Raw genomic sequence first — 55800 nt, forward strand, 5'->3', positions numbered from 1 at the left:
GGTGGTCCGGTACGAACCGAACTGCCCCTTCGGGCCGGTGACGACGTGACGGCACGTCGTGGCTGGTCGCGCAGTTCCCCGCGCCCCTAAAAACGCTCGCCCGGCGGCGCAGGCGTGCCCTAAAAACGCTCGCCCGGCGCGTAGCCGTGCCCTCAAGGTGCGTGCCCGGCGGCGCAGCCGCAGCCTCCCCCCGGCAGGGGGTCAGCGGAGGGGGAGGGGGAGTCCGGACACCGTCAGGAGGACGTGTTCGGACTCAGAAGCGATCGCGGCGTTGAGAACGCCGAGCTCATCGCGGAAGCGGCGGCCCGACGCCGTCGCGGGGACGACCCCCGCGCCCACCTCGTTGGTGACGGCCACCGCGGTGCGGCGGGTCGCGCGCCACGCGGTGACGAGTTCGTCGACCCGCGCGCGGACGCGCCGTGCGGCGCCCGCGTGCCAGGCCGCGTCGTCCCACGCCCCCTCCTCGTCGAGGACGTGCGTGAGCCACAGCGCGAGGCAGTCGACGAGGAGCGGCGGGCCGCCGGCCTCCGCGAGGAGGGGGACGAGGTCGCAGGTCTCCAGCGTGCGCCAGCCCGCGGGGCGGCGCTCGCGGTGGCGGGAGACGCGCTCGGCCCACTCCGTGTCGCCCTCGCGGGTGCCGCCCGTGGCGACGTACACGACCTCGGGGAAGGCGGCCAGCCGCCGCTCCGCCTCGGCGGACTTGCCGGAGCGCGCGCCGCCGGTGACCAGGGTGCGGCGCGGCACGTCCGGCACCTCGTGGTAGTCGCCGGCGGTGAGCGTCGTCCCGTCGGGGACGGCCCGCGCCCCGTACGCGGCGAGCCGGCGGCCGAGTTCGGGCCGCGGCGGCGCGTCGTGGCCGATGTGCAGGGCGACGACGTCGGTCGTGCCGGTGACCGCCCCGGCCGCCCGCAGCCGTGCGAGCGCGTCCGGCCGCCCCACCGCGTCGAGCAGCACGAGGTCGTACGGTGGCTCGCCCGCGCCCTCCGCGAGGCCCGCGGGCGCGCAGCCGGGCGGCAGGTAGAGCAGCCGCCGGCCCGCGGGCGACTCGACGCCGTAGCCCGTGCCCGGCGCGTCCATGGCCAGCGCCCGCACCTTGTGGCCGGTGATGAGGGTGAGCCGCTGCCCGTCGGGCACCCGGGCGGGCGCGGGCAGGCCCGCCGGGATCTCCACGGCGGGCCCGTCGTGCGGGTGCGAGAGCAGCACGAGCCGCAGTCCCGCGAGGCTGTGCCCGGCCCGCGCGGCGGCCAGCGCGACCCCGGGGGTCAGGTCGAGCAGCACCACGTCGTCGACGAGTACGGCACTGGGTGCGCGGCCGCCGTCGCCCGTCGCGAGGGCGCACGCCGCGCAGGGGCAGTCGGGGACGGGCAGGCCCGCGGGCCCCGCGGTGCCGAGCAGAGTCGCTTCCACGGACACGATCGTCTCGCGTCCGCCCGCCCCGGGCGCGCGGGGTCCGCCATGTGGCGACCGTCCCCACCCGCGCGTCCTGCGGCTACGCTGCCAGGGCAGGCCCCGTCAGCAGACGTACGAGGAGACCTACATGGCGTGGACGTGGCGGTTCGAGACGGCCGACGGCACCGCGGTGGAGCCCGCGGTGCAGCCCGAGGAGTTCACCACACAGGGGGACGCCGAGTCCTGGCTCGGCCTGTACTGGAAGGAACTGCTGGAGGGCGGCGCGGAGCAGGTCGTCCTCAGCGACGGCGACACCAAGATCTACGGCCCGATGAGCCTGCACGCCGAGGTCTGAGCCCCGTCCCCGCCCGCCGGTCGGGCGAGGACAGCTAGTCGAGCGAGGACAGCGTCACTTCCGCGGTCTTCGTCGAACCGTCCCGGTCGTAGGTGACCTTCACCTTCTGGCCCGGCTTCAGTTCGGCGAGGGCCGCGGTCAGCGACTGGACGGTCGTGACCGTCGTGCCGCCCAGCTTCGTGATGACGTCCCCGGACCGCAGCCCCGCCTTCGCGGCCGCGCCGCCCTTCGTGACGGACACGACCGCCACCCCGGCGGGCTGCTGATCGGGGCCGACCACGCCGCGGACGGTCACGCCGAGCGCCGCCCGGCCGGAGTTCGTCACCTTGCCGTTCTTGATGATCTGGTCGGCGATCCGCTTGACCGCCGACGCCGGGATCGCGAAGCCGATGCCGGGTGCCGCGCCGCTGCCCAGTTGCGGGTCGGTCGCCGCGAGCGTCGGGATGCCGATGACCTGGTTGTCCAGGTTGACCAGCGCGCCGCCGCTGTTGCCGGGGTTGATCGCCGCGGACGTCTGCACCATGTCAGGGATCGTCGCGCCCGTCCCGCCGCCCGACGCGCTCTCGCTCACCGTGCGGTCCGTGGCCGACACGATGCCCTGCGTGACGCTGCTGGACAGGCCCAGTGGATTGCCCATCGCCAGCACGATCTGGCCCACCGAGACCTTCGACGAATCCCCGAACTGCGCGGGCTTGAGGCCCTTCGGCGGGGATTCCAGCCGGATGACGGCCAGGTCGTTCGCCGGGAAGGACGAGACGAGCTTCGCGTCGAGCGGGCTGCCGCCCGTGGCCAGCGACACCTGGAAGGTGGTGGCATTGCCGATGACGTGGGCGTTCGTGACGATGTCGCCCTTGTCGTCGTAGACCACGCCGGAGCCCAGGTCCTGGTCGGTCGTGATCTGCACGACCGACGGCAGCACCTCCTTGACGGTGCTCTCGTACGCCGACTGGAGCTCCCCGCCGCCCCCGGACGCCGCGACCGCGGCAGGGGCCGCGCTCACCGGGTCCGCGGCGCTCCCGCCGCCGCTCGTGCAGGAGGTCGCCCCCACCGCGAGGGCTGCACAGGCGGCGCCGGCCAGGACGCGGGTACTCCGGAGTGCGCTCATGCCCCGAGCCTCGCCCTTCCCCCGGCCGCGCACCCGCCCGCCGCGTCCATCCGGGTCCCCGGGGGACGCCCCGGGCTGCCCCTTGCGGTGGCCGTCGCGACCAGCCGCGGTCAAGGGACGGTCCCGCGACGGCAGAACGAGGCAGCCTGTAGGGTCGCCGCCGCCGGCGGAAAGCGGACCGCCCACCGCAAGAGGCAGCCCCCGAGAGCCCGCGCTACGCGCGGATGCCGCAGACGTGGAGGAGCGCGGCGACCGCGCGGTAGGGGTCGGTCCGCCCCGCGGTCTCCTCCGCGTCGAGGAGGGCGGCAAGAGCACCCGGCGCCGCGGGGGCCGTCGCGTGGTCGGGGGCCGCGTCGGTGAAGACCCGTACGCCGTACCACGTGTGCAGCGGCACGTTGATGCCGGTGAGCGTCGCGGTGAGCGGCGCGAGCCGGTCCGCCCGGGTCGCGAGCCCGAGGCGGTTGACGTACCCCTCGGAGGTGAAGGCGTGCAGCGCGGAGGGGAAGTCGCCGAGCAGCCCCGGCCGCATGGCCAGCGCGTCCCCGTTGCGTACCAGCAGCGACAGCAGCCCGCCGGGCGCGAGGACCCGCGCGAGCGCGGCGAGCAGCGGCTCGGGATCGGCCACGTACATGAGCACGCCGTGGCACAGGACGACGTCGAAGCACGCGGGCCCGAAGTGGCGTCCGGTCTCGCGGCCGTCGCCCTGGAGGACGACGACACGCGCCCGCACGTCCGCAGGCTCGGCCATGACCGCCGAGCGCAGCACACCGATCATCGCCGGGTCGGGTTCGAGGCCCGTGACGAGGTGCCCGGCGCGGGCCAGGCGTATCGCCTGGGTGCCCTGCCCGGGGCCGACGTCGAGCACGCGCAGACGGCGGCGCGCGGCGTGCGCGCCGCCGGGCGGCGGGAAGTGCAGGGCCAGCTGCTCGTCGAGCTGCCGGGAGACCAGCTCCTGGCGGACGGTGTTCCGCAGTCCGCCGAGGGCGCCCACCCAGGTGTCCGCCCCGCCGTGGAATCCGGCGGCGCCGGGCGGCCAGGCGTCCAGCCCGGCGTTCAGAGCTTGGCGCCGCGCGCGACCTGCGGCTTCGGGAGCCGCATCCGGCGCATCTGGAGCGTACGCATCAGGCCGTAGCTGACCGCGCGCTTGGTGTTCTGGTCGGGGAAGCGCTCGGCGAGCCGGCGGCGCAGCGAGATCGCGGTGATCACCGAGTCGATCACGATGAGCACGATGACCAGCAGCCACAGGATCAGCGAGAGGTTCTGGAGCGCGGGCAGCAGGCTGCCGATGAGGATGAGGATCGCCATCGGCAGGAAGAACTCCGCGACCCGGTAGCGCGAGTCGACGTAGTCGCGGGTGAATTTGCGCACGGGCCCCTGGTGCGCGGCCGGCAGGTTGCGCTCGTCGCCGTTGGCCAGCGCCTCGCGGCGCTTCGCGAGATCCTGGCGGCGCGCCTCGCGCGCGGCCTTGACCTGCGACTTGCGGTCGGTCGGCGTGTTGAGCGCCTTGCGGCGGCCGCTCTGGGCCTCGCTGCGCTTGGGCGTGGGGCGACCCTTGGGAGCCTGCGGGTCGCGGGTCTGGTCCTCAAGCACGGTGCCTACTGCTTGGGCCTGCTCATCTGGGGTACGACGTCGGAACACATCTCCCAGGTTACGTGGTTCCGCCGCGCTACCCCAGCCCCTCACCTACTCCTCGGGCAGGGGGACACCGAACCGTGATCGTCCTTGGGGAGGAGCGCATCCGGTCCCGAACAGTGCGGTAATGGAACCAGGGCCCGTAGGCTGGGGTCTGTAGAGGTGCTGGAGCAGTTGCCGGAGAAGGGGGCGCGCGAGGCCCATGAGCGGTGTCATGAAGCGGATGGGACTTATCTTCCGCGCGAAGGCCAACAAGGCCCTGGACAGGGCCGAGGACCCGCGCGAGACGCTTGACTACTCGTACCAGAAGCAGCTGGAGCTGCTGCAGAAGGTGCGCCGGGGCGTGGCGGACGTCGCCACCTCCCGTAAGCGGCTGGAGCTGCAGCTCACCGAACTGCAGAAGAAGTCGGCGACCTACGAGGACCAGGGCCGCAAGGCGCTGGCGCTGGGCCGTGAGGACCTGGCGCGCGAGGCGCTGTCGCGGCGCGCGGCCCTCCAGCAGCAGGTCACCGACCTGGAGACGCAGCACACGCAGCTCCAGGGCGAGGAGGAGAAGCTCACGCTCGCCTCCCAGCGCCTGCAGGCCAAGGTGGACGCCTTCCGTACGAAGAAGGAGACCATCAAGGCCACCTACACCGCCGCGCAGGCCCAGACCCAGATCGGCGAGGCCTTCTCGGGCATCTCCGAGGAGATGGGCGACGTCGGCATGGCGATCCAGCGTGCCGAGGACAAGACGGAGCAGCTGCGCGCCCGGGCCGGCGCCCTGGACGAGCTGATCGCCTCCGGCGCCCTCGACGACCCGTCGGGCCTGGCCAAGGACGACATCCAGGCCGAGCTGGACCGGCTGTCCGGCGGCAGCGACGTCGAGCTGGAGCTGCAGCGGATGAAGGCGGAGCTGGCCGGCGGCACGACCACCCCGGCGATCGAGGGCGGCCAGCAGGGGCGGGACGCCCAGGGCCAGCCGCAGGACACCCCGAGGTTCGACAAGCAGTGACGCCGGGCGGTGGTCCGTGTGCCGGGTACGCCCGGCGGCGGACACCGCACCGGCGCGGCCGGCCCGTTCCGGGTACGTACGCCCCAGGCTCCGGTATCTCTCGACCCGCCCGGTATCCGTACCCCCGCAGGGCCGCGCCGCTGTTCCCGCACTTCCGCAGCCGTACCGCCCTTGAGTCGCAACGGAGCCGCAACGGAGGAGGCCGTCATGATCGCGCGGATCATGGGGGAGGGGCAGGTGAGGTTGGCGGACGCCGACCTCACCGAGCTCAACAAGCTGGACGACGAGCTGCTCGCCGCCGTCGAGGCCAGTGACGAGCAGGGCTTCCGGCGCACGCTGGGCGCCCTGCTCGACTCGGTCCGCCGACTCGGCGAACCGCTGCCCGACGACGCGCTGGAGCCCTCGCAGCTGATCCTCCCCGCGCCTGACGCCACACTCGAACAGGTCCGGGAGATGCTGCGCAACGACGGGCTGATCCCTGGCTAGGTGGTGGCGTGTGGGTCTCCGTGGGGGAAGGAGCGGGGTCCGGTGCGTGCAGCTGCAAGGCGGAGGAGGGAGGCAACGCGGAGCGTTGTGGACCGACGACAACGCGGCAGATGTGCGTGCCGGGGCACGCGACGCCGCGGAGACCCACACGCCACCACCCAGGACCTCCCGGCGGTTGGGCCTGCCCGCGCGGCTCTCGCGCCGGGCGCTGTGGACGGGGCTGCTGCTGGGCTGCGCCCTGTCGGTACTGCTCGCCCTGCTGGGGGTCGTCGACGGCTGGATCATCGCCCTCGTGGCGTGGGGCGGCACCGCCGTCGCGTTCGGCGACGCCCTGCGCAGCCGCCGCGCCTACGCCGCCTCCGCCGCCGAGCGGGAGCGGCGCGCCGCGCTCGCCCGCGACGAGGAGGCCAGGCGCCGGGTCGCCGAGGAGCGGCTGCGGATAGCCCGCGAGCTGCACGACGTGGTGGCCCACCAGATCGCGCTGGCCAATGTGCAGGCCTCCGTCGCCGCGCACGTCATGGACCGCCGCCCCGACCAAGCCCGGCAGGCGCTCGCGCACGCGCGCGAGGCCAGCCGCTCCGCGCTGGACGAGCTGCGCGCCACGGTCGGGCTGCTGCGGCTGCGCGGCGAGCCCGACGCACCCATGGAGCCCGCGCCCGGCCTGGGCCTGCTCGACCAGCTCCTCGACGGCTTCCGCCGCGAAGGCCTCCAGGTCACGGTGGAGTGCCTGTCGTCGCACGCCGGGGGGCCCGCGCCGGACGAGCGCCCGCCGCTGCCGGTCAGCGTGGACCTCACCGCCTACCGGGTGATCCAGGAGTCCCTGACCAACGTCCGCAAGCACGCGGGCCCGGGCGCCGGGGCAGTCGTCCGGATCCGCCGCGAGTCCGGGGCGCTGGAGGTCGTCGTGGACGACGACGGCACGTCCGCGGTGCCGGCCGCCGCCGGGGTTCCGCGGCAGGGGTCTGCCTGTACGTCCGCTGCCGCGGACGGGCACGGACTGCTGGGCATGTACGAGCGGGCCAACGCCCTCGGCGGCGTCTGCCGCGCGGGCGCCCGCCCCGGCGGGGGCTTCCGTGTGTGGGTCCGGCTGCCGCTGGCGGCGCGGCCGTACGTGGGCGCTCCCGCCCCGGCGGAAGGCGCTTAGGGGCCGCGGCTACGCGAAGAGCCGCGAGGGGATGAACGGATTCGGCGGCCGCATGCCGCGCAGGCACAGGTAGCCGGCGGTGGAGACCTCCAGACCGGCCGCGAGGCCGACGTCGACGGCCCATTCCTGCTCGGCGGTGAGTTCGGTGACGCGGACGGGGCGGCCCTCGGGCATCGTCAGCAGGGCGGCGGTGAGCAGGCGGGTCGCCAGGCGGCGGGAGGTCGCGGCGAGGGCCTGGACGCCGCGGTCGTCGGCGTAGCAGTAGCCGCTGCCCGCGAGGTCGTCGACGACGAGGAGGCGGAAGTGGCGCAGGAGCTGCTCGTGGTCGGGGCCGCGGGCGCCGCCGCGTGAGCGCCGGTCGACGGAGTCCATGAGGTCGCGGTGCCGCTCGGTGCCCTCGTGCACCGCGCCGTCCGGCGGCGGCAGCCGGGAGGGGTCGACGACGCCGGTCAGCCGCATCGCCGGGTGCAGCGTGAAGCCGGCCCTGCGGTACGTACGGGCCGCGACGGGGTTGCGGGAGCCGCAGATGACGCCGCGCAGGCACGCCCGCCCGTGCACCAGGGCCCGCGCCATGAGCGCCTTGCCGACGCCCTTGCCCTGCGCGCCCGGCGTCACCACCAGCAGCGACAGCCCCCAGGTGCCCTCCCGGCGGGAGGAGAGCACCGCGCCGACCGGGCCCGCCGTCTCGTCCTCGGCGATCCAGCAGCCGCCCGGGTCCGTCCTGGCCAGATGCCGGGTGCGGTCGAGTTCGCGGGCGTCGGCCGGCCGGGGCGGCGCGGCCGACCCGGCCGGGAGCGCGTGCGGGGCGGCGAAGGCCGCGGCGGTGATCTCCCGTACGAGCCCGGCGTCCGCGTCGTCGTCGCGTACCGGTCGAAGGATCACCGCCCCATCATCGCGCCGCACCGCCCCTCAGGACAGGGGTTACGGCAGCGCGAGCATCTGCTCCAGGGCGAGCTTGGCGTAGTGCTCGGTCTCGGCGTCGACCTGGATGCGGTTGACCGGCTTGCCGTCGGCCAGCGACTCCAGCGCCCACACCAGGTGGGGCAGGTCGATGCGGTTCATGGTCGAGCAGAAGCACACCGTCTTGTCGAGGAAGACGATCTGCTTGTCCGGGTGCGCCTTGGCGAGCCGCCGTACGAGGTTCAGCTCGGTGCCGATCGCCCACGCCGAGCCCGCGGGGGCGGATTCCAGCAGGGTGATGATGTGCTCGGTGGAGCCCACGTGGTCGGCGGCCATGACGACCTCGTGCCGGCACTCGGGGTGCACCAGCACGTTGACGCCGGGGATGCGGGCGCGGACGTCCTCGACCGACTCCAGCGAGAAGCGGCCGTGCACGGAGCAGTGGCCGCGCCACAGGATCATCTTCGCGTCCCGCAGCTGCTCGGCGGTCAGCCCGCCGTTCGGCTTGTGCGGGTTGTAGACGACGCAGTCGTCGAGCGACAGGCCCATGTCCCGGACGGCGGTGTTGCGGCCCAGGTGCTGGTCGGGCAGGAAGAGCACCTTCTCGCCCTGCGCGAAGGCCCACTCCAGCGCCCGCCGGGCGTTGGACGACGTGCAGATGGTGCCGCCGTGCCGCCCGGTGAAGGCCTTGATGTCCGCCGAGGAGTTCATGTACGAGACGGGCACGGTCACGCCGTCCACCCCGGCGTCGGCGAGCACGTCCCAGCACTCGGCGACCTGCTCGGCGGTGGCCATGTCGGCCATCGAGCAGCCCGCGGCCAGGTCCGGCAGGATCACCTGCTGGCGGTCGGAGGTCAGGATGTCGGCGGACTCCGCCATGAAGTGGACGCCGCAGAAGACGATGTACTCCGCCTCGGGCCGCGCGGCCGCGTCCCGCGCGAGCTTGAACGAGTCGCCCGTGACGTCGGCGAACTCGATGACCTCGTCGCGCTGGTAGTGGTGGCCCAGGACGAAGACCTTTTCGCCGAGGCGGGCCTTCGCGGCCCGGGCGCGCTCCACCAGATCCGGGTCGGACGGCGCCGGAAGGTCGCCCGGGCATTCCACGCCGCGCTCGCTGCGTGGGTCGGACTCGCGGCCGAGCAGCAGCAGTGCGAGCGGCGTGGGCTGTACGTCCAGAGTTTCGGTGGTGGTCACGGGCCGGACGCCCTTTCTTCGGCAGCGCAGTGCTTTTCGTCTATTTGACGCTATCTATCATAGCCCGTTCGCGTCACATTGACGATGCCTGGACGCGTCAGTGTGACGCATTCGATCCGCGCGCACCTGTGCGAGCATGGGGGGACGAACACGCCGCGGCCCCCGCCGCGGGCGCCGGAATGAATCCGGAAGGGCGCCGGTTAGCAGTCGGTAAGCCAGTAGTCCGTACAACCCGGGAGTGAGCAGATGACGGTTCAGGACGAGACCACCACCACGGACGGCATCATCCTGTCCGAGGCCGCGGCCTCCAAGGTCAAGAGCCTGCTGGAGCAGGAGGGCCGGGAAGACCTCGCGCTGCGGGTCGCCGTCCAGCCCGGCGGCTGCTCGGGCCTGCGCTACCAGCTCTTCTTCGACGAGCGCTCGCTCGACGGCGACGTGGTCAAGGACTTCGGCGGCGTCAAGGTCGTCACCGACCGCATGAGCGCGCCGTACCTCGGCGGGGCGTCGATCGACTTCGTCGACACGATCGAGAAGCAGGGCTTCACGATCGACAACCCGAACGCGACGGGCTCCTGCGCCTGCGGCGACTCCTTCAGCTAGGCCTTAGCGCTCCGCGCCGGGTACGCCTTCTCCGGCCGCGCCGGGTGAGCGTTTTTAGGGGCGCGGGGAACTGCGCGACCAGCCACGACGTACCGTCACGTCGCCACCGGCCCGAAGGGGCAGTACGGTCCGTACCGGACCACCGGCCGGTGGTGGGCTGAGCGCGCAGTTCCCCGCGCCCCTTAAGCGCTCGCCCCGCGCCGCAGCCGCTAGCTCATCGCCGGTTGGGCGAGGACGTACGAGGTGGGGGAGCCCTCAGGCGTGGCGGTGAAGAGCCACGACGGGACGAGGGCCTGGCCCCCGCCGGCGAGGAACTGCGGGGAGAGCCCGAAGCGGGCCCCGCTGACGTCCACCGGGACGCCCCGCGTGGCCGGCGCGGTCGCGCAGGCGGTGGACGCGACGCCCGCGTCCGTCATCCCCCCGCTGCGGCACCCTGTGCCGCCGGGATGCATCGGCTGCCGCGCGGGCAGCTCCTCGAACGCCCGCTCCGCACCGACCACGCTCTTCCGCTCACCTGCCACGAGCTGCGCGAGGTGCCCGTGCGCGCTGCCGACCACGCCGTCCTGCGTGACGGTCACCGCGGTCTCCCAGCCCCTCGTGGGCAGTCCGCCGACCACCGGGTCCGCGGTCACCGTCCGGGACGTACCGGCTGTGCGCGAGGCGCCGACCTCCGCGTCGGACTGGCCGAGCGCGTCGAGGACGGGCGCGGCCACCGCCCACGCCTGCCGCTCCGGCACGACCGTGCGGGAGGCCGGGGCGCCCTGCCCGTTGCGGGCGTACGACCAGACGCCCGGCGCGTCCTTGGCAACCAGCAGCGCCGGGCCCGTACCGTCCCGTGGGCCGACCCGCCAGGAGGTGCCGTCGTCGGCGACGGGGCCGGTCAGGCCCAGTGCGGACGCGAGGCGGGTGACCGCCGTACGGTCGGGGCCGCCCGCCGCGGGCCGGTAGAGGGGGGTCGGGCCGGGTACGTCGTCGGGCAGTGCGCCGGTCAGCTGGTAGGAGCCGGAGCCCGAGGGGAGCGCGGGCGCGGGCAGCACCAGGTTGTGCTTCGGGCCCGCGTAGTGCGAAGGCATGATCGGCGCGACCGGGTGCACACCCCCGCCCTCGCCCCCGCCCGCTATCCCCAGGAACGCCGTGCCCGCGATGCCGGCCACCACCGCGGCCACGGCGGCGCCGATCATCAGCCGCCGCCTGCGGTCGGTGCGGTCGCCCGGCCATTCGTCGAGGCCTGCGTGTTCGTGTTCGCCGCTCATCGCGCGCCCTCCTCGGCTCCGTCATCCGCCAGGTGCCGATGGGACGCGGCGGGGCGCGCGCCGGTTCCGCGCTACGGGACGGGGCTCAGGCCCCGTACTCCGCCATGCCCGCCACCACGTGGGCGGACGAGGCCGGGACGGTGATGCCGTGCGGGCCCGCGGCCCGCTCGACCGGGGCGGCGGCAGGGGCGGCGTGCCAGTGCGCGGCCATCTTCCGGCAGTCGCCCATCAGCTCCTCCATCGAGTCGGGCTCGGCGAGCGGAGCGGGGGCGATCGAGGACGGGACGGCCGTGCCGTGTGACGTAGCGCTCATACCTCCGACACTGGCACGGCCGGGGCGGGGGAGAAAGCCCTACTATCGGGTAGTTTCACCAGGTCGCCGGGTTCTCCGCCCGCAACCCGGGGTAAACCGCGGATGTCCCGGCGCCGCACCGGATTGCCGGTAGCGTGGACGACTGCCCGGACCCACGCAACCCCCCAGGTCCCATTCCCCCGTCACCACAGGAGCCTGCCGCCGTGCGCATCGCCGTCACCGGATCCATCGCCACCGACCATCTGATGACCTTCCCCGGCCGCTTCTCCGACCAGCTGGTCGCCGACCAGCTGCACACCGTGTCGCTGTCCTTCCTGGTCGACTCGCTGGACGTCCGCCGCGGCGGCGTCGGCGCGAACATCAGCTACGGCATGGGCCTGCTCGGCACCCAGCCCATCCTGGTCGGCGCCGCGGGCAACGACTTCGGCGAATACCGCGCCTGGCTCCAGCGGCACGGTGTCGACACCGCCTCCGTGCGCATCTCCGAGGTGCTGCACACCGCCCGCTTCATCTGCACCACCGACGCCGACCACAACCAGATCGGCTCCTTCTACACCGGCGCCATGAGCGAGGCCCGGCTCATCGAGCTGCAGCACGTCGCCGACCGCGTCGGCGGCCTCGACCTGGTCTCCATCGGCGCCGACGACCCCGAGGCGATGATCCGCCACACCGAGGAGTGCCGCTCCCGCGGCATCGCCTTCGCCGCGGACTTCTCCCAGCAGATCGCCCGGATGAACGGCGACGACATCCGCGTCCTCGTCGACGGCGCCGCGTACCTCTTCAACAACGAGTACGAAAAGGGCCTCATCGAGACCAAGACCGGCTGGACCGAGGAGGACATCCTCGGCCGGGTCGGCGTCCGCGTCACCACCCTCGGCCCGCGCGGTGTGCGGATCGACCGCAAGGGCGAGGAGCCGATCGTCGTCGGCTGCGCCGAGGAGCAGGCGAAGGTCGACCCCACGGGCGTCGGCGACGGCTTCCGCGCCGGCTTCCTCTCCGGCCTCGCGTGGGGCGTCAGCCTTGAGCGCGCCGCGCAGGTGGGCTGCATGCTGGCGACTCTGGTCATCGAGACGCTGGGCACGCAGGAGTACGAGTTGAAGCGCACGCACTTCATGGAGCGCTTCACCAAGGCGTACGGCGACGAAGCCGCCGCCGAGGTCCGCGCCCACCTGGGCTGAGGTCCCCCTTGCGCAGGGGGGCGAGCGTTTTAGGGGCGCGGGGAACTGCGCGAGCAACCCACCACCGGCCGGTGGTCCGGAAACGACAGCAACTGCCCCTTCGGGCCGGTGACTACCCGCGCCCCGGTGGGGGCGGGCCGCGCAGTTCCCCGCGCCCCTTCGGGGCGCAGCCCCGACGTTAGGTGCGGCGGCGGACTACGTAGGCCGTGCCCCGCGGAGCGGATTGCGGGCCCAGGTAGTCCTGGGAGCGCATCGCGCACCACGCCGGGATGTCCAGCGCGGCGGCCTCGTCGTCGGAGAGCACGGTCACCGTCCCGCCGACGGGGACCGCGTCGATGACCTTCGCCAGCTCGATCACCGGGATCGGGCACCGCTTGCCCAGCGCGTCCACGACGAGGCCCTCGTCCGGAGCGGGCTCCGGGGCCGGGGCCGGGCCCGGGGACGTGGGCGCCCCGAGGTGGGCGCGGACCTCGGCGACCACCGACGGCAGCACGTCGAGGAAGCGCTCGACCTCCGCGCGGGAGGTGCCCGGCGGGAGGGACACCCGGATGTTGCCCTCGGACAGCACGCCCATCGCCTTGAGGACATGGCTCGGCGTGAGCGTGCTGGAGGTGCAGGAGGAGCCGGACGACACGGAGAAGCCGGCCCGGTCCAGGCCGCCCAGGAGCGCCTCGCCGTCGACGTAGAGGCAGGAGAAGGTCACCAGGTGCGGCAGCCGCGCGGTGGCGTGGCCGACGACCTCGGTGTCGGGGACGAGCCGGGGCACCCGGGTACGGATGAGGTCGACGAGCGCGGAGAGCCGGGCCGCCTCGTCCGCGGCCCCCGCGCGGACGGCGCGCAGCGACGCGGCGGCGGCCACGACCGCCGGGAGGTTCGGGAAGCCGGGGGAGCGGCCCGACTCGCGCTCGTCCGCCGGGTGCGCGGGCGCGAAACGGGTGCCCTTGCGGACCGCGAGCAGGCCCACCCCGGGCGGCCCGCCCCACTTGTGCGCGCTGCCCGCCAGCAGCGACCAGCCCTCCTCCGCGGGGCCCCAGGCCAGTGACTGGGCCGCGTCCACGAGCAGCGGCACCCCCGCGGCCCGGCACACGGCGGCGGCCTCGCCCACCGGCTGGAGCGTGCCCACTTCGTGGTTGGCGGACTGGACGCAGGCCAGCGCGGTGTCGGGGCGCAGCGCCGCGGCGAGGTCGGCGGGGGAGAGCCGGCCGGTGCGGTCGACGCCGACCGCGGTGGCGTCGTACGCCTCGGCGGCGTGCAGCACGGCGGAGTGCTCGACGGCGGAGACCACGACATGGCGACCCGTCCTGCGCCGCCCGGCCATCGCCCCGGCCACCGCGGAGTGCAGCGCGGCCGTCCCCGAAGGAGTGAAAACCAGCTCGTCCGGGCGGCACCCGACGGCCTCGGCGGCGGCCTCCCGCGCCGCGTCCAGCAGCAGCCGCGCCCGCCGCCCCTCCCGGTACAGCCGCGCCGGGTCCGCCCACCCCTCGTCGAGCGCGGCGAGCAGCGCCTCGCGTGCGACGGGGTGCAGCGGAGCGGCGGAGGCCGTGTCGAAGTAGGGCACCCCCGCACGCTACCTCCGCGGATGCCGCGCCCGGCCGGCGCCCGTACCGCCGACGCGGTGACGGGCGGAGCGGCCGGCGTCCGGTCAGTGGGCGTCAGAAAGACGCCCTGAGCGTGGGATTCCACCCCTTCGGGGTGCGTCCCGGCGCGTTGGACCCCCTCCCCGTGCGACCCCAAATAGCGTCCAGTAGGGTTTGGTCCGCATAAACATCCACACCTCAATGCCTGCAGCTCGGGCCGACCGACCAGCACACGGCCGGAACACCCGGACGAGCGGGCGAGACTCTCGGGAAGGCGCTACGTGAGTCCCAACGGCTCCGACCTCCCCCCCAGCCCGGAGGGCATGGGAGGAACCCCCGCCCACAGCCCCCAGGGCGTGGGAGGTTCCTCCACGTCACGGCGCGGGTTGCGGCGGAGGCTCCCGCAGGCGCTGGCTGCGGGCCTGGTCCTTGCTATGGCCACCGGTTGCTCCTACAAGGACTATCCCCGGCTCGGTATGCCGAGCCCGGCCACCGAACAGGCTCCGCGGATCCTCGCCCTGTGGCAGGGCTCCTGGGCCGCGGCGCTGGCGACCGGCTGCCTGGTCTGGGGCCTGATCCTGTGGAGTGTGATCTTCCACCGGCGCAGCCGGACCAAGGTCGAGGTCCCTCCGCAGACCCGCTACAACCTGCCCATCGAGGCGCTCTACACGATCGTCCCGATCGTGGTGATCGCGGTGCTCTTCTACTTCACCGCACGCGACGAGAACAAGATTCTCGCGACGTCGAAGAAGCCCGACCACGTGGTCAACGTGGTGGGCTTCCAGTGGAGCTGGGGCTTCAACTACCTGGAGAACGTCGACGGTGACCCGTCGACCGGTGCCACGGTCCCGCCGGAGCTGTCCGAGATCCCGGCGAACAAGCTGCTCTTCCCGAAGGGCGCCGAGGGCGTCTACGACGTCGGCACCCCGGCGAGCGTGGACCCCGACACCGGCAACCCCGGCCCGACGCTGTGGCTGGCCGAGGGCCAGACGGTCCGCTTCGTGCTGACCTCGCGGGACGTCATCCACTCCTTCTGGATCGTGCCCTTCCTGATGAAGCAGGACGTCATCCCGGGCCACACCAACGTCTTCGAGGTGACCCCGAACAAGCTGGGCACGTTCATGGGCAAGTGCGCCGAACTGTGCGGCGTCGACCACTCGCGGATGCTCTTCAACGTGAAGGTCGTGACGCCCGAGCAGTACCAGCAGCACTTGAAGGACCTCGCCAAGGCGGGCAAGACGGGGTATCTCCCGTCCGGAATCGCCACGACGGGCAACGCGAAGAACTCGGAGCCCAAGACCACATGAGCATTCTCAACGAACCGCACGGGGCGGCGCCGGCCGACGACTCCTACGAGGACGAGATCCCGGCCCGCGTGAAGACCCCCGGCTCTGTGGCCGTGAAGTGGCTGACCACCACCGACCACAAGACGATCGGCACCCTGTACCTGGTCACGTCCTTCGCCTTCTTCCTCATCGGCGGCGTGATGGCGCTGCTGATGCGTGCGGAGCTGGCGCGGCCCGGCAACCAGTTCATGTCGAACGAGCAGTTCAACCAGGCGTTCACGATGCACGGCACCGTGATGCTGCTGATGTTCGCGACACCGCTGTTCGCGGGCTTCACCAACTGGATCATGCCGCTCCAGATCGGCGCCCCCGACGTCGCCTTCCCGCGGCTGAACATGTTCGCCTACTGGCTGTACCTGTTCGGCTCGCTCATCGCGGTCGGCGGCTTCCTCACCCCGCAGGGCGCGGCGGACTTCGGCTGGTTCGCGTACTCGCCGCTGTCCAGCGCGGTCAACTCGCCGGGTGTCGGCGCCGACATGTGGATCATGGGTCTGGCCTTCTCCGGCTTCGGCACCATCCTCGGCGCGGTCAACTTCATCACCACGATCATCTGCATGCGCGCACCGGGCATGACGATGTTCCGCATGCCGATCTTCGTGTGGAACGTGCTGCTGACCGCGGTCCTGGTCCTGCTCGCCTTCCCCGTGCTGGCCGCGGCGCTGCTCGCCCTGGAGGCCGACCGGAAATTCGGGGCGCACGTCTTCGACTCCGCGAACGGCGGGGCGCTGCTATGGCAACACCTCTTCTGGTTCTTCGGCCATCCAGAGGTGTACATCATCGCCTTGCCGTTCTTCGGCATCATCTCCGAGGTCATTCCGGTCTTCGCGCGCAAGCCGATGTTCGGCTACATCGGCCTGGTGGCCGCGACCATCTCCATCGCGGGCCTTTCCGTGACGGTGTGGGCGCACCACATGTACGTGACCGGCGGTGTGCTGCTGCCGTTCTTCTCCTTCATGACCTTCCTGATCGCGGTACCGACCGGTGTGAAGTTCTTCAACTGGATCGGCACCATGTGGAAGGGTTCGCTGAGTTTCGAGACACCGATGCTCTGGGCGATCGGCTTCCTGATCACCTTCGCCTTCGGCGGTCTGACCGGCGTCATCCTGGCCGCGCCGCCGCTGGACTTCCATGTGTCCGACTCGTACTTCGTGGTGGCGCACTTCCACTACGTGGTGTTCGGCACCGTCGTCTTCGCGATGTTCGCCGGCTTCCACTTCTGGTGGCCGAAGATGACCGGCAAGATGCTCGACGAGCGGCTTGGCAAGATCACCTTCTGGACGCTCTTCTTCGGCTTCCACGGCACCTTCCTGGTGCAGCACTGGCTCGGCGTCGAGGGCATGCCCCGCCGCTACGCCGACTACCTGGCGGCCGACGGTTTCACCACGCTGAACACGGTGTCGACGATCAGCTCGTTCCTGCTCGGTCTGTCGATACTGCCGTTCCTCTACAACGTGTGGAAGACGGCGAAGTACGGCAAGAAGGTCGAGGTCGACGACCCGTGGGGCTACGGCCGTTCGCTCGAATGGGCGACGTCCTGCCCGCCGCCGCGGCACAACTTCACCTCGCTGCCGCGTATCCGCTCCGAATCCCCGGCGTTCGACCTGCACCACCCGGAGATCGCGGCGATCGACGCCCTGGCGGGCCACGGAGCGAGCAGTTCGGCTATTTCCGGCGCTGAGGGCAAGGGAGCGGGCGAGTGAAGATCCAAGGATGGATGTTCGGCGGCTTCGCGGCCTTCATCCTCGCGGTGGCCGTCGTCTACGGCCTCTGGTCGAAGGAGCCGGCCGGCACCACCGCGCTGTTCCTGGGCTTCGGCCTGTGCACGATGATCGCGTTCTACCTCGGCTTCACCGCCAACCGGGCGGACACCGGGGCGATGGACCGCGAGGACGCCGACATCGCCGACGACGCGGGCGAGCTGGGCTTCTTCAGCCCGCACAGCTGGCAGCCGCTGATGCTGGCCACCGGTGGCGCCCTGGCCTTCATGGGCATCATCTTCGGCTGGTGGCTGCTGTTCTTCTCGATGCCGGTCATCCTCATGGGTGTCTTCGGCTGGGTGTTCGAGTACTACCGCGGCGCGGACCGCACGCAGTGACCGCGGGCTGACCCCGCAACGCTGCCCCGGGCGGGCCGCGGCACCCCACCAGGTGCCGCGGCCCGCCCCTTTTGCACCCCTCCGCCGTGCGGAACCGGCCCGGCGTTCTTACGTTGAGCCCATGAGCCACAACTCACGACACCGGATAGCGCTGAGCTGCGCCCTGCTCGCGGCTCCCCTCGCGGTGGGGCTCACCGCATGCAGCGGCGACGGCAACCCGCTCGCGGAGGCCCCGCACGAGTCCGCGGCCAAGGTCGCCTACTCGATCGCGGACGGCGGCAAGGCCGACCCCGGCAAGCCGCTCAAGGTCACCGTCAAGGACGACGGCAGCCGGATCACCGACGTCACGGCCACCGACGCCGCAGGACGCTTCGTGGCGGGCAAGCTCAGCGAGGACGGCCTCAGCTGGCAGTCCACCACCGCGCTGGCCGCCGGCGCCCACTACACGGTCCGGGTGAGCACCGAGGACTCCGACGGCCACCCCGGCCGCAAGACGCTGACCTTCGACACCACCCCGGCCGACGCCGGACTGCACGTCACCTTCGGCCCCGACGCGGGCACGTACGGCGTCGGGCAGCCCCTCACCGCGGCGCTGAGCGTCCCGGTCAAGTCCGCGGCGGCGCGCGCCGTCGTGGAGGCCCACCTCCAGGTGAGCAGCAGCCCCGCGGCGTCCCCCGGCTCCTGGTACTGGGTCGACGACCGCACCCTGCACTACCGCCCCAGCGCGTACTGGCCGGCGCACGCCCGGATAACGGCCAGCAGCACACTGGGCGGCGTCAAGGTCCAGGACAAGCTCTTCGGCGGCGCCGACAAGCCGCTCACCCTGCAGACCGGCGACCGCATCGAGGCGGTCACGGACGCGGCGACCGACCAGATGACCTTCAAGGACGACGGCAAGGTGGTCCGCACCCTGCCCGTCACGACCGGCAAGCCCGGCTTCGACACCCGCAACGGCATCAAGGTGGTGCTGGCCAAGGAGAGCTTCGTCCAGATGAAGAGCACCACCGTCGGCATCGCCGCGGGCAGCTCCGACTCGTACGACCTGCCCGTCTACTGGGCCACCCGGGTGACATGGAGCGGCGAGTACGTGCACGCCGCGCCCTGGTCCGTCGGCTCCCAGGGGTACGCCAACGTCAGCCACGGCTGCACGGGCATGAGCACCGACGACGCGCACTGGTTCTTCGACCATGTGCGCCCCGGCGACATCGTCCAGGTCGTCAACAGCCACGGCCCGACGATGACGCCCTTCGACAACGGCTTCGGCGACTGGAACCTCGACGAGGCCCAGTGGCTCAAGGGCAGCGCCCTGGGCAAGGCCACCGCGTCGAGCGCGCAGCAGGGCTCCGCGAGCACCGGTGTGAACCCGATGTCCAACCCCGCCCGGCTGCGCCCCGAGACGGCCTGAGCCGCCTCCTAGCGGGCCGCTACGGCCTTCGAGGGCTCAGCGGCCCCGGGGATGCTCCGGCGCAGCAGCACGGCGAGGGTGTCGTTCAGCGCCACCGGGTCCACCGGATGGGTGACGGCGGCGTCCGCGCGGCTCCAGGTGGCCAGCCACGCGTCCTGCGGGCGGCCGATGAGCACCAGCACCGGCGGGCAGCGGAAGATCTCGTCCTTGATCTGGCGGCACACGCCCATCCCGCCCGCCGGAGCCGTCTCGCCGTCCAGGATGCAGGCGTCGACACCGCCGTTGCCCAGCTCGGTCAGGACCGCGGGCAGCGTCGCGCACTCCACGAACTCCACCGGCGGCAGGTCCGCGGCGGGCCTGCGGCCGACGGCGAGCCGGACCTGCTCCCGGGTGTTGGCGTCGTCGCTGTAGACCAGCACCGTGGCGGTCGCCTGCATCCTGGCTCCTCGAAGCTCGTGAACGCTTTCTCAAGTGCTTGCCGATGCTACTCCCGCAAGGGCCTTCCGTGGAGGGGCCGGACCGCCCCCGGATCCGCGGGCGCGTCCGGCCGTCCCCCGTCCGGGTGACCTCAACGCCGCTGGACACGGTCGCGCGAAGGACCTTGACACACCGAAGGGGACCCCCGGAGTGAGCGCCAGATAAGCGACCGACATAATGACGGACGTGGCGACAGCAACAGCAGTAGAAACCGGGCACGCGCACCCGTCGGTCAACCGGCCGAACCTCACCAGCGTCGGAACCATCATCTGGCTGAGTTCTGAGCTGATGTTCTTCGCGGCCCTCTTCGCGATGTACTTCACCCTTCGGTCGGTCACGGGTGCCGACTTCTGGAAGGAACACGCGCATGCGCTGAACGTGCCGTTTTCCGCGACGAACACCACGATCCTGGTGCTCTCCTCCTTCACCTGCCAGATGGGCGTGTTCGCCGCCGAGCGCGGTGACGTGAAGAAGCTGCGCTCCTGGTTCATCGTGACGTTCGTCATGGGCGCGGTGTTCATCGGCGGGCAGATCTTCGAGTACACGAACCTGGTCAAGAAGGACGGGATCTCCCTCAGCTCCGACCCGTACGGCTCGGTGTTCTACCTGACCACCGGCTTCCACGGGCTGCACGTGACGGGCGGTCTGATCGCCTTCCTGCTGGTGCTCGGCCGCACGTACGCGGCCAAGCGCTTCACGCACCAGCAGGCCACCGCTGCGATCGTCGTCTCCTACTACTGGCACTTCGTCGATGTCGTCTGGATCGGCCTCTTCGCCACGATCTACCTGATCAAGTAGTCGGTCGCGTACCACAGCACGGTGCCGGACAGGCACAACCCGAAGCATCGAGACAAGAGATCCTGACACCGGGGTAATCCGTGAAAAAGCTCTCCGCACGACGGCGCCACCCGCTGGCGGCGCTCGTCGTCCTACTCTTCGCGCTAGCGGCCACCGGGGGGCTGTACGCCGCGCTCTCTCCGGCGCCCAAGGCGCAGGCCGACGACTCTTCCCAGTCCATCGCGATCACCGAGGGACAGAAGCTGTTCTCGGTGGGCTGCGCGAGCTGCCACGGCGCTCACGGGCAGGGCAGCTCCGACGGTCCGAGCCTGGTCGGCGTCGGCTCGGCGGCGGTGGACTTCCAGGTCGGCAGCGGCCGGATGCCCGCGCAGCAGCCCGGCCCGCAGGTCCAGAAGAAGCCGAAGCAGTACAGCCAGAAGGACATCGACCAGCTGGCCGCGTACATCGCCTCGCTCGGCCCCGGCCCGGCGGCCCCGACGGCGGACCAGTACGACCCGGCCGGCGGTGACAGCGCCAAGGGCGGCGAGCTGTTCCGCACCAACTGCGCGCAGTGCCACAACTTCGTCGGCAAGGGCGGCGCCCTCACCGACGGCAAGTACGCCCCCACGCTGAAGGGCGTCGAGCCCAAGCACATCTACGAGGCCATGCAGACCGGCCCGCAGAACATGCCGTCCTTCCCGGACACGACGATGCCGCAGAAGCAGAAGCAGGACATCATCGCGTACCTGAACGAGGTCGACACCGCACAGTCCAAGAACCCGGGCGGCTTCACGCTCGGCGGCTTCGGCCCGGTGCCTGAGGGTCTGTTCGCCTACGTCTTCGGCCTCGGCACGCTGATCGCCATCGCCGCCTGGATCGCGGCCCGGACGACTAAGGCCAAGAAGTCATGAGCGAAACCGGATCCAACGACGTGTCAGAGCCACACGAGCACCTGCCGGCCACCGGCGGCGACCACGGTGCCGAGACGGAAGTCCACCGCGACCCGTTCGGCGACCCGGGGCACCCCGAGCACGAGTACCGCCGCCAGGACATCGACGAGAAGGCGGCGAAGCACTCCGAGCGCGTCGTCGCCGGGCTGTTCACCCTCTCGATGATCGGCACCATCGCCTTCATCGCGTGCTTCGTGATCTTCCCGGTCGGCAAGTACGTCTACATCTTCCCGTTCGGCCACGTCAGCGCGCTGAACTTCTCCCTCGGCCTGACGCTCGCCGTCGCGCTGCTGGGACTCGGCGCGGGCGCGGTCCACTGGGCCCGCACCCTGATGTCCGACGAGGAGATGGCCGACGAGCGGCACTCCGCCGGCGCGGACGAAGAGCTGCGCGCCGTGATGGAAGAGCAGTGGAAGCAGGGCGTGCAGGAGAGCGGCTTCGGCCGCCGCAAGCTGGTGCGCAACACCATGCTCGGCGCGCTCACGCTCGTCCCGCTGTCGGCCGTGGTGATCCTGCGCGACCTCGGCCCGCTGCCGGAGGACAAGCTCCGCCACACCGCGTGGGCCAAGGGCAAGGCGCTGATCAACCCGAACACCGACAAGCCGCTGCGCCCCGAGGACATCGCCGTCGGCTCGCTCACCTTCGCCAACCCCGAGGGCCTCAGCGAGGACGACGAGGACTACCAGGAGCAGCTCGCGAAGGCCGCCCTGATGGTCGTCCGGATCAAGCCGGAGGACATCAAGGACAAGAAGGAACTCGACTGGTCCCACGAGGGGATCGTCGCCTTCTCGAAGATCTGCACGCACGTCGGCTGCCCCGTCAGCCTCTACGAGCAGCAGACGCACCACGTGCTGTGCCCGTGCCACCAGTCGACGTTCGACCTGTCGGACGGTGCGCGCGTGCTCTTCGGCCCGGCCGGGCACCGGCTGCCCCAGCTGCGTATCAGCGTCAACGGTGAGGGTAATCTGGTCGCCATGGGCGACTTCGAGGTTCCCGTCGGTCCGGCCTTCTGGGAGCGCGGATGAGTACATCGACTGAGACCGCCTCGACGAACACGCGCCGAGGCCCGAAACCTGCAGGCCAGAAAGTCGCGGAGTGGACGGACGCGCGGCTTGGGCTCTACAAGGTCGGCAAAGCCAATCTCCGGAAGATCTTCCCCGACCACTGGTCGTTCATGCTGGGCGAGATCTGCCTCTACAGCTTCATCATCCTCATCCTCACGGGTGTGTATCTGACGCTGTTCTTCCACCCCAGCATGGCCGAGACGATCTACCACGGTCCGTACGCCCCGCTCCAGGGCCAGCGGATGTCGGAGGCGTACGCCTCCACCATGCACATCAGCTTCGAGGTGCGCGGCGGTCTGCTGATCCGTCAGATCCACCACTGGGCGGCTCTGATCTTCCTCGCGGGCATGCTCGTGCACATGATGCGCATCTTCTTCACGGGTGCGTTCCGCAAGCCGCGTGAGCTGAACTGGCTCTTCGGCTGGACGCTGCTGTTCATCGGCTGCTTCGAGGGCTTCACCGGCTACTCGCTGCCCGACGACCTGCTGTCCGGCACCGGTGTCCGATTCGTCGACGGCGCGATCCTGTCCACGCCGGTCATCGGAACGTACCTGTCGATGTTCATCTTCGGCGGCGAGTTCCCCGGCCACAACTTCGTGCCGATCTTCTACTCGGTGCACATCCTGCTGTTCCCCGGCATCATGGCGGCCCTCGTGACCGCGCACATGATCCTCGTCGTGTACCACAAGCACACGCAGTTCCCGGGTGCGGGCAAGACCGAGAAGAACGTCGTCGGCATGCCGCTGCTCCCGATCTACACGGCCAAGGCGGGCGGCTTCTTCTTCCTGGTCTTCGGTGTCATCGCGGCCCTCGCGGCCATCGCGACGGTCAACCCGATCTGGGCGATCGGCCCGTACCGGCCGGACCAAGTGTCGACGGGCGCCCAACCCGACTGGTACATGGGCTTCCCCGAAGGCCTGATCCGGGTGATGCCTGGCTGGGAGATCAACGCATGGGGCCACACGCTTGTCCTGGGTGTGTTCATCCCGTTGATAATCTTCCCGCTGGTCCTGGTGGCCATCGGCGTCTACCCGTTCATCGAGTCCTGGATCACCGGTGACAAGCGCGAGCACCACCTGCTGGACCGCCCGCGCAACCGTCCGGTGCGTACGGGTCTGGGTGTCGCCTGGCTGACGCTGTACTTCACGCTCCTCATCGGTGGCGGCAACGACCTGTGGGCCACGCACTTCCACCTGTCGATCGAGACGATCACCTGGACGGTGCGGATCGGCTTCTTCGTCCTGCCGGTGATCGCCTTCTGGGTCACCAAGCGGATCTGCCTCGGCCTCCAGCGCCGGGACCGCGAGAAGGTGCTGCACGGTCGTGAGACCGGCATCATCAAGCGGCTCCCGCACGGCGAGTTCATCGAGGTCCACGAGCCGCTCCCGCAGGAGGAGCTGCACGTGCTCACCGCGCACGAGCAGCCGCAGCCGCTGGAGATCGGTCCCGCGGTCGACGAGAACGGTGTCGAGCGCAAGACCAGCCCCGTCACCAAGCTCCGGGCCAAGCTGTCGCGCGGCTACTACGGCGAGCACAGCCAGATCCCGAAGCCGACGGTCGAGGAGTACGACGAGATCACGAGCGGCCACGGTCACCACTGACCGACCTGCGGTCCGCTGAGCCGGGTGGGTGCCCTTGCGGGTGCCCGCCCGGCTTTTTCCGTCCCGGAGGGGTGGTGCAGGCGGTTGCCGGACCACCGGCCGGTGGTGGGCTTGTCGCGCAGTTCCTCCCCCAGAGCTTCGCCTGGGAGGTACCCCCAGCGCCGCCTGGGTGGTGCCGCCTGCCGATAGGGTGGGCCCCCACGGCCCGAGGGCGAGGTAGGAGCGTAACCATGAGCGTTGTGAACCCGGCAGGCGGCGGCACCGGGACGCTTGGGTCCTGGCCGGACGTGCTGACCGCGCTGATCTCGGGGCAGGACCTGGACGCCGAGGACACGGCGTGGGCGATGGACCAGATCATGACCGGCAGCGCCACCGACGTGCAGATCGCCGGCTTCGCGGTCGCGCTGCGCGCCAAGGGGGAGACGGTCGAAGAGGTCACCGGCATGGTGCGGGCGATGTACGCGCACGCCAACACCATCGAGGTGCCCGGCCCCACGGTCGACATCGTCGGCACCGGCGGCGACCGCGCCAAGACGGTCAACATCTCCACCATGTCGGCCATAACGGTCGCCGGCACCGGCGCGAAGGTCGTCAAGCACGGCAACCGCGCCGCGTCCTCCGCGAGCGGCGCCAGCGATGTGCTGAGCCACCTCGGGGTGAATCTGGACCTGCCGCCGCACCGGGTCGTGGAGGTCGCCGAGGAGGCGGGCATCACCTTCTGCTTCGCCGTCAAGTTCCACCCCGCGCTGCGCCATGTGGCCACCGCGCGCGGCGAGTTGGGCGTCGCCACGACCTTCAACTTCCTGGGCCCGCTCACCAACCCGGCCAGGGTGCGGGCGCAGGCCACCGGCGTCGCGAACGCCCGGGTCGCGCCGATCATGGCCGGGGTGCTGGCCGAACGCGGCTCGTCCGCGCTGGTCTTCCGCGGCGACGACGGCCTGGACGAGCTCACCACCACCGACACCTCCCAGGTGTGGTGGGTCCGCGACGGCAAGGTCACCCAGCAGTCCTTCGACCCCCGCGACATCGGCATCGCCCTGGTGCCCGTCGAGGCGCTGCGCGGCGGCTCCCCGGCGCACAACGCGGACGTCGCCCGGCGCGTCCTGGCCGGCGAGACCGGCCCGGTCCGCGAGGCGGTGCTGCTCAACTCCGCGGCCGCGCTCGTCGCCCTGGAGCCCGGTACGGGCACGCTGGAGGAGCAGCTCGCCGCCGGTGTCGAGCGGGCCGCGCAGTCGCTGGACTCCGGCGCGGCCGCCGCGGTGCTCGAACGCTGGGCCGCGGCCAGCAACGCCTGACCCCGCTCCTTCGCCAAGGCGCCGTCCGCACTGCGGACGGCGCCTTGCGCGTACGCGCGGCTGTGGCAGAATCCCTCTCAGGTCACGAGTGACAGCGCAAAGGCCCCGGCTCGCTGTCCGGCAACCCTCCGTCCGAGGCGGGGTGCCCCGGGTGATGACCAGGCTGTGAGCAGCAGGGCTCGCAGCAAGCCGGACAGGGGAGTTCTCTCATGCGCAAGCGAATGCGATAGGGCCTTTCGGCCCCCGGTTCCGCCTTTCCGCGGTGCCGCCAGTGCACCGGGTCCACCGCCTCGTCCGCTGCCATCCACGCCGTCCGACGGCTTCCGTCGCCCGCGCAGGCCTGCCGCCTGCCGCCGGGGCGCGCCGCCGTCCGCTGCTCTCGTGCCAGGAGACCGCCATGACCGCAACCACCGTGTCCGCCGCCGCCACCACCGTTTCCGCCGACCCCGCCTGTTGCGAGCCGCTGCCCGTGCTCGGCCGGGACGTCACCGTCCCGCTCGTGACCGGCGACGACGTCACCTACGCCGCCCTCGACTACGCCGCGAGCGCCCCCGCGCTCCAGCGGGTGTGGGACGACGTGGCCGCGTACGCCCCCTACTACGGCAGCGTGCACCGCGGCGCGGGCTACCTCTCCCAGCTGTCCACGGACCTCTTCGAGCAGAGCCGCGCCACGGTCGCGGAATTCCTCGGCTGCCGCCCCGCCGACCAGGTGGTCTTCACCCGCTCCACTACCGACTCGCTCAACCTGCTGGCCGCCGCGCTGCCCGCCGGGACCCGGGTGTTCGTCTTCGAGACCGAGCACCACGCGGCCCTGCTGCCCTGGCAGCGCGCCACCGGCGCCGAGGTCGTCTGCCTCGCCGCCCCGCACACCCCCGAGGAGGCCGTCGCCGCGCTCGACGTCGCCCTGCACGGCGCGCCCAAGGGCCCCAAGCTGGTGTGCGTCACCGGCGCCTCCAACGTGACCGGCGAGCTGTGGCCGGTGCGTGAACTGGCCGCCGCCGCGCACCGGCACGGCGCCCGTATCGTGCTGGACGCCGCGCAGCTGGTGCCGCACCAGGCCGTGGACATCGCCGAGCTGGACGTCGACTGGGTCGCCTTCTCCGGCCACAAGCTCTACGCGCCCTTCGGCTCCGGCGTCCTCGCCGGCCGCGCCGACTGGCTGCGCGAGGCCGAGCCCTACCTCGCGGGCGGCGGCGCCACCCGTACCGTCGTCCGGCGGGCGGACGGGCAGGTCGAGACCGAGTGGCACACCACCGTCGCCCGGCACGAGGCGGGATCGCCCAACGTCATCGGCGCCTACGCGATCGCCTCCGCCTGCCGCACCCTCACCGAGGCGGGCTTCGACCGGCTCGAAGCGCGTGAGCAGCAGCTGCTGAAGGTGCTGCGGGACGGCCTCGCCGCGATTCCCCAGGTCCGGGTCCTGTCGCTGTTCGGCGAGGACTCCGCCCGGGTGGGCGTGCTCAGCTTCGTCGTCCGCGGCTGGAACAGCTCGCACCTCGCGGCCGCGCTCTCCGCGGAGTACGGGATCGGCGTGCGCGACGGGCTCTTCTGCGCCCACCCGCTCGTCCGCCGGCTCCTCGGCACCGACACCGAGGACCTCGGGTCGTGCGGATCCCCGGACCCGGCGGCGGGGTTCAACGGCAACGCGGTGCGGGTGAGCTTCGGCGCCGGTACGCCCGTCGAGGACATCGAGCGCTTCGTGTCCGCGCTGACCACCCTCGTCCGCGAGGGCGCCGCGTGGACCTACGCCACGGAGTCCGGCCGCTGTGTCCCGGTCGCCCCGGGGACCCCGGCCGCGTAGCGGCGGACCGGCCCTAGGAGTCGAGGCCGATGGCGAACGCGGCCTCCAGGTCGTGCTGGGAGTACGTACGGAAGGCCACGTGCGTGTCCGTCGCCTCGACGCCGGGGATCTTGCTGATGCGGCCGGGGATGATGTCGGCCAGCTCGTCGTGCTTGCCCACCCGGACGAGGGCGACGAGGTCGTACGTGCCGGTCACCGAGTAGACCTCGCTGACGTTGTCGAGCGCGGCGATCGACTCGGCGATCTCGGGGATCCTGTCCACGGTGGTCTTGATGAGCACGATCGCGGTGATCACGGCTGCGCGTCTCCTTGGGTCGTCCCGGCGATGACGCTCAGCTTAGACCGGGGCCGGTAGCAGGCCCACGCCCAGCAGAAGCCGAAGGCGAAGCCCACGACGTGGGCGAGGTAGGCCACGCCCGGGCCCGCGGCGGCGGACTGCGCGGCGAACCACTGGAGGACGAACCAGAAGCCGAGCACCACCCACGCGGGGAAGCGCAGCGGGACGAAGAAGAGGAAGGGGAAGAGGCTGGTGACCCGGGCCCGCGGATAGAGGTAGAGGTACGCCCCGAGGGCGCCGGAGATCGCGCCGGACGCCCCGACGAGGCTCTGGGTGTCGCCGCTGTGGGCGAGCGCGAAGCCGTACGTGGCGAGGTAGCCGGCGGCGAGGTAGAAGAGGGCGAAGCGCACCCGGCCCATGCGGTTCTCGACGTTGTCGCCGAAGACGTAGAGGAAGAGCATGTTGCCGATCAGATGCAGCCAGCTGCCGTGCAGGAACATCGACGTGAGCACGGACAGGAACGGCGACCGCGGGTACGGGTCGGCGGCGCCGCAGTCCGCGGGCAGGCCGAGGGCGGCCGCGGTGGGCCGGGCGTGGAAGAGCTCGGCGGGGACGACGCCCCAGCGGTCGAAGTACAGCGCCTGCCGGCACGCGAGGGTGTGCCCCGTCCCGTAGACGGGGAGGAAGCCGGAGAGCGGGCCGAGCAGGAAGACCGCGGTGCACAGGGCGATCAGCCCGTACGTGACGACCGGCGTACGGCGGACCGGGTTCTTGTCGTACACCGGGATGACCATGGACCGATCATGACGCAGCGGTCGTAACGGACATAGGCCGCCTCGCCGCAGCGCGCCGTACACGAAAGGCCGTAGGGTGACCGGGACGCACGCTCCCGACAGGAAGAGGTACCAGCCATGCCGGTTCCCCTGCCGACCGCGACCACGCGGTGGCGCTGCACGCTGTGCGGAAACCTGACGCGTTTCGACGTCACCCGCTCCTCGCGGGTCGTGGAGTACGTGCACCTCGACCTGGCGGGCGAGCCGTCCGTGGAGGAGACCGAGGTGCTGGCCGAGACCGTGGAGTCGGTGCGCTGCCGCTGGTGCAACGCGGTGGACCGGATCGAGCTGGTCGACCGGCCGGGCGGGGCCGCGGACGGTGACGACGGGAACAGCAGTGCGCAAAGTGCCGCCGGGAGCGGTTCCGCGTCTGGTTGACGTCCGGGCGGGGACAATAGAAGCAGGCGTTGTCATCGAAGGGGGCCGGGAGGACGCCGAGGGTCGTCGGCAGATTCGGACGGGAGTGACTGGTGGACGGAAGCGGCGGTTTTCCGCGCCCCGGGACGGACGGGGCCGCGGTGGAGCCTGCCGAGTCGCCGGCCGCCGGGACGTCCGGCTCCGGAGCCGGTGACCCGGCGGACGCACCCGGGCCCTCCGGCGGGCCCGGCGGCTCCGACACGTCCGCGCCGGACGAGCCCGCCCCCGACGAGCCCGCGCTCGACCGGCCGCTGCCCGAAGGCGTACGCCACCGGGTGGTGGCCATCGCCGCCGACGCCTTCGGCGGCTTCACCTACCAGGAGCTTCCCGTCTCGCTCCGCCCCTACGCCCGCTTCACGCCCAGCCGCCGGGTGAAGTACGCCGGTACGGCGCTGGCCGCCGCCCTGGAGCACGACCCGGCCTTCCGGCAGCGGGTCGCCGGGCGGCTGCGCGAGTCGCAGGCCGAACTCGCGGGGGCGCTGGAGGACGGCACCCCGCCGCCCGCCGCCGACCCGCTGGACGTCGCGGCCGCCGCGTATCTGCTGCGCCCGGCGGGCTGGGCGAAGCTGGTGGCCACCGCGGGGGAGGAGGCCCAGCGGGCGGACGCCGAGCGGGCCGACGAGGAGGCGCTGCGGGAGCTGGCCGCGCTGCGCACCGAGGTCGAGGCGCTGCACGAGCACGGCAGGGCCGAGGCCGCGCGCGCGAGGGCCGAGCTGGAGTCCGTGCGCAAGGAGGGCGACGCGCTGCACCGCAAGCTGCGCAGCGCCCTCAGCGACGTCAAGCGCGCGGAGGCCGCGCAGCGCCGGCTGCGGACGGAGGTCGACGAGCTGCGCGCGGCGGCCGCGCAGGAGCGGGCCGTCGCCGACAGCGAGGCCCGCCGGCTGCGCACCCGGCTCGCGGAGGCCGAGGCGGCGGTCGAGGCCGGCCGCCGGGCCGCGCGCGAGGGGCGCAGCGTGGAGGACGTACGGCTGCGGCTGCTGCTCGACACCGTGCTGGACGCGGCGTCCGGGCTGCGCCGCGAACTGGCCCTGCCGCCGCGGGACACGATGGGCGTGCTGCCCGCGGACACCGTGGACGCGGTCGCGCCGGGGACGTTCAGCGCGCGGGACATCGCCACCCGGGCGCTGTCGGCCAACGACCCGGCGCTGCTCGACCAGTTGCTGGCGCTGCCGCAGGCGCACCTGGTGGTCGACGGCTACAACGTGACGAAGACCGGCTATCCCGCGCTGCCGCTGGAGAAGCAGCGGCTCCGGCTGCTCGGCGGCCTCGCGGCGCTCGCCGCGCAGAGCGGCGCCGAGGTGACGTGCGTCTTCGACGGCGCCGACCTCGACATGCCGGTGCTGCTCGCGCCACCGCGCGGGGTGCGGGTGCTGTTCAGCAAGGCCGGGGAGACCGCGGACGAGCTGATCCGGCGGCTGGTGCGGGCCGAACCGCCCGGGCGGCAGATCGTCGTCGTCTCCGCCGACCGGGAGATCGCCGACGGCGTCGCCAAGGCGGGGGCCCGGCCCGTCGCCTCCACGCTGCTGCTGCGCCGCCTCGCCCGGGTCTGAACCCGGAGCCCGCGCAGGTCCGTTCGCCGTCCCGTACGCGCGTGCGGGTGTTCACCAGCGCACTAGTGCGTACGGTGTGTCAATCGGTCATCACGCTGCGTGGAAAGCATGTAAAGAAAACTTGAACCGGTCGAGATTTTGCCTTCCGGGATTTGAACCGATCACGGAAAGGTCACTAGGGTCAGGCCTCGTACCTCCGCGCAGTCGATCATCCAATCCGGATGGCGCTCGGAGGCCGCCCGCCAGTCGTCAACCGGTAGGCGGCTGAAGGAAGAAGGAGCTCGCCTTCGTGGCGTCCCACCGTCGACCCAAGCCGGCAAGCCGCACGCGTGTGACCGTGCTGACCGCGACCGCCGCGGCGGCCGTGGCGCTGTCCGCCCAGGCTGCCAACGCCGCCCCCGCCAAGCCCAGCAAGCCCACCTCGGTCAAGGACGCCAAGGCCCAGGTGGACGCGCTCTACACGCAGGCGGAGCAGGCCACCGAGAAGTACGACGCGGCGAACGAGAAGCTCAAGTCGCTCCAGGGCGAGGCCGGTTCGCTCCAGGACCAGGTGGCCCGGCAGCAGCAGCACCTCAACACGCTGCGCGACGGCCTCGGCGTGATCGCGGCCTCGCAGTACCGCACCGGCGGCATCGACCCGTCGCTGCAGCTCTTCCTCTCGTCCAACCCGGACAGCTACCTCGAACAGGCCTCCGCCCTGGACCAGGTCAGCTCGATCCAGACCAGCGCCCTCCAGCAGCTCCAGGACGCCAAGCGGACCCTGGACCAGGAGCGCGCGCAGGCCACGGCGAAACTCGCCGAGCTGGAGTCCACCAAGACCGAGCTGGCCAAGCGCAAGACCGAGGCCAAGGACAAGCTCGCGCAGGCCCAGTCCATCCTCAACGGGCTCACCGCCGCGCAGCGCCAGCAGATATCCGACGACCAGGCCCGCGCCAACCGCGACACCGGCCGCGCCCCGCTCGGCGGCACGTCCGCCAGCAAGTACGCCTCCAGCGCCTACTCCTTCGCGCAGTCCAAGATCGGCAAGGCGTACGTCTACGGCGGCTCCGGCCCCAACACCTTCGACTGCTCCGGCCTCACCTCCTGGGCCTACCGCCAGGCCGGGGTGTCCATCCCCCGCACCGCGGCCGGGCAGGCCAACGCCGGCACGCGCATCTACTCCAAGTCCGACCTCAAGGTCGGCGACCTCATCATCTTCTACGGCGACCACCACCACGTCGGCCTCTACGCCGGCGACGGCATGGTGCTGCACGCCCCCAAGCCGGGCACGGTCGTGCGCTACGAGGCCATGAGCAACATGCCCTTCCAGTTCGGCGTCCGCATCTGAGCGGTTCCCCGCGGGGCTGACGGCCTGTTGTGAACACCGCCCGGGCGCTACGGCGTTCGGGTGGTGCCGTTTCCGGCCCCGGCCGCCCACCGGCCCGCTGACCTGCGCGGCGACCACCCCCGCGCACATGTGCGGATCGCCCCGCCGCCCTGGCATTTGTACGGTACGTGCCCGGCTGGCTACTGTCGGCTGCCGTGGCATCTCATCGACGTGCACCGCAGCCGGGCCCGGCCGCCCGCGCCACCCGGCTCACCGTGGTCACCGCCGCGGCCGCGGCCGCCGCGGCGCTCACCGGCACCACCGCCCAGTCCGCCGCCGCCGACCCCTCCGCGACGGCCGCCGGCACCACCGCCCGCCTCGACCGGCTCTACCAGCAGGCCGAAGCGGCCACCCAGGCGTACGACGCCGCCACCGAACGCACCCGGCAGCTCGACGCCGACCTCGCGAACCTCCAGCAGCGCGCCGCGGAGGGCGCCCAGCGGATCAACGACCTGCGCAACGGACTCGGCCTGCTCGCCGCCGCGCAATACCGCGCCGGCGCCCTCGACCCCACCCTCGCGCTGCTCCTGTCCGACGACCCGAGCGGCTTCCTCGACCGGGCCGCCACCCTCAACCGCCTCGGCGCCCGGCAGGCCGGGCGGCTGGACGAACTGCGCTCCGCCCAGCAGGCCCTGGACAGCCGGCACGCCCAGGCCGCAGGCACGATCGCCGAACTCGCCCAGGCCACCGCGGACCTGGCCCACCGCAAGGCCGCCGTCCAGCACGCCCTCGCCCAGGCCCAGCAGCTCCTGCGCACCCTCCCCGCCGCCCAGCGGGCCCGCTGGACCAGCGGCGCGGACGACCGCGCCTCCCGCTCCTTCCCGCCCCTGCCACCGCTCGGCGGCCTCCCCGCCTCCGGCCGCGCCGCCCTCGCCGTGGCCGCCGCCCACCAGGCCCTCGGCTCCCCCTACGTGTGGGGCGCGGCCGGCCCCCACTCCTTCGACTGCTCGGGCCTGATGCAGTACGCCTACTCCCGCGCCGGCGTCTCCCTCCCGCGCACCTCCCAGCAGCAGGCCCACGTCGGCCGCCGCGTCCCGCTCTCCCAGGCCCGGCCCGGCGACCTCGTCATCTACCGCAGCGACGCCAGCCATGTGGCGATGTACGTCGGCAACGGCCGCGTCATCCACGCCCCCTACCCCGGCGCCCGCGTCCGCTACGACCCGGTGTCGATGATGCCGGTCGCGGCGGTGGTCCGCCCGTAGGGCGGGCGGCGGGGCCCGGCCCCGTACGATCGCCCCATGACCGCGCCGCTCACGAGACGCTCCGCGATCGGCGTCCTCACCTGCGCCCTCGCCGGGCTGACCGCCTGCACCGGCGGCGGGGGCGCGGCCCCGCAGCGGACCGCCACGGCCGACCCCGCCCTCCGGCAACTCCTGACGCGGCGCGCGGCGGCGCTCCTGCATCGGGACCGGCAGGCCTTCCTCGCGACCGCCGACCCGCGGGCGACCCGCTACTACGCCGCCCAGCAGCGGATGTTCGACGACATCGCGGACGTCCCGCTCGCCGCCTGGTCCTACCGCCTCGTCCGCACCGGCGCCTTCCCGCTCCCGCCCTCCGCCGACGCCGGCGGCACCGCGCGCACCGCCGCCGAGGTCGAGCTGAGCTACCGGCTGCGCGGCTACGACGCCCGGCCGGTCGTCTCCACCGAGTACCTGACCTTCACCCGCCGCGCCGGGCACTGGTACATCGCCGCGGACGACGACGGGGCCTCCGCCGGGAAGCACACCGCCGTACAGCTCTGGGACCAGGGCAAGGTCACGGTCGTGCGCGGGACCCACAGCCTCGTACTGGGCCTCGTCGGCACCGCGACGCTGCGCGGCTACGCCGCCGACGCCGACCGCGCGGTGCCGCAGGTGCAGCGGGCGTGGGGGAAGGCGGGCTGGCCCGGCAGCGTCGTCGTCGAGGCGCCGAAGACCCTCGACCAGCTCGGCGCGCTGCTCGCCGCCGACCCCGACGACTACCGCGACATCGCCGCCGTCACCACGGGCGAGCTGGGCGGCAGCGCCGCCGCCCCCGCCGACCGGGTGCTCGTCAACCCCGCCGCCTTCGGCCGCCTCTCCGCCTTCGGCCGGCAGGTCGTGCTCACCCACGAGACGACCCATGTCGCGACCCGGCTCGCCACCACCTCCCACACCCCGCTGTGGCTCTCGGAGGGCTTCGCCGACTGGGTCGCCTACCGCGACTCCGGCCGCACGGCCCCGCAGATCGCCCCCGAACTCGCCCAGGACGTCACCGCGGGCCACCTCCCCGCCGCCCTCCCCGCGAACGCCGACTTCAGCCCCACCGCGCCCGCGCTCCCGCAGGCGTACGAGGGCGGCTGGCTCGCCAACCGCATGATCGCCGACCAGTGGTCCCCGGCGACGCTGACGGCCGTCTACCGCGCGGCCGGGACGGGCACGTCCCTGGACACCGTCCTCCAGGCGCACCTGCACTTGAGCCTTGAGGCCTTCACCGCGCGCTGGCGCACGTACGTCCAGCAGGAGCTGACGTGAGCGGGGGCAGGCGCCGCGGCGCCGGGGGAGACGGGCAGCAGCGGCAGCGACGGCCGCCCGGTGCCGCCCGACCGCGCCGCGCCGGGGGAGACCGGGGCGCCCGGGGCGAACAGCCCGACCGGCGGGACGATGCCGCGACCGGCGGCCCGAGAAACCCGGGGGACGCACGATGAGCCAGCCGGAACCGCCGCGGGACACCCCGGCGGAGGACGACTTCAGCCCCGAGCACATCGCCCGCGCCCGCGCGCTGCGCCAAGGCGTGTGGCCCGTCGCCCTCGCCGGCCGCGCCGCGAACCTCGCGCTGCTCCTCACCCTCGGCCTCACCCCCGCCGGGGCCCGGCTCGTCGCCGCGTTCGGCGGGGCCTGGGCCGGGCGCACGGCGGGCGCCGCGCTCACCCTCGTCCTGCTGCCCCAGCTCCTCACCCTGCCCTTCGCCGCCCGCGGCCGCGTTGTACGGGCCCGCTTCGGCCTCGTCACCCAGAACTGGCGGGGCTGGGCCGCGGACCAGCTGCGCGGCCTGCTCATCTCGCTGCCGCTCGTCGCCGGGGCGCTCTTCGCCGTGTACGCGCTCGCGGGCGTCACCCGCTGGTGGTGGGCCTGGGCCGCGCTCGGCGCCGCGTGCGCCACCGTCGCGCTGTCCTGGGCGGCGCCCGTCCTCTTCGAACCGCTCTTCAACCGCTTCACGTCCATGCCCGCGGGGCCGCTGCGGGACGCGCTGCTCGCCCTCGCCGCGCGGGACGGGGTCGCCGTGCGCGACGTGCTGGTGGCCGACGCGTCGCGCCGCACCACGGCGCTCAACGCGTACGTCTCCGGCTTCGGCCGGACCCGGCGGATCGTCGCCTACGACACGCTCCTCTCCACCGCGGAGCCGCGCGAGGTCGAACTCATCGTGGCCCACGAGCTGGGGCACGTCGTCCACCGCGACGTCGTGCGCGGCACCGCGCTGGGCGCTCTCGGGGCCGCGCTCGGCGTGGGCCTCCTCGCCCTCGTCGTGACCTGGTCCCCCCTCCTCGCCGCGGCCGGCGTCCCCCACTTCGCCGATCCGCGCTCGGCGTGGCTCCTCGCCGCGACCGCCGCGGTGGGCGGCGCCCTCGCCGGGCCCTTCGGCTGCGCGCTCTCCCGCCGGGTGGAGCGCCGGGCCGACGCGCATTCGCTCGCCCTCACGGGCGACGCCGCCGGGTTCATCGCCATGCAGCGCCGCCTCACGGCGGTGAACGTGGCCGAGCCCTCGCCTCCGCGGGCCCTCCACCTCCTCTGGGGCACGCACCCCACCCCCGCCGCCCGCATCGCCGCGGCCCGCGCGACCCGCTGACGGGCGGTGCGTGCGGCTTTCCCGCCGCGGGGGTGCCCGCGCCTGACGGCGCGGGGTGTTTCCCACCCCCAGCCACCCGTGCGGGTAAGACGTCGTCTGACGGTCCCCCTGTGGGGCGCATTCGCCGTCGGGGGCTAACCGTAGTCCCTCACACATCCACCCCCACCGGCAGGCAGCCGCCGACGCTCCTGGGAGGGGGACGGTGCGGGGTGCCCCCGCAGGAATGCGCACGCAGGCCCCGCCACCTACGGCATGAGGTCGGACGCGCATTCCGAGGAGGTGCCCCGTGCCGGCACCCGACCCCACCCACCGCACGCAGCGCGCGATGCCCCGCCGGGTACACCGGGGGCGCGAGGAACTGCGCGATCAGCCCACCACCGGCAGAAGGTCGCGGGCACCACCGCGAGACGCACCCCAGGGCGCACCCCCCGCGCAGAGTAAGGTCGGGCGGGATGGAGAAGACCCTGATCGTCACGAACGACTTTCCGCCGCGGCAGGGCGGGATCCAGTCCTTCGTGCACAGCATGGCCCTGCGGCTCGACCCCGCGAAGGTCGTCGTCTACGCCTCGACGTGGCGGGACGGCACCGAGGTCGCGCGGTTCGACGCCGAGCAGCCCTTCCCCGTGGTGCGGGACCGCACGAAGATGCTGCTCCCGACGCCCCGCGTCACCCGCACCGCCACCGAGCTGCTGCGCTCGCACGGCTGCTCCTCCGTGTGGTTCGGCGCCGCCGCCCCGCTGGGCCTGATGGCCCCGGCGCTGAGAAGGGCGGGCGCGGCCCGCCTCGTGGGCACGACGCACGGCCACGAAGCCGCGTGGGCCCAACTGCCCGGCAGCCGTACGCTGCTGCGCCGGATCGGCGAGGGCACCGACACGCTCACGTACCTCGGCGAATACACCAGGTCGCGGATCGCCGCCGCGCTCACGGAGCGCGCGGCGGCGCGGATGGTGCACCTGCCGCCGGGGGTGGACGAGAAGACCTTCCACCCGGGGTCGGGCGGCCCGGTGGTACGGGCGCGGCTGGGGCTCGCGGACCGGCCGGTCGTGCTGTGCGTGTCGCGGCTGGTGCCGCGCAAGGGGCAGGACACCCTGATCCTCGCGATGCCGCGCATCCTGCGGGACCAGCCGGACACCGCGCTGCTGATCGTCGGCGGCGGCCCGTACCGCAGCGAGCTGGAGGCGCTGGCGGAGCGGACCGGGGTCGCGGGCGCGGTGCGCTTCACCGGGCCCGTTCCGGAAGCGGAGCTGCCCGCGCACTTCGGCGCGGGCGACGTCTTCGCGATGCCGTGCCGGACCCGGCGCGGCGGCCTGGACGTGGAGGGGCTCGGCATCGTCTACCTGGAGGCGTCGGCGACCGGGCTGCCGGTCGTGGCGGGCGACTCGGGCGGGGCTCCCGACGCGGTGCTGCCCGGCGAGACGGGCTGGGTCGTGCCCGGCGGCTCCCCGGAGCTGGCGGCCGAGCGCATCCTGACCCTGCTCCGGGACGCGGAGCTGCGCCGCACGACGGGCGAGCGGGGCCGCGCGTGGGTGCACGAGGCCTGGCGCTGGGACCTGCTGGCGGAACGCCTGCGTACCCTCCTCTGAACCGGCGCGCCCGGCCGGGCGGCGTCAGGCACTCCCGTGCCGACCCGCGCTGCGCCGGGCACCTCCTCCGCGACCGGCGCCCCGCGGCCCGCGCGTCTCAGGCCAGCGGCACGCGCGTCTCAGCCGCGCGGCACGCGCAGCGCGGCCAGCACCGGGAGGTGGTCCGTCGCCGCGTGGAGGTCGGCGTGGGTGACGCCCGGGACGGAGTGCGGGACCCCGCACCCGAGCACCTGCACCGGCTTGGTCGTGAAGATCGCGTCGATCCGCTGGTAGGGCTCGCGGACGTTGGTGACCTCGCCGCCCCACGGGGCGGCGGCGAAGCCGTCCTGGAGCTCCGCGGCGATCCGGGCGAAGCCCGCCCGCTCGGGCGGCTCGTTGAAGTCGCCGCCGACGACGGCGTTCGGCTCGCCCATCGCGGCGACGCGCTCCAGCAGCAGGCCCGCCTGCTCGTGGCGCTCGACGGGGTCGAGGCTCAGGTGGGTGCTGACGGCGGCGATCCGCGCACCGCCGATCCGCAGCACCGCGGTGGCGAAACCGCGCTGGTGCAGCGGCGGGTTGTGCGGCAGCAGCACGTCCTCGGTGTGCTCGACGTGCGCGCGCAGGGACGACAGGATCATCGGCCCCGCGGCGGTCGCGCCCCCGGTCACGTGCACCAGTCCGGTCGTACGTGCCAGGCGGGCCGCGGCCTTGCGCCATCGGAAGAACCGCGGGGCCTCCTGGACGAGGACGAGATCGGGGGCGCAGGCACGGATCACCCGCGCCAGCGCCGCCGTGTCGTCCCGCATCGAGCGGACGTTGTAGCTCAGCACGCGGATGATCGCCGAGTCGTGCTCGGTGGCGGAACTCGGCAGATCTTCCACGGTCATGTGATCAACCTAGCCCAGTCTCATCCCTGCCGCGCGAGGTCGGCGGCGCCGACCAGCCCGGCCGTGCCGCCGAGTTGCGCGGCGAGCACCTGCGCGTGCGGGCGCCAGTCGCCGCCGATGAGCCAGCGCCGGAAGGACTTGCGGATCGGGTCGAGGACCAGCTCGCCCTCGTCCGACACGCCGCCGCCGACGATGAAGGCGGACGGGTCGAAGAGCGAGGCCAGGTCGGCCAGGCCCGCGCCCGCCCAGCGGGCCAGCTCCCGGAAGGAGTCGACCGCGACCGGGTCGCCCTGCCGGGCCGCGGCGCTGATGTGCCGGCCCTCGATGCCGTCCACGGTGCCGTCGCCCAGCGCGAGCAGGGCCTCGGCGTTCTCCGGGGTGGCGTTGGCGCGCTGCTTGGCGTAGCGGACGAGGGCGCGGCCGGACGCGTACTGCTCCCAGCAGCCCTGGCTGCCGCAGCCGCACAGCAGCCCGTCCGGCACCACGCGGATGTGGCCGAACTCGGCGGCGACGCCGAAACGGCCGCGGCGCAGCTTGTTGCCGATGATGATGCCGCCGCCCAGGCCCGTGCCGAGCGTGATGCAGATCACGTCGGAATGGCCCTGTCCCGCGCCGAAGCGGTACTCGCCCCACGCGGCCGCGTTGGCGTCGTTCTCCACGACGACCGGGAGTCCGACGCGCTGCTCGACCTTGTCCTTGAGTGCTTCGTGACGCCAGTTGATGTTCGGCGCGAAGAGCACGGTGGCGCGCTTGTCGTCGACGTAACCGGCGGCGCCGATGCCGACGGCCTCGATCGAGTGACCGGTGCTGACCTGGCGAACCGTCTCGACGATCGCGTCGACGACGCCTTCGGGAGTCGGCGGCGTCGGCACCTTGACGGTCTCAAGGATCGAGCCTTCCTCGTCGACCACGCCGGCCGCGATCTTGGTGCCGCCGATGTCGACGCCGATGGTGAGTCCCATGTGTCCCTCAGTTTTCGGTCGTTCCCCGCTAAGAGAACCGTACCGGAGAGGGGGTCAGTCGAGGTCGATGTGTTCAGCGGTTGAACGCGCGGACCCCTCGCCGGAGGTCCAGCGGGACTCCGCTCCGGCCACCGCGGACCGGTATGCCGCCAGCAGTTCGGCCCCCGCGGCCGCGAGGTGGTCGAAGACGTCGGGATTCCGCTCCTTGATGGGTTCGACAACAGAACGCACTTGGGAGAGCATCCCCTGCGCCGCGAGCTGCACCGCGGGGTTGCGCAGCGCGGCCAGCCGCTCACCCACCGCGTCGCCGACCGCCTCGGCGAGGCGCCGCAGCTCCTCCGCCGCGCTGCCCTGGCCCGCCTCCTCGCGGCGCCGGGCGTGCTCGCCCGCGATGTCCTCCGCGCTGGCCTTGGCCCACGCGTCGGGGTCCGGACGGTCGGTGGCCTCGCTCATGACGGTCTCCCAACGGGGCGCCGCGCTCGGGCCGCCTCCCTCCTCGACGGTACCCGAACGCCCGGCGGGACGGCCGGTGTCAGCGAGCGACTGTGCGATCAGCGCGGTCAGCGCGGCCAGAGGCCCGGGTCGGGCGTGAACCGCACCCGCAGCACGCCGTCCCGCAGGGCCGCGCCCTGCACCGTGCAGCGCCGCAGCGCGGACGGCAGCGGCATGATGCGGCGGAAACCCTCGGCGTCGACGACGAGTTCGTCCCCGCGCCGCACCAGGTCCAGCCCGTCCTTGCCCGCGCCGGGCAGCGGCAGCGCCCACTCCAGGTACCCGTCCTCGGCGAGCCGGTCGAGGACGCTCCAGGGCTCGCCCGTACCGTCGAGCGCCGCCTTGTAAGGGCGGATGTCGATTGGTGACGCCAGCGCCAGCGCCCCCTCCGGCAGCTCCGCCTCGCGCCCCAGGTGCGGCAGTTCGTGCAGCGGCGTGCCGTCGGCCGCGCAGGCCTCCGCGAAGTCCTTGAGCCGGTCGTGCTGCGCGGTCGCGAGGGCGGCCGTGAAGGGGTCGGCGGCGCTCGCGGGCAGCAGCCGGTTGACGGCGACCGACGCGGGGCCGAGGCCGTGCAGGGCCAGGCCCGTACGGGCCGTGCGCAGCGCCTCCGCGCCGTGACCGGAGGGCTCGACGACCACCGTCACGGACGTGCCCGGCGCGTCGATGACGGCCTGGACGGCGGCGAGTTCGCGGTCCGCGCGGGCCGCGGCGTCGTACGCCCACTCCGCGGGCATCGGCACCCCCGCGAGCTGGGCCAGCACCGGGCGCAGTGCGCGGGCGGCCTGCCGGTCGGCGGGCAGCAGCCGGGCGAGGTAGCGGCGCAGTTGCCCGGGGAGCGCGAGCAGCGTCACGGCCTCCCGCACCGGCGGCAGGTCGACGACGACGAGCCCCCACCCCGCCCCCTGCGCCGCCCGTACGGCCCGCAGCAGCGCCAGTGCCTCCGCGCCCGGCAGCGGTGTCAGCTCCTCCGGGTCCAGCGGCGCGGCGCCCAGCAGCGCGAGCAGGGTGCCGCCGCGGGACTGGAGGTCGAGCAGCGCGTCCTGGAAGGCCCCGCCGGGGTCCGTGCGGCGTACCGCCAGATCCGGCACCGTCCCGTCGAGGGCCGCGGCCGCGGTGCGGTCGCCGGTCAGCAGCAGCGTGCGGGTCCCGCCCCGGGCGGCCGCGGCGGCCGTCGCGGCGGCGACCGCGGTGCGGCCCGCCCCTCCGCCGCCGGTGACCAGCAGCGTGCGGACGCCTTCCGCGGGCATCAGCCCGCGGTCTCGGTGCCGGCGGCACCCTTGCCGAGCCCGGCGGCCCCGGCCCCGGCCTCGCCCGACTCGACCCGCTTCTTCAGCCCGGCCAGCGCCCGGTCGATGATGACCTTCTCGGCCTTGCGCTTGATCATGCCCAGCATGGGGATCTTGACGTCCACGGTGAGCTGGTAGGTGACCTCGGTGCGCCGGCCGCCGTCGAGCGGCACGAGCGCGTAGGAGCCGTCGAGGGTGCGCAGCATCTGCGACTTGACCAGCGACCAGTGCACCTCGTCGGCGCTCACCCAGGTGTAGGCGAGGGTGTGGTCGTCCTTGATGGCGCCCGCGTCGAGCAGCAGCCGCACCTGCTCGGCGCGCCCCTGCGCGTCCCGCGCGAGGACCTGGGCCTCCTTGACCTCGCCGGTCCACTCCGGGTAGCGGTCGAAGTCGGCGATGACGCCCATGACAGCGGCCGGCGCCGCCTCGATCGTGATGCTCGACCGTGTGTGTTCCGCCATCGCCGTGGTCCTCCAGGACTACTGGTGCAGGATGCCTCCGAAGGCTACCGCGCCCAGGTGGGAGCGGACCGCGCGCGCCGCCCCCGGCGAGCGGGCCGCCTCACCACTCCAGGACCCACGGCTTACGCGTGTGGTTGAAGTGGCCGACGTTGACGCACTCGGTGCGCCCGATCCGGGTGCGGGCCAGCAGCGGCTGGTGGACGTGGCCGAAGAGCGCGTATTTCGGCTGCACGCCGCGCACCGCGTCCAGCAAGGCCTCGCTGCCGCGCTCGAAGCGGCGCGCGACGGTGTCGTAGCACAGCTCGGGAAGCGCCGGCGGGATGTGGGAGCACAGCACGTCGACCTTGCCGAGCGCGGCGACCTTGGCGGCGTACTCCTCCTCGCCGATCTCGTACGGGGTGCGCATCGAGGTGCGCAGGCCGCCGCCGACGAAGCCGAAGACCAGGCCGCCCAGCTCCACCGTCGCGCCGTCCAGCACGGTCGTGCCGGGGCCGGCGTACTCCGGCCACAGGCCGGGGATGTCGACGTTGCCGTACGTGGCGTAGGTCGGGGTGGGGAAGGCGGCGAACAGCTCGGCGTACTGCCTGCGCACCGCGCTCTCGATCGCGGCCCGGCGGTCGATGCCCGCCCACAGCCGCGCGTCCAGCTGCCGCGCCTCGTCGAAGCGGCGGGCGGTGCGCAGCTCGACCATGCGGTCGGCGTTCTCGACGCCGAAGAGGTCGGGGAAGATGCCCCGCGCGTGGTCGGCGTAGTCGAGGAAGAGGATCAGGTCGCCGAGGCAGACCAGCGCGTCCGCGCCCTCCCCGGCGCGGGCCAGCGCCTCCGTCGCGCCATGGACGTCGCTCACTACATGCACCCGCATGATCCCAGCTTATAGCGCCGCCCCGCGCGCCCCCGGACCACCGTCCACCTGCGGATCCGCCACCGGCTGGACTACTCTTCCGGCGTCGGCCCACCCACGCCGGCAGGCGCGTGTGACGCTGGGAACATCTCCCGTGCGCCCCCTACCGCCGGAGCTTTACCGATGGGTAACGTCCAAGAGGTCCCCCCGCCTTTCCCTCCGGGTGCGCCGTGGCACCGATGAGGAGCAGCCGCCTTGCGTGAGTTCAGCCTTCCGGCCCTGTACGAGGTCCCCGCCGACGGCAACCTGACGGATCTGATCCGCCGCAACGCCGTCCAGTACCCGGACACGCCCGTCCTCGGCCGCAAGGATCCCGCCGGCCACTGGCAGGACGTCACCGCGAGCGCCTTCCTCGCCGAGGTGCGCTCCGCCGCCCGCGGCCTGGTCGCCGAGGGCGTGCAGCCCGGCGACCGGGTCGCCCTGATGTCCCGCACCCGCTACGAGTGGACGCTGCTGGACTTCGCGGTGTGGAGCGCGGGCGCGGTCACGGTGCCGGTCTACGAGACGTCCTCGCCCGAGCAGATCGAGTGGATCCTCGCCGACTCCGGGGCGGTCGCCGTCGTCGTCGAGTCGGACGCGCACGAGCGCGCCGTGGAGTCCGTACGCGAGCGGCTGCCGCTGCTCAAGCACGTGTGGCGGATCGACACCGGCGCCGTCGAGGCGCTCGCGGCCGCGGGCACCGGGGTCTCCGACGCCGTCCTGGACGAGCGCGGCGCGGGCGCCAACGCCGACTCGCCCGCGACGATCGTCTACACCTCCGGCACCACCGGCCGCCCCAAGGGCTGCGTGCTCAGCCACCGCAGCTTCTTCGCCGAGTGCGGCAACGTCCTGGAGCGCCTCGCCCCGCTCTTCCGCACCGGCGAGTCCTCGATCCTGCTCTTCCTGCCGCTCGCGCACGTGCTGGGGCGGCTCGCCGAGGTCGCCGCCGTCATGGCGCCGATCCGGCTCGGCCACGTCCCCGACGTCAAGAACCTCACCGACGACCTCCAGGGCTTCCGGCCCACCCTGATCCTCGGGGTGCCGCGGGTCTTCGAGAAGGTCTACAACACCGCACGGGCCACCGCGCAGGCCGGCGGCAAGGGGCGGATCTTCGACCGCGCCGCCGCCACCGCCGTCGCGTACAGCCGCGCCCTGGACACCCCGGGCGGCCCGTCGCTGCGGCTGCGCACGGCGCACAAGGTCTTCGACCGGCTCGTCTACGCCAAGCTGCGCGCGGTGCTCGGCGGCCGGGCCACGCACGCCATCTCCGGCGGCGCCCCGCTCGGCGAGCGGCTCGGCCACTTCTACCGCGGCATCGGCTTTACCGTGCTGGAGGGCTACGGCCTGACCGAGTCCTGTGCGGCCACCGCCTTCAACCCGTGGGACCGCCCGAAGATGGGCACCGTCGGCCAGCCGCTGCCCGGCTCCACCATCCGCATCTCCGACGACGGCGAGGTGCTGCTCTACGGCGAGCACCTCTTCGCCGGGTACTGGAACAACGAGCCGGCCACCGCCGAGGCGATGGGCGACGGCTGGTTCCACACCGGCGACCTCGGCACCCTCGACGAGGACGGCTACCTCACGATCACCGGCCGCAAGAAGGAGATCATCGTCACCGCGGGCGGCAAGAACGTCGCCCCCGCGGTGATCGAGGACCGGATCCGGGCGCACGCGCTCGTCGCCGAGTGCATGGTCGTCGGCGACGCCCGCCCCTTCGTCGGCGCGCTCGTCACCCTCGACGAGGAATTCCTGCCGCGCTGGGCCGAGCAGCACGGCAAGGCCGGCCGCACGGTTGCCGAACTCGCCGACGACCCGGATCTGCTGGCCGCCGTGCAGCAGGCCGTCGACGAGGGCAACGCGGCGGTCTCGCGCGCCGAGTCGGTGCGCAAGTTCCGCATCCTGCCGGGGCAGTTCACCGAGGAGTCCGGGCACCTGACGCCGTCGCTGAAGCTCAAGCGCTCGGTCGTGCTCGCCGACTACGCCGCCGAGGTCGAGGCGCTGTACGCCCGCTGAGGCCAGGGGGGAGCCCGGCTCAGACGACCGCGCCGCGCCCCGGGTCGTCGTCGTCCTCGTCCTCGCCCGTGCGCATCCGCGCCACCAGCGTGGCGAAGCCGCCCAGGAAGCCGCCGATGCCCACCGTCGCCGCCCACCAGGTCATCTCGATCTGGAGGAGCACGAACGCGAGCAGCAGCAGCGGCCCGCCCAGCACCGCGATCCAGGCGAACTTCGTCGTGACGTCCGCCTCCGGCAGCGGCGGCGGCTCGGGCGGCACGAAATGCGCGTCCTCCTCGTCGTCGGGCACCTCGTAGTCGCGCGGCCCGCGGATCACCGGGTGGATCACGATCGTCCGGTCGGACGGCGGCGGCACGGTGCTCACCGCCGCCGGGTCGGTCGCGTCGGGACCCGGCTCCGGCTCGGCCTCCGCGGCGGCGGCCGCTTTCGCCGGCGGGACGTTCTCCGCCTCCGGCCAGGCCACGGTGCCGGGCTCCGGCTCCTCGTCGTAGCCCGCGACGAGCGCGGCCCAGACCGCCTCCTCGTCCAGCGGGGTGTCCGGGCGCGGCGGCTCCTCCTCGTGCGGAGCGGTGCCCTCGTCCTCGCGGTCAGCCACCGGCCGTGCCCTCCTTCAGTGCGCCGCCCACCCCGTCCGCGGCCTCCGCCGCGGAGAGGCGCTCGACGAAGGCGTACGACTCCGCGAAGATCCGCTCCGCGTCGTTGTCCAGGGTGGCCACGTGGAAGCTGTCCTCCAGGTGGACCTCCGTGACGTCGGTGGACGACACCGAGCTGAGCACGACCGCCGAGTTCGACGGGTCCACCACGTGGTCCACCCGGCTGTGCAGCAGCAGCAGCGGCTGCGTCACCTGCGGCAGCCCGGCGCGGACCAGCGGCCAGAACCTGGTCAGCGAGTGCACCGCGTTCAGCGGCGTACGGTCGTAGCCGGTCTCGGTGACGCCCGCGCGCGCGATGTCGCTCGCGATGCCCTTGACCGACGGCACCGCGTGCCGCAGCAGCCCCGCCGCCCGCAGCGTCGGGCTGTCGGCCTTCACCGACGGGTTGACCAGCACCAGGCCGCTGATCGCCGTGCCGTGCTTGGCCGCGAGCCGCAGCGCGAGCGTGCCGCCCATCGACAGTCCGCCGACGAAGACCTGCGAGCAGCGGTCGCCCAGCGCGAGCAGTTCGCGCTCCACCTCGGCGTACCAGTCCTGCCAGCCGGTCATCGCCATGTCCTGCCACCGGGTGCCGTGGCCCGGCAGCAGCGGCACCGACACCGTCAGGCCGCGGTCGGCCAGATGTCCGGCCCACGGGCGCAGCGACTGCGGCGAGCCGGTGAAACCGTGACAGAGCAGCACGCCGGTCGCTCCGCCGTCGTGGCGGTACGGTTCGGCTCCTGGCAGCAGCGGCACCGCTGGGCTCCTTGTTCTGGAGGGATCCGAGGGTGTTTCCGGGGGCTCCGCGGGCGTGAAACCGCGAACCCGGGTACACGAGGTACACGGAGGTCGGACGTTCAGCGTACGCGGCTGCGATACCTGGCGGTAAGCCCCGTCAGGGCCAGCCGTAGCCACCCCGTGGCGCTATGGTCGGTGCGACGGCTACAGGAGGTCCGGGTTGTTCTACGGCGCGATGAAGATCGCCATCGGTTCGCCGCTCAAGGCGGCCTTCCGGCCCTGGGTCGAGGGCCTCGAGCACATCCCCGCCGAGGGTCCGGCGATCCTCGCGAGCAACCATCTGTCCTTCTCGGACTCCTTCTTCCTCCCGGCGGTGCTCGACCGCAAGGTCACCTTCATCGCCAAGGAGGAGTACTTCAACTCGCCGGGCGTCAAGGGCAAGCTCACCGCCGCGTTCTTCAAGGGCGTCGGCCAGCTCCCCGTCGACCGCTCCGGCGCCCGCGGCGCGGGCGAGGCCGCCGTCAAGAGCGGGGTCGCCGTCCTGGCCCGCGGCGAGCTGTTCGGCATCTATCCCGAGGGCACCCGCTCCCCGGACGGCCGCCTCTACCGGGGCAAGCCCGGCGGCCTGGCCCGGGTCGCGCTGGCCAGCGGGGCGCCGGTCATCCCGGTGGCGATGATCGACACGGAGAAGGTGCAGCCGGTCGGCAAGGTCGTCCCGAAGCTCTCGATCCGGCCGGGCATCCGGATCGGCAAGCCGCTCGACTTCTCCCGCTACGACGGGATGGAGGGCGACCGCTTCATCCTGCGGTCGATCACGGACGAGGTCATGTACGAGATCATGAAGCTCTCGGGCCAGGAGTACGTCGACATCTACGCGACGGCCGCGAAGCGGCTGCTGGCGGAGTCCGCGAAAGCCTCCACGCCAGGAAGCTAGGCTCACCCCCCGAGGGGGGAGCACATGCGCATGTCGGTGGAGGGGCCGCTGTGGCGGGCCCTGGTGGCGTACCGGGTGCTGACGTGCGGGTACGCGATCGCCGTCTTCGTCTACGCCTACGACGACCTGAAGCACCCGCTGATCGGCGGGATCTACCTGACCGTCCTCGGCGTGTGGACGCTGGCCACGCTGGGGCGGGTGCGCTCGGCCGAGCGCTGCACGCGCGGCTTCCTCGCGATCGACCTGGCGCTCGCGCTCAGCGGGATACTCCTCACCGTGGTCGTGGACACCCACGCCCGGATCGAGGAGGGCGCCTTCACGCTGCCGTCGATCTGGACGGCCGGCTCCGTGCTGGCCTTCGCGGTCAAGGGCGGGTGGCGGTGGGCCGCCGTCGCGTCCTCGCTGGTGGCGCTCGCCGACCTGGTGGAGCGCGGCAGCGGCGCCGGGCGGGACACGCTGCGCAACGTCCTGCTGGTGTGGGTCGCGAGCATCGGCATCGGCTACGTCGTCGAGGTGGCCCGGATCAGCGAGCGCACGCTCGCCCGCGCGCTCCAGATCGAGGCGGCCACCCGGGAGCGGGAAAGGCTCGCGCGGGACATCCACGACGGGGTGCTCCAGGTGCTGGCGATGGTCCAGCGGCGCGGTGACCAGGCCGGGGGCGAGGCCGCCGAGCTGGGGCGGATGGCGGGCGAGCAGGAGGTGGCGCTGCGCGGCCTGATCAGCGGCGCCTCGGTGCCCGCGCCGCGCGCCGGGGAGGAGCCGGCGGGACCGGCGGACCTGCGGGCGCTGCTCGCGCCGTACGCGTCGGCCCGGGTGACGCTGTCGGCGCCGGGCACACCCGTGCCGCTGGACCCGGCGGCGGGCGCGGAGCTGGCGGCGGCGGTGGGGGCCGCGCTGGACAACGTGGCGGTGCACGCCGGCCAGGGGGCACGGGCGTGGATCCTGGTGGAGGACGAGCCGGACGCGGTGCTGGTGACCGTGCGGGACGACGGGCCCGGCATCCCCGAGGGGCGGCTCGACGCGGCCGCGGCGGAGGGGCGGCTCGGGGCGGCCCAGTCGATCCGCGGCCGGCTGCGCGACCTGGGCGGCAGTGCGCAGTGGCTGTCGCTGCCAGGTGAGGGGACCGAGGTGGAGCTGCGGCTGCCGAAGGCGCGGCAGAAGGCCGGTACGAGCGGAGGGGGAGCGGTATGACGACCGAGGACGGGGCGGCGCAGCAGTCGCAGGTCACGGTGATGGTGGTGGACGACCACCCGATGTGGCGGGAGGCGGTGGCCCGCGACCTGGGTGAGGCGGGCTTCCGGGTGGTGGCGACCGCGGGCGACGGGCCCGAGGCGATCCGCCGTGCGCGGGCGGCCCGCCCGCAGGTGCTGGTGTTGGACCTCAACCTGCCGGGTGCGTCCGGTGTGCGGGTCTGCAAGGAGGTCCTCGCGGTCGACCCGGCGGTGCGGGTGCTGGTGCTGTCGGCGAGCGGCGAGCACGCGGACGTACTGGAAGCGGTCAAATCCGGGGCGACCGGCTATCTGCTGAAGTCGGCCGGCCGCGAGGAGCTGGTGGCCGCGGTGCGCAGGACCGCGGTGGGGGACCCGGTCTTCACTCCCGGCCTGGCCGGGCTGGTGCTGGGCGAATACCGCCGGCTGGCCACCGACCCGCCGCCGGCCGCCGCGGACGGCGCGGCCGCGCCGCGGCTGACCGAGCGCGAGACGGAGGTGCTGCGGCTGGTCGCGAAGGGGCTGAGCTACAAGCAGATCGCCGCCCGCCTGGTCATTTCGCACCGTACGGTGCAGAACCACGTCCAGAACACGCTCGGAAAGCTCCAGTTGCACAACCGTGTGGAGCTTGTCCGGTATGCGATCGAAGCCGGGCTCGACGACGATCGGGGGACTTGCGCGGACGGCGACATGTGACCCAAGTCACGCTAGCTTGGCGGGAGTTGCACTTCCGGCACAGCTGGCCTGCGACGAAGGGAAATGTCCATGCGAGTCGGAGTCCTGACCGGCGGCGGAGACTGCCCCGGCCTCAACGCGGTCATCCGCGGCATCGTACGCAAAGGCGTCCAGGAGTACGGGTACGACTTCACCGGCTTCCGCGACGGCTGGCGCGGCCCCCTGGAGGGGGACACCGTACGGCTCGACATACCGGCCGTCCGCGGCATACTGCCCCGCGGCGGCACCATACTCGGCTCCTCGCGCACCAACCCGCTCAAGGTCGAGGGCGGGGCGCGCCGGGTCCTGGAGACACTCGCGGCGGAGGGCGTGGACGCGCTCGTCGTCATCGGCGGCGAGGACACCCTCGGGGTCGCCGCCCGGCTGCACACCGAGACCGGCCTGAAGGTCGTCGGCGTGCCCAAGACCATCGACAACGACCTGTCGGCCACCGACTACACCTTCGGCTTCGACACCGCCGTCAACATCGCCACCGAGGCCATCGACCGGCTGCACACCACCGCGGAGTCGCACATGCGGGTCCTGGTGGTCGAGGTCATGGGCCGGCACGCGGGCTGGATCGCGCTGCACTCCGGCCTGGCCGGCGGGGCCAACGCGATCCTCATCCCCGAGCACCGCTTCGACCTCGACCAGGTGTGCGGCTGGGTCGAGAGCCGTTTCAAGATCCGCTACGCGCCCATCGTGGTCGTCGCGGAGGGCGCCATGCCGCGCGACGGCGACATGGTCCTCAAGGACGGCACCCTCGACTCCTTCGGGCACGTCCGGCTGTCCGGTATCGGCGAGTGGCTCGCCGCCCAGATCGAGAAGCGCACCGGGAAGGAGGCCAGGACCACCGTTCTCGGCCACGTCCAGCGCGGCGGCACCCCCAGCGCCTTCGACCGCTGGCTCGCCACCCGCTTCGGACTGCACGCCGTCGACGCCGTCCGGGACGGCGACTTCGGCACGATGGTCGCGCTGCGCGCCACCGACATCGTACGGGTGCCGATCGGCGACGCGACCGCCCGGATCAAGACCGTGGAACCCGCCCTCTACGCCGAGGCGGGCGTGTTCTTCGGCTGACCTTGCCGCGGACGACACCTCTGATTTATCTTCCCTGCACCCGGCTGGGCCTGTCGTCTGGATCTCCGTGGAGGAAGGAGCGGGGTCCGGTGCGTGCAGATGCAAGGCGGAGGAGGGAGGCGACGCGGAGCGTCGTCGACCGACGACAACGCGGCAGATGTGCGCACCGGGGCACGCGACGCCGCGGAGATCCAGACGACAGGCCCTAGTTCCGGCCGCTTCGTTCCCCCCTTTTGAGCACTTGAGGAGCGCCCGGTATGACGGGTGTGGCGAGCGGGCTCATGACGCCCGTACTGGCGGTCGCAGGCGGCACCGCATCCGGCAAGTCCACCCTTGCCGAAGCGCTGGCGCGGCACCACCCCGACAGCGTCGGCCTGATCCATCTCGACGACTTCTACGTTCCCGCGCACGATCTGCTGCGCGGTGTCCGGACACGCAGCGCCACCGGCGCGGAGACCCTGGACTGGAACCATCCGGGGTCCATCGACGAGGACGCGGTCGCGTCCGCCCTCGACACCGCCACCGGGTCCGGGCGGTACCGCCTGCTCGTGGTCGAAGGCCTCTTCGCGCTCACCCTGCCCGCGGTGTCCGCCCGGGCCGCCTGGCGCGTCTACGTGGACACGCCCGACGACATCCGGCTGGCCCGGAAGATCCTGCGCAAGATCGAGGTCCAGCGGCAGGACCCCCGGGTGTCGCTGCTCAACTACCTGACCACCGGCCGGGAGCGGCACGCCGCGCACGTCGCGCCGTCCCGTGTGCTCGCCGACCTGGTGGTGGACGGCACCTGCGACGAGTACGCCATGATCGCCGAGGTGCTGACCCTCATCGGCCCGGTGCTGGCCGAGCCGGTGCTCGCCGACTCGGCCGTGGACGCCGCCTGCTACCGGGAGACGGCCTGACGGCCGCCGCTCACCGCGCCGGCGCCAGCACCCCCGCGAGCAGCCCGGCGGCGAGCTCCACGCCGTTCAGCGTCAGCACCGACTCCGGGTGGAACTGCACCCCGGCGAAGCCCGGCCCGCGCATCGCGTGGACGTCGCCCGTCACCGGGTCGCGGCTCAGCTCCACGCGGTGCATCGCCAGCTCCTCGGCCGCGGTGCCGTCGCAGCGCGCGGTGAAGGAGTTGTAGAAGCCGACCGTCTCGCGGCGCCCGAACAGGTCGATCGTGAGCTGCGCGCCCTGGAAGGGCTCGTCCTTGCGCACCAGGTCAAGGCCCATCTCCGCGGCCAGCAGCTCGTGGCCCAGGCACACCCCGAGCAGCCCGTGCGGGTGGTCGCGCACCAGCTCGGCGGTCAGGGAGCGCAGGAAGCGCATCTTGGGGTCGGCGGTGTCGGCCGGGTCGCCGGGCCCGGGGCCGAGCACGACCGGGCCCGGGTGCGCGAGGGCCGCCTCCCGCAGCCCCGGCTCGTCGTAGCGGCGCACGGTCACCGCGTGGCCGGTGGAGCGCAGCAGGTGGGCCAGCATCGAGGTGAAGGTGTCCTCCGCGTCGACGACCAGCGCGTGCGCGGCGGGCTCGGGGTGCCGGTCCTGCATCCGCAGCCAGAACGGCGCCAGGTGCGCCCGGCGGGCGTCCAGCGCGGCCCGTACCCGGATGTCGTCGGCCAGCCGCGGCCGGGGCGCGCCCGGCGTGCGGGCGGGGGCCGGGCGCACGCCCAGCGCGGTGAGCACGCCCGCCGCCTTGGCGTGCGTCTCGGCGACCTCCGCCTCCGGGCGGGAGTGCCGCACCAGCGTCGCCCCGACCGGCACCCGCAGCTCGCCCGCGGGGGAGATGTCGGCGGTGCGGATGAGGATGGGGGAGTCCAGCGTCTGCGCGCCGCCCGCGTCGCGGCCGATGAGGGCGAGCGCGCCGGCGTAGTAGCCGCGGCCGCCCTCCTCGTGGCGCTCGATGACCCGGCAGGCGTTCTGCACGGGCGAGCCGGTCACGGTCGCGGCGAACATCGTCTCGCGCAGCACGTCGCGGACGTCCATGGTCGAGCGCCCGCGCAGCTCGTACTCGGTGTGCGCCAGGTGCGCCATCTCCTTCAGCCGCGGGCCTACCACGACGCCGCCCAGGTCGCAGACGGTGCACATCATCTTGAGCTCCTCGTCGACGACCATCGTCAGCTCCTCGGCCTCCTTGGGGTCGGCGAGGAAGTCCAGCAGGCCCTCGGAGCTGGGGCCCTGCGCGGGGTAGCGGTAGGTGCCGCTGATGGGGTTCATCACGACGGTGTGGCCGGACATCCGCACGTGCACCTCGGGGCTCGCGCCGACGAGGGTGCGCTCGCCGGTGTGCACGACGTACGTCCAGTAGGCGCCGCGCTCGCCGCGCAGCAGCCGGGCGAAGAGGGCCAGCGCGGCGGCCGGGCCGTAGCCGGGGACGCGGCCGCGGAAGGTGCGGCGGATGACGAAGTTGGCGCCCTCGCCGCGGCCGATCTCGTCCTCGATGACCCGCCGCACGATGGCCGCGTAGTCCTCGTCGGAGGTGTCGAAGGCGCCGCCGGCCACCTCGACGGGGGCGTCGGGCAGCGCCGCCAGCAGCTCGGCCAGCGGCAGTTCGTGGGTCTGCTCGGGGATCAGCACGGCCAGCGGGGTGCCGTCGTCGCGGACGTCGAAGCCGCGCTCGCGGATCTGCCGGAAGGGCACGAGCGCGAGCGCGTCGGTACGGGCGCCGCCCGCCGGACTCCCGTCCGGCAGCGGGATGTCGGCGAGCGCGGCGACCGTGGTGACGGGCCCGGTCAGGACCTCCACGACGTCCTCGGGCCGCCCCGGCGCCCGGCGGTGCAGCAGGGCGAACGGCGGGTGGCCGGGGGTGAGCAGGCGCGCGACGAGCGCGGCGGCGGCAGGGCTCTCAGGGGTGTGCGGCACGGTCGGTGGTCCTTCCTTGACGGGGAGGAGGGGCGGCGACCGGCCGGAGATACGCCGAAGGCCGCCCCTGCGGGCGGCCTTCGCGAAGTGCTTGCCTACGCGTGATTCAGCTGGGCCGCCGGAGAAGCGGTCCACCACCAGGACTGGCGGGACGTCGGGGCCGTCTGAAACGCGTTCATGGGCCCCGACCCTAGCGCACCGGGGCCCCGTCCGTCAGGCGAGAGCGTTTGTCGACCTGCCGGCCGGCCGTGGACACCGGGCCGACGCTGGTGGTGAGGGTGACGTCGGAGGCGCGCACCCACGCGATGCGGTGGTTGTAGCGGATCGGGTAGAAGAGGTTCGTGCCCGTCACCAGCGTGCGGTCACCGGCCGCGGTGCCCGCGAACGTCCCCGCGTACCAGTAGTCGCCCGCCTTCTCCGGCCCCGCCTGCGCGTACGCCTGGCCGGCGGCGATCGTGTACTTCGTCAGCGAGGCCGAGTTGCTCGCCTGCACCGGCACACCCGTGCCCGCGTACGCGGCGTCCTCCGGGTAGGCCCGGCCGTACACCGGGACGGTGCCGGACTTCGGCGTGACCACCTGCGTCGGCGGCAGCACGGCGGTGTACTGCCCGCCGGGGTTGTGGAACCACAGCTTCTGGTCCTGGTACCAGATCGCCGTCCAGTCGCCCTGCACGCCCGCGACCACGTAGGCGCCGCCCGCCGGGACCTTGTCCGCCCAGTTCGAGCCCTCGCTCCACGTCACGCTGCCCAGGTACGGGTCGGTGGGCAGCGCCGCCGTGGTGGCGGGGGTCTTGTAGAGGTAGACGAAGTTCGCCGGGTGCGCGGGCACCGCGGCGCCGCCGTTGGTCAGCTTCGGCTGGTTGTCGGTCGTGTACGGCGGGACGACGCGGACCAGTTGGCCCACCGCCAGCGGGCCGCCCGCGCCGCCCGCGCCGTCCGGGGCGCCCAGCAGCGTCATGTAGTGGTTCCAGTCCCAGAACGGGCCCGGGTCCCAGTGCTGGGACTTCACGTTCGCGTCGAGCACACCGGGCACCTCGTCGTGGCCGATGATGTGCTCGCGGTCCAGCGGGATGCCGTATTTCTGGGCCACGTATTTCACCAGGGTGGCCGAGGAGTCGTACTCCTGCTCGGTGTACCAGTCACCGGTCTTGATCGCGTAGCCCTCGTGCTCCACGGCGACCGAATGCATGTTGACGGTCTTGTTCGCCGCGTGCCACGCCTCGTCCTTGAGCTGCACCATCTGGGTGACCCGGCCGTCGTCGGCGACCATGTAGTGGGCGCTGGCGTAGGCGGCGGGGTTCTGGAACTCGTCGATGCTGCCCTGGAAGGTGCCCTCCATGTCGTGGATGACGACATAGCGGATGTCCTCGCCGTTGGACGGGCGGTCGGACACGTTGTAGTTGCCGAAGTCGTCCGCCGCCGTGCCCGCCTTGGCGTAGGCGGCGGGGACGAAGGTGCAGGCCAGCCCGGACGGGCACTCCGGTGCGGGGGTCGCCGCGGGAGTCGTGTCCGCCGGGGCCGCGGCCGGCGGCACCACCGCGGGCTCCACCGGCCGCACGTCGGGGACGGCGGCCAGCGTCACCGTCCGGCCGTCCGCGGTGACCCGGACGGCGCCGGAGCGGACCGTGTCGAAGACGCGCCGCGCGAACTGCGTGGCGCCGTCCCTGTCCGGCGACTGGCTGTAGCGCGCGACCCCCGCCCACCAGCGGCCCGGGTCGGCCGGCAGCGAGCCCGCCGCGGCCTTCTCGTACGACGCCAGCAGCGCGGCGCCGGCCCGGATGCTCTGCCGCGGGTCGGAGCGCACCTCGGCCGCCGGGACGCCGACGAGCTTCGCGGCGGTGTCCAGGGTGTGCAGCGTCGGGGCCGAGGTGTCGACCGCGGCCGTCCTCCCGCGCAGCGCACGGGAGGCGCTGAAGTGCCGGGAGACGGCCGGGTCGCCGCTCTGGTCCAGATGGGACAGCCGGTCGGCGTCCGACGGCTGCCCGACATCGGCGGCCGTGACCTGGGTCAGGCCCATCACGTTGTAGTTGCCGGTGGTGCTCGGCCGGCCCTGGTGCGAATCCCACAGCGTCATGCGGTAGGAGACGGCCATCAGGACGCTCTGCGGTACGTGGAACTCGTCGGCGGCCGCGGCGAAGTCCGCCTGGAGCGCGGTCCCGCCGCCGGCCGCCGCGGGACTGCGGGGAGCGGCGGCGGACGGGGTCGCGAGCGCGAGCGTGCCGTACGCGAAGGCGGTGACGAGCGCCATGGCGCCCGCCCCGGGGACCGCGTACGTGATGCGTGTGCGGTGTCTGCTGGTCAACCTGCTGCCCTCTCGGTTCTGCCGCGTGCGGCCAGGACACGCCCTTCCGAGGAGTCCGCGCCAGGTGGCGGCGGGCCTGAAACGCGATGACGTTATCAGTGGTTTGTCCGTTTTCCCGGCTGCTCCCCGGACGGCATGTCTCACCCACTGAGCGGGCGGAAAACCGGTGGACCCGACCCCGTACTGTGGTGCCTGTGACCGTGAACGCAGACATCCACGCCGGGGCCAACACCTGGCATGCTCTTCCCGCGGCGCAGCAGCCTGAGTGGCCCGACTCCGAGGCTCTGCGCGATGTGCTCGCCGAGCTCGCCTCGTATCCGCCGCTCGTCTTCGCCGGGGAGTGCGACCAGCTGCGCTCCCGGCTCGGCGCTGTCGCCCGGGGCGAGGCGTTCCTCCTCCAGGGCGGGGACTGCGCCGAGGCCTTCGACGGGGTCGGCGCCGACCAGATCCGCAACAAGCTCAAGACGCTGCTCCAGATGGGAGCCGTCCTCACGTACGCCGCGTCGGTGCCGGTCGTGAAGGTCGGCCGGATCGCCGGGCAGTACAGCAAGCCGCGCTCCAAGCCGACCGAGACCCGCGACGGCGTGACGCTGCCCGTCTACCGCGGCGACTCCGTCAACGGCTTCGAGTTCACCCCCGAGTCCCGCAGGCCGGACCCGGAGCGGCTCAAGCGGATGTACCACGCCTCGGCGTCCACGCTGAACCTGGTACGCGCCTTCACCACCGGGGGCTACGCCGACCTGCGCCAGGTGCACGCCTGGAACCAGGACTTCGTGAAGTCCTCGCCGTCCGGCCAGCGCTACGAGGCGCTCGCCCGCGAGATCGACAACGCGCTCAGCTTCATGGCCGCGTGCGGCATCGACCCGGCCGAATTCCGCACCGTCGAGTTCTTCTCCTCGCACGAGGCGCTGCTGCTGGACTACGAGACGGCGCTGACGCGCACCGACTCGCGCACCGGCAAGCTCTACGACGTCTCCGGCCACATGGTGTGGATCGGCGAGCGCACCCGGCAGCTGGACGGCGCGCACATCGAGTTCGCGTCGAAGATCAGCAACCCGCTCGGCGTCAAGCTCGGCCCCGGCACCACCCCGGCCGAGGCGCTCACGTACATCGAGCGGCTCGACCCCGACCGCGAGCCGGGGCGGCTGACCTTCATCGTGCGGATGGGTGCCGACAAGGTCCGCGACAAGCTGCCGGAGCTGGTGGAGAAGGTCTCCGCGACCGGCGCGCAGGTCGCCTGGATCTGCGACCCGATGCACGGCAACACCTTCGAGGCCGCCTCCGGCCACAAGACCCGGCGCTTCGACGACGTGCTCGACGAGGTCAAGGGCTTCTTCGAGGTCCACCACGGCCTGGGCACCCACCCCGGCGGCATCCACGTCGAGCTGACCGGCGACGACGTGACCGAGTGCGTCGGCGGCGGCGACGAGATCTTCGTCGACGACCTGCACCAGCGCTACGAGACCGCGTGCGACCCGCGGCTCAACCGCAGCCAGTCGCTCGACCTGGCCTTCCTCGTGGCCGAGATGTACCGCGGGCAGTAACCCTCCGGTTGTCGGGAAGGGGCGCGGATCACAGTGATCCGTGCCCCTTGTCGCTTTTCTCCGCCGGGAGCCGCAGGTAAGGTAAG

52 protein-coding genes and 1 riboswitch are annotated in these 55800 nt (G+C 73.0%); of the genes, 30 read left to right on the plus strand and 22 right to left on the minus strand.

Annotated features, from left to right (window positions below; translation table 11 throughout):
• Positions 1 to 201: 201 nt before the first annotated feature.
• Entirely contained in the window at positions 202 to 1407 is a 1206-nt protein-coding gene (locus tag ACH4SL_RS26050; RefSeq protein WP_398449677.1) for a bifunctional adenosylcobinamide kinase/adenosylcobinamide-phosphate guanylyltransferase, read from the minus strand.
• A gap of 130 nt (positions 1408 to 1537) precedes the next feature.
• Here ACH4SL_RS26050 and ACH4SL_RS26055 point away from each other — a divergent pair, with 130 nt between their 5' ends.
• A complete protein-coding gene (locus ACH4SL_RS26055; RefSeq protein WP_031520807.1) occupies positions 1538 to 1744 on the plus strand; it encodes a hypothetical protein in 207 nt (68 codons plus the stop codon).
• A gap of 34 nt (positions 1745 to 1778) precedes the next feature.
• Here the strand turns inward: ACH4SL_RS26055 and ACH4SL_RS26060 are convergent, their stop codons facing one another.
• The 3 genes from ACH4SL_RS26060 to ACH4SL_RS26070 all read right to left on the minus strand — a co-directional run bounded on the left by ACH4SL_RS26060 (position 1779) and on the right by ACH4SL_RS26070 (position 4487).
• Entirely contained in the window at positions 1779 to 2849 is a 1071-nt protein-coding gene (locus ACH4SL_RS26060) for a S1C family serine protease (RefSeq protein ID WP_398449679.1), read from the minus strand.
• Between the two features lie 214 nt (positions 2850 to 3063).
• Positions 3064 to 3840, minus strand: coding sequence for a class I SAM-dependent methyltransferase (locus ACH4SL_RS26065; protein ID WP_398449681.1), 777 nt, complete (start codon positions 3838 to 3840; stop codon positions 3064 to 3066).
• Between the two features lie 62 nt (positions 3841 to 3902).
• Positions 3903 to 4487 (minus strand): DUF3043 domain-containing protein, encoded by a 585-nt coding sequence (locus ACH4SL_RS26070; protein WP_398449683.1) that lies wholly within the window; start codon positions 4485 to 4487, stop codon positions 3903 to 3905.
• Positions 4488 to 4683: 196 nt separating this feature from the next.
• Here ACH4SL_RS26070 and ACH4SL_RS26075 point away from each other — a divergent pair, with 196 nt between their 5' ends.
• The 3 genes from ACH4SL_RS26075 to ACH4SL_RS26085 all read left to right on the plus strand — a co-directional run bounded on the left by ACH4SL_RS26075 (position 4684) and on the right by ACH4SL_RS26085 (position 7105).
• Positions 4684 to 5475, plus strand: coding sequence for a PspA/IM30 family protein (locus ACH4SL_RS26075; RefSeq protein WP_398449685.1), 792 nt, complete (start codon positions 4684 to 4686; stop codon positions 5473 to 5475).
• A 207-nt stretch (positions 5476 to 5682) separates the two neighbouring features.
• Positions 5683 to 5961: a hypothetical protein gene (locus tag ACH4SL_RS26080; protein WP_398449687.1), complete on the plus strand. Its 279-nt coding sequence runs from the start codon at positions 5683 to 5685 to the stop codon at positions 5959 to 5961.
• 85 nt (positions 5962 to 6046) lie between these two features.
• Positions 6047 to 7105, plus strand: a complete 1059-nt coding sequence (locus ACH4SL_RS26085; RefSeq protein ID WP_398449689.1) for a sensor histidine kinase — start codon at positions 6047 to 6049, stop codon at positions 7103 to 7105.
• Positions 7106 to 7114: 9 nt separating this feature from the next.
• On the opposite strand, the gene ACH4SL_RS26090 is transcribed toward ACH4SL_RS26085, so the two are convergent.
• Both ACH4SL_RS26090 and nadA read right to left on the minus strand, forming a co-directional pair.
• Positions 7115 to 7987: a GNAT family N-acetyltransferase gene (locus ACH4SL_RS26090; RefSeq protein ID WP_398449691.1), complete on the minus strand. Its 873-nt coding sequence runs from the start codon at positions 7985 to 7987 to the stop codon at positions 7115 to 7117.
• A 39-nt stretch (positions 7988 to 8026) separates the two neighbouring features.
• Positions 8027 to 9199: a quinolinate synthase NadA gene (gene nadA, locus ACH4SL_RS26095; protein WP_398449693.1), complete on the minus strand. Its 1173-nt coding sequence runs from the start codon at positions 9197 to 9199 to the stop codon at positions 8027 to 8029.
• Positions 9200 to 9445: 246 nt separating this feature from the next.
• On the opposite strand from nadA, the gene ACH4SL_RS26100 reads away from it, so the two are divergent.
• Positions 9446 to 9799 carry an iron-sulfur cluster assembly accessory protein gene (locus tag ACH4SL_RS26100; protein WP_031520826.1) on the plus strand — a complete coding sequence of 118 codons (354 nt, stop codon included), beginning with the start codon at positions 9446 to 9448 and terminating at the stop codon, positions 9797 to 9799.
• 209 nt (positions 9800 to 10008) lie between these two features.
• On the opposite strand, the gene ACH4SL_RS26105 is transcribed toward ACH4SL_RS26100, so the two are convergent.
• Both ACH4SL_RS26105 and ACH4SL_RS26110 read right to left on the minus strand, forming a co-directional pair.
• Entirely contained in the window at positions 10009 to 11052 is a 1044-nt protein-coding gene (locus tag ACH4SL_RS26105) for a hypothetical protein (protein ID WP_398449695.1), read from the minus strand.
• Positions 11053 to 11137: 85 nt separating this feature from the next.
• Positions 11138 to 11365 (minus strand): hypothetical protein, encoded by a 228-nt coding sequence (locus ACH4SL_RS26110; RefSeq protein WP_398449697.1) that lies wholly within the window; start codon positions 11363 to 11365, stop codon positions 11138 to 11140.
• A gap of 203 nt (positions 11366 to 11568) precedes the next feature.
• Between ACH4SL_RS26110 and ACH4SL_RS26115 the strand changes: the two genes are divergently transcribed.
• Entirely contained in the window at positions 11569 to 12543 is a 975-nt protein-coding gene (locus ACH4SL_RS26115) for a carbohydrate kinase family protein (protein ID WP_398449699.1), read from the plus strand.
• Between the two features lie 178 nt (positions 12544 to 12721).
• On the opposite strand, the gene ACH4SL_RS26120 is transcribed toward ACH4SL_RS26115, so the two are convergent.
• Positions 12722 to 14101, minus strand: a complete 1380-nt coding sequence (locus ACH4SL_RS26120; RefSeq protein ID WP_398449701.1) for a cysteine desulfurase/sulfurtransferase TusA family protein — start codon at positions 14099 to 14101, stop codon at positions 12722 to 12724.
• A 342-nt stretch (positions 14102 to 14443) separates the two neighbouring features.
• Here ACH4SL_RS26120 and ACH4SL_RS26125 point away from each other — a divergent pair, with 342 nt between their 5' ends.
• From ACH4SL_RS26125 to ACH4SL_RS26140, 4 genes are all read left to right on the plus strand, one after another.
• Positions 14444 to 15427 (plus strand): cytochrome c oxidase subunit II, encoded by a 984-nt coding sequence (locus ACH4SL_RS26125; RefSeq protein WP_398449703.1) that lies wholly within the window; start codon positions 14444 to 14446, stop codon positions 15425 to 15427.
• Positions 15424 to 17166: a cytochrome c oxidase subunit I gene (ctaD, locus tag ACH4SL_RS26130; RefSeq protein WP_398449706.1), complete on the plus strand. Its 1743-nt coding sequence runs from the start codon at positions 15424 to 15426 to the stop codon at positions 17164 to 17166. Before ACH4SL_RS26125 ends, ctaD begins: the two co-directional genes overlap by 4 nt.
• Complete coding sequence (locus tag ACH4SL_RS26135) at positions 17163 to 17561, plus strand: cytochrome c oxidase subunit 4 (protein WP_398449708.1); 399 nt, start codon at positions 17163 to 17165, stop codon at positions 17559 to 17561. Before ctaD ends, ACH4SL_RS26135 begins: the two co-directional genes overlap by 4 nt.
• 121 nt (positions 17562 to 17682) lie before the next feature.
• Positions 17683 to 18966, plus strand: coding sequence for an Ig-like domain-containing protein (locus tag ACH4SL_RS26140; protein ID WP_398449710.1), 1284 nt, complete (start codon positions 17683 to 17685; stop codon positions 18964 to 18966).
• Between the two features lie 8 nt (positions 18967 to 18974).
• On the opposite strand, the gene ACH4SL_RS26145 is transcribed toward ACH4SL_RS26140, so the two are convergent.
• On the minus strand, positions 18975 to 19403 hold the full coding sequence (locus tag ACH4SL_RS26145) for a hypothetical protein (protein WP_398449712.1): 429 nt from the start codon (positions 19401 to 19403) through the stop codon (positions 18975 to 18977).
• A 217-nt stretch (positions 19404 to 19620) separates the two neighbouring features.
• Here ACH4SL_RS26145 and ACH4SL_RS26150 point away from each other — a divergent pair, with 217 nt between their 5' ends.
• The 6 genes from ACH4SL_RS26150 (at position 19621) to ACH4SL_RS26175 (ending at position 26931) form a co-directional block, all read left to right on the plus strand.
• Positions 19621 to 20241: a heme-copper oxidase subunit III gene (locus ACH4SL_RS26150; protein ID WP_398449714.1), complete on the plus strand. Its 621-nt coding sequence runs from the start codon at positions 19621 to 19623 to the stop codon at positions 20239 to 20241.
• A gap of 80 nt (positions 20242 to 20321) precedes the next feature.
• The gene (locus tag ACH4SL_RS26155; protein ID WP_398449716.1) at positions 20322 to 21131 is read left to right on the plus strand and encodes a c-type cytochrome; all 810 of its coding nucleotides are present in this window, start codon (positions 20322 to 20324) and stop codon (positions 21129 to 21131) included.
• Positions 21128 to 22195, plus strand: coding sequence for a Rieske 2Fe-2S domain-containing protein (locus ACH4SL_RS26160; RefSeq protein ID WP_398449718.1), 1068 nt, complete (start codon positions 21128 to 21130; stop codon positions 22193 to 22195). Before ACH4SL_RS26155 ends, ACH4SL_RS26160 begins: the two co-directional genes overlap by 4 nt.
• Positions 22192 to 23835 (plus strand): cytochrome bc complex cytochrome b subunit, encoded by a 1644-nt coding sequence (locus tag ACH4SL_RS26165; RefSeq protein ID WP_398449720.1) that lies wholly within the window; start codon positions 22192 to 22194, stop codon positions 23833 to 23835. Before ACH4SL_RS26160 ends, ACH4SL_RS26165 begins: the two co-directional genes overlap by 4 nt.
• A 230-nt stretch (positions 23836 to 24065) precedes the next feature.
• Positions 24066 to 25130: an anthranilate phosphoribosyltransferase gene (trpD, locus tag ACH4SL_RS26170; protein ID WP_398449722.1), complete on the plus strand. Its 1065-nt coding sequence runs from the start codon at positions 24066 to 24068 to the stop codon at positions 25128 to 25130.
• Positions 25131 to 25210: 80 nt separating this feature from the next.
• A riboswitch (SAM riboswitch) is annotated at positions 25211 to 25327 on the plus strand.
• A 200-nt stretch (positions 25328 to 25527) separates the two neighbouring features.
• The gene (locus ACH4SL_RS26175; protein WP_398449724.1) at positions 25528 to 26931 is read left to right on the plus strand and encodes an aminotransferase class V-fold PLP-dependent enzyme; all 1404 of its coding nucleotides are present in this window, start codon (positions 25528 to 25530) and stop codon (positions 26929 to 26931) included.
• 13 nt (positions 26932 to 26944) lie between these two features.
• On the opposite strand, the gene ACH4SL_RS26180 is transcribed toward ACH4SL_RS26175, so the two are convergent.
• Both ACH4SL_RS26180 and ACH4SL_RS26185 read right to left on the minus strand, forming a co-directional pair.
• Positions 26945 to 27226 carry an Lrp/AsnC family transcriptional regulator gene (locus ACH4SL_RS26180; RefSeq protein WP_031520861.1) on the minus strand — a complete coding sequence of 94 codons (282 nt, stop codon included), beginning with the start codon at positions 27224 to 27226 and terminating at the stop codon, positions 26945 to 26947.
• A complete protein-coding gene (locus ACH4SL_RS26185) occupies positions 27223 to 28002 on the minus strand; it encodes a rhomboid family intramembrane serine protease (protein WP_398449727.1) in 780 nt (259 codons plus the stop codon). Before ACH4SL_RS26185 ends, ACH4SL_RS26180 begins: the two co-directional genes overlap by 4 nt.
• Positions 28003 to 28119: 117 nt before the next feature.
• On the opposite strand from ACH4SL_RS26185, the gene ACH4SL_RS26190 reads away from it, so the two are divergent.
• The 7 genes from ACH4SL_RS26190 to ACH4SL_RS26220 all read left to right on the plus strand — a co-directional run bounded on the left by ACH4SL_RS26190 (position 28120) and on the right by ACH4SL_RS26220 (position 36761).
• Complete coding sequence (locus ACH4SL_RS26190; protein ID WP_398449729.1) at positions 28120 to 28419, plus strand: hypothetical protein; 300 nt, start codon at positions 28120 to 28122, stop codon at positions 28417 to 28419.
• A gap of 140 nt (positions 28420 to 28559) precedes the next feature.
• On the plus strand, positions 28560 to 30008 hold the full coding sequence (locus ACH4SL_RS26195; protein ID WP_398449731.1) for an NYN domain-containing protein: 1449 nt from the start codon (positions 28560 to 28562) through the stop codon (positions 30006 to 30008).
• Positions 30009 to 30297: 289 nt separating this feature from the next.
• Positions 30298 to 31335, plus strand: a complete 1038-nt coding sequence (locus tag ACH4SL_RS26200; RefSeq protein WP_398449733.1) for an NlpC/P60 family protein — start codon at positions 30298 to 30300, stop codon at positions 31333 to 31335.
• 194 nt (positions 31336 to 31529) lie between these two features.
• Complete coding sequence (locus ACH4SL_RS26205; protein ID WP_398449735.1) at positions 31530 to 32576, plus strand: NlpC/P60 family protein; 1047 nt, start codon at positions 31530 to 31532, stop codon at positions 32574 to 32576.
• 36 nt (positions 32577 to 32612) lie between these two features.
• The gene (locus ACH4SL_RS26210) at positions 32613 to 33866 is read left to right on the plus strand and encodes a hypothetical protein (RefSeq protein WP_398449737.1); all 1254 of its coding nucleotides are present in this window, start codon (positions 32613 to 32615) and stop codon (positions 33864 to 33866) included.
• A 169-nt stretch (positions 33867 to 34035) separates the two neighbouring features.
• Positions 34036 to 35178 (plus strand): M48 family metalloprotease, encoded by a 1143-nt coding sequence (locus ACH4SL_RS26215; RefSeq protein WP_398449739.1) that lies wholly within the window; start codon positions 34036 to 34038, stop codon positions 35176 to 35178.
• Positions 35179 to 35630: 452 nt separating this feature from the next.
• Complete coding sequence (locus ACH4SL_RS26220) at positions 35631 to 36761, plus strand: glycosyltransferase family 4 protein (RefSeq protein WP_398449741.1); 1131 nt, start codon at positions 35631 to 35633, stop codon at positions 36759 to 36761.
• 119 nt (positions 36762 to 36880) lie between these two features.
• Here ACH4SL_RS26220 and ACH4SL_RS26225 read toward each other — a convergent pair whose 3' ends face one another.
• The 6 genes from ACH4SL_RS26225 to ACH4SL_RS26250 all read right to left on the minus strand — a co-directional run bounded on the left by ACH4SL_RS26225 (position 36881) and on the right by ACH4SL_RS26250 (position 41690).
• Positions 36881 to 37627: an endonuclease/exonuclease/phosphatase family protein gene (locus ACH4SL_RS26225; protein ID WP_398449743.1), complete on the minus strand. Its 747-nt coding sequence runs from the start codon at positions 37625 to 37627 to the stop codon at positions 36881 to 36883.
• Positions 37628 to 37647: 20 nt separating this feature from the next.
• Positions 37648 to 38589, minus strand: a complete 942-nt coding sequence (locus ACH4SL_RS26230; RefSeq protein ID WP_398449745.1) for an ROK family glucokinase — start codon at positions 38587 to 38589, stop codon at positions 37648 to 37650.
• Between the two features lie 54 nt (positions 38590 to 38643).
• Positions 38644 to 39042: a DUF5304 family protein gene (locus ACH4SL_RS26235; protein WP_398449747.1), complete on the minus strand. Its 399-nt coding sequence runs from the start codon at positions 39040 to 39042 to the stop codon at positions 38644 to 38646.
• A gap of 107 nt (positions 39043 to 39149) precedes the next feature.
• On the minus strand, positions 39150 to 40328 hold the full coding sequence (locus ACH4SL_RS26240) for an ArsA family ATPase (RefSeq protein WP_398449749.1): 1179 nt from the start codon (positions 40326 to 40328) through the stop codon (positions 39150 to 39152).
• Positions 40328 to 40828, minus strand: coding sequence for an SRPBCC family protein (locus ACH4SL_RS26245; RefSeq protein ID WP_398449751.1), 501 nt, complete (start codon positions 40826 to 40828; stop codon positions 40328 to 40330). Before ACH4SL_RS26245 ends, ACH4SL_RS26240 begins: the two co-directional genes overlap by 1 nt.
• A gap of 100 nt (positions 40829 to 40928) precedes the next feature.
• Positions 40929 to 41690, minus strand: a complete 762-nt coding sequence (locus ACH4SL_RS26250) for a metallophosphoesterase (protein ID WP_398449753.1) — start codon at positions 41688 to 41690, stop codon at positions 40929 to 40931.
• A 234-nt stretch (positions 41691 to 41924) separates the two neighbouring features.
• Between ACH4SL_RS26250 and ACH4SL_RS26255 the strand changes: the two genes are divergently transcribed.
• A complete protein-coding gene (locus ACH4SL_RS26255) occupies positions 41925 to 43721 on the plus strand; it encodes an AMP-dependent synthetase/ligase (protein ID WP_398449755.1) in 1797 nt (598 codons plus the stop codon).
• Positions 43722 to 43740: 19 nt separating this feature from the next.
• On the opposite strand, the gene ACH4SL_RS26260 is transcribed toward ACH4SL_RS26255, so the two are convergent.
• A complete protein-coding gene (locus tag ACH4SL_RS26260; protein ID WP_398449757.1) occupies positions 43741 to 44316 on the minus strand; it encodes a hypothetical protein in 576 nt (191 codons plus the stop codon).
• Positions 44309 to 45109 carry an alpha/beta hydrolase gene (locus tag ACH4SL_RS26265; RefSeq protein WP_398449759.1) on the minus strand — a complete coding sequence of 267 codons (801 nt, stop codon included), beginning with the start codon at positions 45107 to 45109 and terminating at the stop codon, positions 44309 to 44311. Before ACH4SL_RS26265 ends, ACH4SL_RS26260 begins: the two co-directional genes overlap by 8 nt.
• Positions 45110 to 45311: 202 nt before the next feature.
• Here ACH4SL_RS26265 and ACH4SL_RS26270 point away from each other — a divergent pair, with 202 nt between their 5' ends.
• The 5 genes from ACH4SL_RS26270 to ACH4SL_RS26290 all read left to right on the plus strand — a co-directional run bounded on the left by ACH4SL_RS26270 (position 45312) and on the right by ACH4SL_RS26290 (position 49926).
• Complete coding sequence (locus tag ACH4SL_RS26270) at positions 45312 to 46025, plus strand: lysophospholipid acyltransferase family protein (RefSeq protein WP_398449761.1); 714 nt, start codon at positions 45312 to 45314, stop codon at positions 46023 to 46025.
• A 24-nt stretch (positions 46026 to 46049) separates the two neighbouring features.
• Positions 46050 to 47216, plus strand: coding sequence for a MacS family sensor histidine kinase (macS, locus tag ACH4SL_RS26275; RefSeq protein ID WP_398449763.1), 1167 nt, complete (start codon positions 46050 to 46052; stop codon positions 47214 to 47216).
• Positions 47213 to 47929: a response regulator gene (locus ACH4SL_RS26280; RefSeq protein ID WP_398449765.1), complete on the plus strand. Its 717-nt coding sequence runs from the start codon at positions 47213 to 47215 to the stop codon at positions 47927 to 47929. The genes macS and ACH4SL_RS26280 overlap by 4 nt, the downstream gene beginning before the upstream one ends.
• 69 nt (positions 47930 to 47998) lie before the next feature.
• Positions 47999 to 49027, plus strand: coding sequence for a 6-phosphofructokinase (locus ACH4SL_RS26285; protein ID WP_398449767.1), 1029 nt, complete (start codon positions 47999 to 48001; stop codon positions 49025 to 49027).
• 257 nt (positions 49028 to 49284) lie between these two features.
• A complete protein-coding gene (locus ACH4SL_RS26290) occupies positions 49285 to 49926 on the plus strand; it encodes a uridine kinase (RefSeq protein ID WP_398449769.1) in 642 nt (213 codons plus the stop codon).
• 10 nt (positions 49927 to 49936) lie between these two features.
• Here ACH4SL_RS26290 and ACH4SL_RS26295 read toward each other — a convergent pair whose 3' ends face one another.
• On the minus strand, positions 49937 to 51868 hold the full coding sequence (locus tag ACH4SL_RS26295) for an anthranilate synthase family protein (RefSeq protein ID WP_398449771.1): 1932 nt from the start codon (positions 51866 to 51868) through the stop codon (positions 49937 to 49939).
• Positions 51869 to 52058: 190 nt separating this feature from the next.
• Positions 52059 to 54170: an N-acetylmuramoyl-L-alanine amidase gene (locus tag ACH4SL_RS26300; RefSeq protein WP_398449773.1), complete on the minus strand. Its 2112-nt coding sequence runs from the start codon at positions 54168 to 54170 to the stop codon at positions 52059 to 52061.
• Positions 54171 to 54364: 194 nt separating this feature from the next.
• On the opposite strand from ACH4SL_RS26300, the gene ACH4SL_RS26305 reads away from it, so the two are divergent.
• Positions 54365 to 55714, plus strand: a complete 1350-nt coding sequence (locus tag ACH4SL_RS26305) for a class II 3-deoxy-7-phosphoheptulonate synthase (RefSeq protein ID WP_398449775.1) — start codon at positions 54365 to 54367, stop codon at positions 55712 to 55714.
• Positions 55715 to 55800 lie beyond the last annotated feature (86 nt).

It is taken from the genome of Streptomyces sp. NPDC021020, assembly GCF_044333285.1.
Lineage (GTDB): Bacteria > Actinomycetota > Actinomycetes > Streptomycetales > Streptomycetaceae > Actinacidiphila.

What these genes read in the sequence shown, in the direction of transcription:
- ACH4SL_RS26055 (WP_031520807.1), top strand. Translation starts at nt 1,538, where the DNA reads ATGGCGTGGACGTGGCGGTTCGAGACGGCCGACGGCACCGCGGTGGAG.
- ACH4SL_RS26060 (WP_398449679.1), bottom strand. Translation starts at nt 2,849, where the DNA reads ATGAGCGCACTCCGGAGTACCCGCGTCCTGGCCGGCGCCGCCTGTGCA.
- ACH4SL_RS26075 (WP_398449685.1), top strand. Translation starts at nt 4,684, where the DNA reads ATGAGCGGTGTCATGAAGCGGATGGGACTTATCTTCCGCGCGAAGGCC.
- ACH4SL_RS26080 (WP_398449687.1), top strand. Translation starts at nt 5,683, where the DNA reads ATGATCGCGCGGATCATGGGGGAGGGGCAGGTGAGGTTGGCGGACGCC.
- ACH4SL_RS26100 (WP_031520826.1), top strand. Translation starts at nt 9,446, where the DNA reads ATGACGGTTCAGGACGAGACCACCACCACGGACGGCATCATCCTGTCC.
- ACH4SL_RS26105 (WP_398449695.1), bottom strand. Translation starts at nt 11,052, where the DNA reads ATGAGCGGCGAACACGAACACGCAGGCCTCGACGAATGGCCGGGCGAC.
- ACH4SL_RS26110 (WP_398449697.1), bottom strand. Translation starts at nt 11,365, where the DNA reads ATGAGCGCTACGTCACACGGCACGGCCGTCCCGTCCTCGATCGCCCCC.
- ACH4SL_RS26125 (WP_398449703.1), top strand. Translation starts at nt 14,444, where the DNA reads ATGGGAGGAACCCCCGCCCACAGCCCCCAGGGCGTGGGAGGTTCCTCC.
- ctaD (WP_398449706.1), top strand. Translation starts at nt 15,424, where the DNA reads ATGAGCATTCTCAACGAACCGCACGGGGCGGCGCCGGCCGACGACTCC.
- ACH4SL_RS26140 (WP_398449710.1), top strand. Translation starts at nt 17,683, where the DNA reads ATGAGCCACAACTCACGACACCGGATAGCGCTGAGCTGCGCCCTGCTC.
- ACH4SL_RS26145 (WP_398449712.1), bottom strand. Translation starts at nt 19,403, where the DNA reads ATGCAGGCGACCGCCACGGTGCTGGTCTACAGCGACGACGCCAACACC.
- ACH4SL_RS26150 (WP_398449714.1), top strand. Translation starts at nt 19,621, where the DNA reads ATGACGGACGTGGCGACAGCAACAGCAGTAGAAACCGGGCACGCGCAC.
- ACH4SL_RS26160 (WP_398449718.1), top strand. Translation starts at nt 21,128, where the DNA reads ATGAGCGAAACCGGATCCAACGACGTGTCAGAGCCACACGAGCACCTG.
- ACH4SL_RS26165 (WP_398449720.1), top strand. Translation starts at nt 22,192, where the DNA reads ATGAGTACATCGACTGAGACCGCCTCGACGAACACGCGCCGAGGCCCG.
- trpD (WP_398449722.1), top strand. Translation starts at nt 24,066, where the DNA reads ATGAGCGTTGTGAACCCGGCAGGCGGCGGCACCGGGACGCTTGGGTCC.
- ACH4SL_RS26175 (WP_398449724.1), top strand. Translation starts at nt 25,528, where the DNA reads ATGACCGCAACCACCGTGTCCGCCGCCGCCACCACCGTTTCCGCCGAC.
- ACH4SL_RS26185 (WP_398449727.1), bottom strand. Translation starts at nt 28,002, where the DNA reads ATGGTCATCCCGGTGTACGACAAGAACCCGGTCCGCCGTACGCCGGTC.
- ACH4SL_RS26190 (WP_398449729.1), top strand. Translation starts at nt 28,120, where the DNA reads ATGCCGGTTCCCCTGCCGACCGCGACCACGCGGTGGCGCTGCACGCTG.
- ACH4SL_RS26210 (WP_398449737.1), top strand. Translation starts at nt 32,613, where the DNA reads ATGACCGCGCCGCTCACGAGACGCTCCGCGATCGGCGTCCTCACCTGC.
- ACH4SL_RS26215 (WP_398449739.1), top strand. Translation starts at nt 34,036, where the DNA reads ATGAGCCAGCCGGAACCGCCGCGGGACACCCCGGCGGAGGACGACTTC.
- ACH4SL_RS26220 (WP_398449741.1), top strand. Translation starts at nt 35,631, where the DNA reads ATGGAGAAGACCCTGATCGTCACGAACGACTTTCCGCCGCGGCAGGGC.
- ACH4SL_RS26225 (WP_398449743.1), bottom strand. Translation starts at nt 37,627, where the DNA reads ATGACCGTGGAAGATCTGCCGAGTTCCGCCACCGAGCACGACTCGGCG.
- ACH4SL_RS26230 (WP_398449745.1), bottom strand. Translation starts at nt 38,589, where the DNA reads ATGGGACTCACCATCGGCGTCGACATCGGCGGCACCAAGATCGCGGCC.
- ACH4SL_RS26235 (WP_398449747.1), bottom strand. Translation starts at nt 39,042, where the DNA reads ATGAGCGAGGCCACCGACCGTCCGGACCCCGACGCGTGGGCCAAGGCC.
- ACH4SL_RS26240 (WP_398449749.1), bottom strand. Translation starts at nt 40,328, where the DNA reads ATGCCCGCGGAAGGCGTCCGCACGCTGCTGGTCACCGGCGGCGGAGGG.
- ACH4SL_RS26245 (WP_398449751.1), bottom strand. Translation starts at nt 40,828, where the DNA reads ATGGCGGAACACACACGGTCGAGCATCACGATCGAGGCGGCGCCGGCC.
- ACH4SL_RS26250 (WP_398449753.1), bottom strand. Translation starts at nt 41,690, where the DNA reads ATGCGGGTGCATGTAGTGAGCGACGTCCATGGCGCGACGGAGGCGCTG.
- macS (WP_398449763.1), top strand. Translation starts at nt 46,050, where the DNA reads ATGCGCATGTCGGTGGAGGGGCCGCTGTGGCGGGCCCTGGTGGCGTAC.
- ACH4SL_RS26280 (WP_398449765.1), top strand. Translation starts at nt 47,213, where the DNA reads ATGACGACCGAGGACGGGGCGGCGCAGCAGTCGCAGGTCACGGTGATG.
- ACH4SL_RS26285 (WP_398449767.1), top strand. Translation starts at nt 47,999, where the DNA reads ATGCGAGTCGGAGTCCTGACCGGCGGCGGAGACTGCCCCGGCCTCAAC.
- ACH4SL_RS26290 (WP_398449769.1), top strand. Translation starts at nt 49,285, where the DNA reads ATGACGGGTGTGGCGAGCGGGCTCATGACGCCCGTACTGGCGGTCGCA.